Genomic DNA, 56,439 nt, shown 5'->3' with positions numbered 1-56,439 from the left:
CCCCGGAAGAAGGGGTCACGGCCACCACGCATGGAGTTCATGGCGGAGGTCCGCGTCGGATGGCTTCGAAGCAAGACGCGGGCGTTCGGTGGACCTTGCCAACGTGCAATGTCACATATAGAGTCCCTGCCACTGGCAGGCTGAACGCTGCTCGGCAGGCATGAGGCCAGGTCGAGACGCGGATGTCTGATGTCGATGGGGGTCCGATGAAGAAGTCCGTTGCGTATGCAGGCTCGTGGTGGATCGTGTGGGTGGTCATCGCGGTGATGTCCGTGTCGGCGTTCTACGTCGGCAAGCTGCGCCTGAGTGAGATCCCCGACCGGGCGATCGGCCACTCGCCGGCGGCGCCTGAGGCGGGCGTCGTGCGCGACAAATCGATCGAGTACGTCGTGACCGGCCCGGCGGGCTCGTCAGCGCGGGTGTCCTACATCGAGCCCGGGGGACGGGTCGTCGACGACAAGGTCTCCGTTCCGTGGCGGATGGTGCTCCGTACGCGCGAACTGACGACTTCAGTCGGTGTGCTCACTCAATCGTCAGGTCGCGGCGCGGTGTCATGCGCGGTGCGGGTCAACGGGTTCGAGCGAGTAAGGCAGACCGGCTCGGGCGCCGACGGCAGCACGGCCGCCAACTGTCTGGTCCCGGTGGCGTAGATGAGCACCGACGAAGGGGAGCGGCAGATGACCACCAGACGCGAGCGGTTCGCTCGACTCCTACAGGGACTCTCTGCCGAGATCCGGCGGCCCGTACGCCGCGAGGTGCTGCGCGACAGGGCATCGTCGAGACCGCGGTTCGCACGCTTTCTGTACGCCTGTTCGCTGCCGGTCATAGTCATCTGGTTGCTCATCGCCGGCAGTCTCAACATCGTTGTGCCCCAGCTGGAATCGACGGTCACCGAACATGCGCAGTCTTTCCTGCCCGACGAGGCGTCGTCGGTGCAGGCGCTGGTCAAGATGGGCGAGTACTTCGGCGGCGGGGGCAGCAACAACTTCGTCTACGTACTCATGGAGGGTGACGAACCGCTGGGGCCCGACGCCCGCACCTACTACAACGACCTGCTGGCTGCGCTGACCGCGGACACCGAACACGTCAATTCCGCGATGGACCTGTGGTCGAATCCCGATCTCGCTCCGGCTGCACAGAGTTCCGACGGTCACGTTGCCTACGTCCTGGTGAATCTCGCCGGGAACATGGGCACCGCGCTGGCCATGGAGTCGACCCAGTCCGCGCGGGACACGGTCGCCGCGTCGACACCGCCACCCGGTATCGCCGTGCACGTCACCGGGCCGTCGGCGGTCGTCAACGACGAGATGGTCGCGATCAACGACTCCATCATCCTGCTGGTGTCGGTGTGCGCGTTGCTGGTCGGTGCCGTGCTGCTGCTGGTCTACCGGTCCGTCGTCACCGCGATGGTGCCACTGCTCGGGGTGGGGCTGGCGTTGGCCGTGGCCCGCGCAACGATCTCCTTCCTGGCCGGGAACGAGGTCATCAAGGTCTCGATCTTCGCCGCGGCGCTGTCTGCGGTGATCGTCCTGGGCGCGGGCACCAACTACGGGATCTTCCTGGTGGGCCGATATCAGGAGGCGCGCCGAAAGGGTCGCGACCGAGAAGACGCCTACTACGACGCGCTGGCCGGCGTCCAGCACATCGTCATCGCCTCGGCGCTGACCGTCGCGGGTGCGATGGCCTGCCTGGCCGCAACCCGGCTCGCGATGTTCAGCACGTCGGGATTGCCCTGCACCATAGCCATTCTCATCACCCTCGCGGCTGCACTCACCCTCGGCCCCGCGGTCCTGGCCCTCGCCACCAGGCTCGAGTTCGTGGAGCCGCGCGAGTCGGCGTCGCCACGACGCTGGCGCCGGATCGGGACCACGGTCGCCCGCTGGCCGGGCCCGGTACTCGCTGCCGCACTCGCGGTGCTCGCGGTCATGATCATCCCGCTCGCCATGTACGCGCCGAGCTACAACGAACGTCGCGCCCAACCGGGGGACTCACCGGCGAACGTGGGATTCGCTGCGGCAGACAGGCACCTGCCGCCCAACATCATGGCGCCGAGCGTGCTCATCGTCGAGTCCGACCATGACATGCGCAATGCGGCGGATCTGGTCGCTCTCGCGCAGATGACCGACGCCGTCGCCTCGATCGACGGTGTGAACGCGGTCCAAGGGATCACCCGCCCCCTCGGGCAGACGCTCGACCAAGGAACTCTCACGTCGCAGGCCGGGTACATCGGTAACCGATTCGGTCAGATGACATCGCTTCTGCGCGACCGCATCTCCGATCTCGACGCAATCGGTGCAACGGTCGATCGCCTGGACACCGCCATCGACGGCCTCGACACCGCGCTGCGGCAAGGGGCGGCCGGCGCGGGATCCTTGTCCGATGCCACTGCGCAATTGCAACGAACGAGCGAGTCGACACTCACCAAGGTCGACGAACTGTCGGCGGGGATCGCGCCGGTGCGTGGACTCGTCGAATCGGTCCCGCAGTGCCGGGGTGTCGACGCGTGCCGTACCGCGCTCACCGGACTGTCGGTGCTCGACGACGTTCCCACACTGCGTGATTCCGTGCGGGAACTGGCGAGCGGCACTCGTTCCCTGGGCGATGCGCTGCCCACCGCCGCCGCGCAGATCCCGACGCTGCGCGCCACGGTCACCGACATTCGCGAGCTGATCGGGCCGTTGCGCACGACGCTGGGTGCGCTGCTCCCGCAGGTCGGCGAGATCACCGACTTCCTCGACGAGGTCAGCGGGGCGTACTCGGCGGGCAGTCCCGGGGCCGGCGGGTTCTTCCTGCCCAGCCAGGCGCTGGAGAGTCCGCTCTTCCAGAGCGGCATCCCGTACTACTTCTCCGACGACGGCAAGGCGACGCGGATGATCGTCACCCCGCAGCGCGAGGGTTTCAGCCGCGACGCGATGGACGTGAGCGCGGAGGTGATCCCGACTTCACTCGCGGCGATCAAGAACACCTCGCTCGCGGGATCGACCGTCAGCATCGGCGGGCCGGGCGGCACGCTCCTCAACATCGAGTCGTTCGCGCACGAGGATTTCATCGCGATCGTCGTCGCCGCCTTCGCCTTCGTGTTCTGCGTCGTCCTGTTCCTGCTGCGCAGTCTGGTCGCGGCACTCGCCGTGATCGGGACCGTCGGGCTTTCCTACCTGTCCGCGATGGGGGTATCGGTGTTCCTGTGGCAGGGTCTCATCGGCAATCCGCTCCACTGGTCGGTCGCGCCCATCGCGTTCACCTTTCTGGTCGCCGTGGGTGCCGACTACAACATGTTGCTGGTCAGCCGTTTTCGTGAGGAGTACGGCGCGGGCGGTGGAACCGGTCTGATCCGCGCGATGGTCGGCACGGGCAGCGTGGTCACCCAGGCCGGACTCACCTTCGGGATCACGATGCTGGCCATGCTCGCCAGCTACGCACACAACGTCGCACAGATCGGCACGACCGTGGCGATCGGACTGCTGATCGACACCCTTCTCGTCCGCACGCTGGTGATGCCGGCTATCGCGCGACTGTCCGGTCGCTGGTTCTGGTGGCCGACGCCGTTCGTGTCGCTACCTGCGCGAGTGGCGGATCGGGCTACGGCGACCATCGCCGACGACCGCCCCCTCGCCGAGGTGCGCGCGTAGGGCCCCGTCGACGGGTTTGACGTCAGGCTCCGACGGGCACGCGGATATCTCACGACCCGACGACAGGAGCGCGGCAGATGAGTCACAAGCCACCCAAGGACGTCCAGGAGGCTGCCCAGCGCGCGGTGCGATGGATCGACGACGGCAAGGCGGGTAAGGGGTTCACCGACACCGGCCGCCACCGGGCCCACCAGTTGGCCGACGGCAAGGACGTCGACGACGACCAGATCAAGAATATGCGCAACTACTTCTCTCGCCACGAGGTGGACAAGAACGCGACCGGGTTCAACAACGGCGAGGACGGCTTCCCGTCAGCGGGACGCGTGGCCTGGGATGCGTGGGGCGGCGACCCGGGACGCCGGTGGGCGAATGCGCAGAAGATCGAGGGTGACTGACCGGGCGTGGAGGTCCGGCCGTGATGTCTAACGAGGCGACTCGAGCGCATCCGCACCCAGCACTGCCGCAGCGGCGTTACGGCCCGGGATACCGCTGACCCCGCCGCCGCGACGAGCGCCCGCGCCGCACAACAGAAGTCGCGGATGCGGGGTCTCCACGCCCCACTGGCCGACTTCCGACACGGTCTCGGCCCACGGCCATTGCAACGGCCGGTGGAAGATGTGCCCGCCGGGCAGTCCGACGGCGTCCTCGAGGTCCTGCGGGGTCTTCGCCTCGATGCACGGCCGGCCGTTGGCATCGTGCGCGATCACCGCCTGGATCGGTTCCCCCAACACCGAATTCAACGAGGCGAAGGTCGCGCCGACGGCGTGTTCGACGGCGCCGGGTTCGTCGAACACGTCTGCTGGCATGTGCAGCCCGAAGAGCGTCAGCGTGTGTTTGCCCGCGAGCTCCGGGCCCAGGATCGACGGGTCGGTGAGCGTGTGGCAGTAGATCTCGCACGGCGGGACCTCCGGCACCTCACCACGATTCGCTTGCCGCCACGCGTCGTGCAGCTGGGTGGCGGTCTGGTTGATGTGGAAGGTCCCGGCGAATGCCGACGCCGGCGGGGTCGACCCGTCGCGGAGTCGCGGCAACCGGTCGAGCAGCAGGTTGATCTTGAGTTGCGACCCGCGGGCGTCCGGCTCGCAGGGGATCGGCGTCCCGCCGAGGAACGTGTTGAACACCTGCGGCGCGCACGCGGCATAGAGCATCGAACCGCGGAAGGTGCCGCTCGTCGTCTCGACGGTCCCGTCGCCGGGATCGACGCCGGTGATCTCGACGCCCGTTCTGATCTCGGCTCCCGCCGAGGTCGCCGCCTGGTAGAGCGCACCCGACACCGCGCCCATCCCGCCGACCGGGACGTCCCAGTCGCCGGTTCCGCCGCCGATCACGTGGTACAGGAAGCAGATGTTCTGGCGCAGGGACGGATCGTCGAGGTCGGCGAAGGTGCCGATGAGTCCGTCGGTGGCGGCGATCCCGCGGATCAGGTCGTCGTCGAAGTACTGACGGAGCAGCGTGCCCAGCGGCAGCGTGGTGAGCGCCTCCCACAGTTCGGCGGTCGACGTGTCGGTGGTGGACTTGTCTGGGCCGACGACGAGGTCGTGCATGTCGGCGGCGGTCCGCAACGGCTGGGTCATGGTCGGGAAGACGCGGTCGGCGACCACGCCGAGCCGACGGTAGAACGACTGCCACGCGGTGAAGCCGAGGTCGGAGCCGGTCACCCGCCGGAACGACGCGGCCGTCGCATCGTCGTCGAGGTTGTCGACGAGGATGCCGCGCGCCGGATCCGACGGCAGGGGCGTGTACGACGAATAGCGGCGTCGGATGAGTGTGACGTCGAGGTCGAGGTCGGTGATGATCTGGCTCGGCATCAACGAGACCAGGTACGAGTACCGCGACAGGCGCGCGGAGAGACCGGCGAACGGCGTCGCCGACACCGTGGCGCCGCCGACGTGGTCGGCCTTCTCGAGGACGAGCACACGCCGGCCGGCACGAGCGAGGTAGGCGGCAGCCGTGAGGCCGTTGTGTCCCGCGCCCACCACGATGTCGTCGTACGACGCGTCGTCTCCGGTGCTCATCGGTCAAGCGTTCCAGATCGACCGGCGGCGCAGGATGCGGTTGTCGACATATCCTGATGCGGTGGACATCCCCTCGGTCGAGCTCAGCAACGGCACCTCGATCCCCCTGGTGGGGCTCGGCACCTACAACATGCTCGGCCGGCCGGCTGTCAGCGCCGTCAGCTCGGCGATCAAGTCCGGTTACCGCCTCCTCGACACCGCGCCCCGGTACAGCAACGAGCTGAGTGTCGGGATGGGCCTGCACGGGACCGGCGTCCCGCGCGAGGAGATCGTCGTGCAGACCAAGCTGAGCGGCGGTGACCAGGGTTTCGACGAGGCGATCAACGCCGCCAAGGAGAGCGCTCGCCGGCTCGGTGTCGCGCATATCGACGTGTACCTCATCCACTGGCCGTGCCCGAGCCTGGGCCGCACCGTCGATTCCTGGAAAGCGCTGCTCACGCTCGCCGACGAGGGTTACGTCCGCACACCCGGCGTCTCGAACTTCAAACAGCACCACCTGCAGATGCTCTTCGACGAGACTGGACGCTGGCCGGTTCTGAATCAGATCCAGTGCTCACCGTCGCTGCCGCGAACCGAGTTGCGGGAGTTCATGTCCGACAAGGGCATTCATGCTCAGGCGTGGCATCCGACCGGCCGCAAGGAAGGCCTGCTCGCCGACCCGGTCATCCTCCGGATCGCGCGTAAATACGGCAAGTCGCCGACGCAGATCGCATTGCGTTGGTCGGTGCAGAACGGCATCAGCGTCGTCCCGAAGTCGTCGCACACCGGCCGTCAGGTGGAGAACGCCGACCTGTTCGACTTCGCTCTCGACCCCGCCGACCTGGCCGAACTCGCCACCCTCGACCGCGGTGAGCGCGCCGCCCGTGACTCCGACGTCGACGAGGAGTTCTGACCCTGCCCGTCGACTGGGCGTCCGCTTTCGTTGACCGTGCGTTCTCGGGTCAGCGGATCTTGAAGATGACCATCCGCTGGACGACGAAGTTGATGACCGTAGCGGTGCCTTGTGCGACGACGTACGCCGCAAAGCTGTACAGCAGCGTTTCCTGCCAGGCATGCGACAGAAGCGTGTAGATACCGACGTTGACGAAGTAGGTCACCACGTAGAGCGCGACGACCGACACGAACCGCGCCATGCTCGGTTCGGCTCGGAATGTCCATCGACGGTTCAGCAGGTACGCGACGGTGGTGCCAAGGATGAACCCGGCGGATTTCGCGGGCCAGAACGGGACGTCCAGACCGTATTGCAGGAGGATCGTCAGCCCGAAGTCCAGCAGCCCGGAGAACCCGCCGGTGATGACGAAGCGCACCAGCTGGGTCTTCAGACCGACGTTCGTCGACGCCTCTTCGTCGTCGAGGGGCAGCTCGATCGGCATCGGCGCATGGCGTGTGGCGAAGTCCTCGTGGCTCGGTTCGTCGTCATCGCGGACGTGGTCACCAGGGTCGGGTCGAGACACGCTGACACCCTAGCCGACGACGCCCTGGCAACCGTGCCGACGGGCGTGGCGGGGTTGCAACGCACAGTCGACGGGTCAGGCCCGCTGCGGGACCTCCGGCGGGATGGCCGCGAGCAACGCGCGGGTGTAGTCGGTCGCGGGGTCGTGGAGGATGGTCGACGCCGGTCCACTCTCCACGACCTTCCCGTCCTGCATCACCGCGACGGTGTCGCTGATCTGCTCGACGACGGCCAGGTCGTGCGCGATGAACAGATAGGTCAGCCCCTTCTGACGCTGGAGCTCGGCGAGCAGGTCGAGGACGCTGGCTTGCACCGACACGTCGAGCGATGCCGTCGATTCGTCCAGGATCAGGACCTCCGGGTCGGACGCCAGCGCGCGGGCGATGCTCACCCGCTGCCGCTGGCCGCCGGACATCTCGTGCGGATAGCGGTCGAGGTATGACGCGTCGAGGCTGACGTCGGCGAGCAACTCTTCGGCACGACTCCGCGTGCCGTCCCGGCCGTCGGTGAGGCCGTGCGTCCGCAGCGGTTCGGCGATCGACGCCGCCACCGTCATCCGCGGATCGAGCGAGGCGGCCGGGTCCTGGAACACCATGGCGACGCGGCGTCGGAGCAGGGCTTCGTCGGCGCCGCGCGCCCCGATGGCCTCGACCCTCCGGCCGTCGAGGGTGACGGTCACGCTGCCCCGCACCGTCGTGCCCTGGGCGGACGTGATGAGGCCGGTGATGACGCCGGCCACGGTCGATTTCCCCGAACCCGATTCGCCGACGATCCCGAGCGTCCGGCCACGAGCGACCTGCAGGTCCACCCCGTCGGCGGCGTGCACCACCCGGCGCCCCGACGGGCCGCGGACCACATAGTCGACGCCCAGCCCCGTGACGCGGAGCAGTGGGTCGGCGTCGGTTCGCTTCTGAAGAGGCGACGCGCCATCACGTTCGGTGACCTTGCTCAACAGCGGACGTGAGTCCAGCAGTGTGCGGCTGTACTCGTCCTGCGGGTCGTCGAACAGCGTTGTGACGTCATTGTTCTCGACGATCCGGCCGGATCGCAGCACCATCACCCGGTCGGCGATCCGTCCGATGACGCCGAGGTCGTGGCTGATCCAGACCACCGCCATACCGCGCTCGCGCTGTAGTTTCGCGACGAGGTCGATGATCTGTGCCTGCGTGGTCACGTCGAGTGCGGTGGTGGCCTCGTCGGCGATGAGGAGTTCCGGATCGCAGGCCAACGCGATCGCGATCATGACGCGCTGCCGTTGGCCGCCGGACAACTGATGCGGGTATGCGCGCAAACGGCTTTCGGGGTCGGGCAGGTTCACGTCGCGCAGCAGGGTAAGGGCCCGTTCGCGCGCCTCGCCCCGCGAGAGGCCGAGATGCCGGCGCGGACCCTCGGTCAGTTGTTGTTCGACGGTGAGCAGGGGATTGAGGCTCGACGACGGGTCCTGAAAGACGAAGCCGACTCGCGAACCTTGTAGGTCCCGGAGTTTCGCCGGTGTGGCGCCGACGATTTCGGTGTCGCCGAGGCGGGCCGACCCGCGGACGTACGCGCTGGGCGCGTCGAAGAGCCCGGTCGCCGACAACACGCTCAGTGACTTGCCTGAACCGCTCTCCCCGACGATCCCGAGCGTCTCACCCGGCGCGACCGAGAAACTGATGCCGTGCACGATCTCTCGCGGACCGACACCGACGACGAGATCCTCCACGCGCAGCACCGATCCGTCGGTGTCGACGTGTTTCGCGGTCGACGGTGTGGTCACCGTCGGCGACTTGCGTTCGTACCCGCGGTTGCGCAGCAGCGTGCGCTGGCGCGGGTCGAGCACATCGCGTACGCCGTCGCCGACGAGGTTGAAAGCGAAGACCGTCACGAGGATCGCCAGACCGGGGAACACACCCATCCACCAGGCGGTGGTGATGAACCCCTGTGCGTCGAAGAGCATCCGGCCCCACGACGGGTCGGGCGGTTGAACACCGAGGCCGAGGAACGAGAGTGCCGCCTCCGACAGGATCGCGAACGCCAGCGAGATCGAGGTCTGGACGATGACCGGTCCGGAGATGTTCGGCAGCACATGGCGTGCCAGGATCGCCGGTGTCCCCACCCCCATCGTGCGTGACGCCTGGACGTACTGGGTCTGTCGCACACGCAGGGTGTCGGCGCGCGCCACCCGGGCGAAGATCGGTATGTAGACGACGCCGATCGCGATCATCGCCGAGGTGACTCCCGGTCCCAGGATGGCGACGATGGCCAGCGCGAGCAGCAGTACCGGGAAAGAGAAGACCACATCGACGATCCGCATGAGCGCGGTGTCGAGGACGCCACCGGCGAAACCGGCGACCATACCGAGGATCACGCCGACGGTGAGGGAGATCGCCACTGCGATGACCGCCACGCGCATGCTCACCGACGCGGCGAGCACCACCCGGGAGAAGACGTCGCGACCCAGGTCGTCGGTCCCGAAGAGATGGGACCAACTGGGTGCCTGCAGCGCATTCGGGACGTCGATCTCGTTGGCGCCGTATGGAGCGATGAGCGGACCGAACACCGCGCACACGAGGACGACTGCGATGATGATCAGCCCGATCACCGAGGTGCGGTTGCGTAGCAGCAATCGCCAGGCCGAATCGGTCGACGTTCCGCTGTTGAGCTCGGTGCCGGCCGGTTCGTCGTCGACTCCGGTACCGGGCTCCGGCGGGTCGGGTGAGGTGAGGGTCATGACAGTCGAATCCTGGGATCGATGACGGCGTAGAGGATGTCGACGACGAGGTTGACGACCAGGAAGATCACCGCGATGAGCAGGATCGCACCCTGTAGGACCGGGTAGTCGCGCGCGGCGACCGAGTCGTAGACCAGCAGACCCAGTCCGGGCCAGGCGAACACGACCTCTACGACGATGACACCGCCGAGCAGACCTGCGAACTGGATACCGGAGATGGTCAGCACGGGTACGAGCGCGTTGCGTCCGACGTGATCGAGGAGAACACGCTTGGTGCTCAGCCCTTTCGATTCGGCCGTCGTCACGAACGGTGCGTTCGCCACGTCGAGCACCGACGAGCGCACGTACCGCGTCATGATCGCCCCCGTCACGACCCCGACCGTGATCGCCGGCAGCACGAGGTGTTCGAGCCAACCGAGTGGGTCGTCGGCGAAGGGCTGATACCCGGCCGACGGTAACCAGCCGAGCGCGGTGGAGAAGAGACCGATCAGCAGGATGCCCATCCAGAAGTCGGGCACGGAGATCCCGAACTGGCTCACCACGCGGATGACGTTGTCGGCCAGCCGACCTTCCCGCAGCGCGGCCCAGAAACCGAGTGGCACGGCGATGAGCAACGCGACGACGATCGCCGCGGTCGCGAGTGTGATCGTGGCGGGAAGCCGATCGAAGAGCATCGTCGTGACCGGTTCGCTGTTGCGGAAGCTGACACCCAGGTCACCGGTGAAGGCACTGCCGACATAGTTCACCAGCTGCGCTGCCAGCGGCTGGTCGAGTCCGGAGGCGCTGCGCAGCGCCTCATACGATTCCGGGGTGTAGCGGGTGCCGAGCGCGATGCGGACGGGATCACCGGGCACGACCTGCATCAGGAAGAACACCGCGACGATCACGCCGAGCAGGACCGCGACGGTGTAGAGCAGGCGCACGACGATGAAGCGCGCCAGCGGCGAGTGCAACGCGGTCATCTCAGCTCCTCTCCAGCCGGGCATCGCGGAATCGGATGGCCTTGTCGGGTCGGACGACATATTCCCGGAGCTGCGTCACAAAGGCCTGGGTCGACGACGGGTTGTAGAGGTAGAGGTAGCTCACGTCGTCGGCGATGATGCTCGCGGCCTCGGCGTAGATCCGCTTGCGGGCATCGACGTCGAGTTCGGTTCGACCCCGGTCCAACAAGGCGTCGACCTCGGGGTTCGAGTACTTCTGCGAGTTCGACGTGCCCTCGGAATGGTGTTGGGCGTAGTAGAAGTCGTCTGGGTCGATGTTGCCCAGCCAACCGAGCAGCAGGGCGTCGAAGTCGCCGGCGGCCTGGCGATCGAGCCATGCGCCGAAGTCGAGTTGTTCGATCCGCACGTCGATCCCGACGTCGGCGAGGTTCGACGCGATCACCTGCGCCGCCGTCACCGTCTCGGGATACTCGGTGGTCACCATCAGGCGCATGTCGAGTCCGCGGATGCCGGCCTGCCGGAGCAGGTCTCTGGCCTTCGCGACGGCGGCGTCGCGGTCGAGTCCGGCGGTATAGCGGTCGTAGGGTGCGAACCAGGGACTGGTCGCGGGGATCGCGAGCTCGTTGGGCGTCGCGGTCCCGTACCCGACGACCTGCGCGATCGAGTCCCGGTCGATCGCATACGCGACCGCCTGGCGGACCCGGGTGTCGTCGAACGGCGGGGCGTCGAAGTTCATCGTGACGTACCAGTAGTCGTTGGCGACCACGGTCCCGACATCGAGTGCGTCGTCGCGGCGCAGGATGCTGAGCTGCTGGGCGGGAATGGCGTCGGTCCAATCGATCTCACCCGACCGTAGTGCGGACACCGCGGTCGTTCCCTGTGAGATGAAGCTGTAGCGCACGCCGTCGACGGCGGGCGCCCCACCCCAGTAGTCGGGATTCGACGCCAACACGATGGATGCGCCCGGCGACCGGGAGACGAACGAGAACGGCCCGGTGCCGATCGGCCTGGTCGTGATCTCACCGGATTCGACGTTGCGGCGGTTGACGATGGCCAGTCCCTTGAACCCGCCGATGCTCGTCAGCAGATTGGGGGTCGGCGCGCTGACGGTGAACCGGACCCGACGGTCGTCGAGGGCGGTGATCGACGCGATGGCCTCGAGTTTGTATGCGTTGGACAGTTCTTCGTCGATGATCCGCCGAAAGGAGTATTCGACATCGGCTGCGGTCAGCGGGTCGCCGTTGTGGAACGTGACCCCGTCGCGCAGCGTGAACGTCCATTGCAGGCCGTCGGGGCTGACCTCCCAGCTCTCGGCCAGTGCCGGCCGCATCTGGAGTTGCTCGTCGGGTTCGACGAGGGTGTCGAAGACGTTCTCGAGTACTTCGAAGGTGAAGTAGGAACTGGACTTCTGCGGGTCGAGCTGGTCGGGTTCACCGGCGATGGCGGCCTTGATGGTGTTGACGGTGTCCGACGACCCGCCACCGCATGCGGCCAGCACGGACGTGCCCAGCAAGGCGGTTCCGGCGACACCGGCGACGCGAAGGAACCCGCGGCGATCGAGAACGTCGGGTCTGCGCGGCGGAAGCTGCTCGCGCACAGATGAATACACCGACCCGCTCGGCGAATCGGTCATCACTGTCCTCCCGCCCGGCGAGTGTTCGCCTCGGAGTCTCACCGCACGTCGGCCGCGCCACGGCATGCGTGAGGCGCCCTGCTGTGCAGTGTGCCCCAGCGGTACAGGTGGTGCAACCGTGCCATACCTCCGCGGACGGAGAAATTGCGGCAGGAGGACAGGATCAGCTGTTGACCTTCGCGATCACGTTGTCGGCGTACCAGTTCAGATGGTCGATCTTGGTCTGCAGCGGCTCGGTGTCGTCGCCCATGACATACGGCAGCCGGAAACCGACGATCACGTCGGTGATCCCCTTGTCTTCCAGCCGCTTACATCCGTCGACGGTGTAGGCGTCCATGGAGATCACGTGGATCTCGAACGGATCGTTGGTCTTTCCCTCGGCCTTGCGGATCTCGTTGATCCGGTCCAGCAGCGTCTCGAGCTCCTCGGGCGGACCGCCACCGTGCATCCAGCCGTCACCGCGGATGACCGCACGACGCAGCGCGGCGTCGGCGTGGCCGCCCACGAGTAGCGGGATTGGTTCGGTGGGCGCGGGGGTCATCTTGATCTTGGGGATGTCGTAGAACTCGCCGTGGAACTCGAAGTACTCGCCGGTGGTCAGGCCGCGGATGATGTCCATGCACTCGTCCATCCGCTTGCCGCGGCGCTTGAAGTCCACGCCCATGAAGTCGTAGTCCTCGGGCCACGGACTCGTGCCGACGCCCATCGCGAAGCGGTTGTTCGTCAGGTACGCCACCGAGCTGGCCTGCTTGGCGACCAGCGCGGGCGGGCGGACCGGCAGCTTCACCACGAACGGGGTGAAGCGGATGGTCGAGGTGACCGCGCCGAGCGCCGCGGCCTGGATGAAGGTCTCGATGAACGCCTTGCCGTCGAGGAACTCGCGATTGCCGTCGGGGGTGTACGGATACTTCGCGTCCGATTCCTCCGGATAGGCCAGCGAGTCGGGAATGGTGAAGCCGGCGTACCCCGCGGCTTCGGCGGCCTGCGCGAGCGGCGCGTAGTACGACGGATCGGTCATGGCCTCGGCATACGTGAACCGCATCATGCTCCTCGGGACGGCAGTGAAACTCCGTCCACAGTAGAACACGTTCTAGTTATTCGACATGGACTTCGTCATCGTCGCAGGTCTCCAGCGCGCAGGGGGATGGCAATTGTCGGCTGGTGGCGCCCAGGGTCAGCGAAGCCCCGCGAGGGGATTGTCCGTAGTCGCGCCGGGGCCCGGGTGTACCCGTAGTTCGCCGGTGCCGATTCGCTCGCCGCATGCCGAGCACGTCGGCTCGACCGTCATCGTCTGGCCGCAGGAGTGTGTCGACACCACTGGTGCGCCGTCCTCGGCGGTCCACCGGTCACCCCACTGACGTAACGCGGCCAGAACCGTCCAGAGGTCCCGGCCCTTCTCGGTGAGGCGGTAGTCGTAGCGCACCGGGTTGTCCTGGTACGGCTCCTTCGCCAGGATGTCGTGTTCGACGAGGGTGTCCAGTCGCTGGGTCAACACGTTGCGCGCGATGCCGAGCCGCGACGAGAACTCGTCGAATCGCGTCACACCGAACATCGCGTCCCGGACGATCAGCAGCGTCCACCATTCGCCGACGATCTCCAGAGTTTGGGCGATCGAGCAGTTCATCTCGGCGAATGAGGCGCGGCGCATGGGATCGAGAGTAGTGGGTTGCGTGACGCAACTCAACCTGCTTGCATGAGTTGCGTGAAGCAACTCAGCAGGCAAGAAGCCATTGATGACGGATTGTTGGACAGTTTCGGAGCGACCCCGACCGGAGATGGTCGATGGTCGGCGACCATCGACCGTTCCTGGTGGGGATGGTCGGGCCCGCACGGTGGTGCCATCGCGGCGCTGGCCGTCCGGGTCGGCGCCGATGCAGCGCCGGGTACGACGGTGCGCGCTCTCGATCTGCGATTCGTCGGCAAGCCCGACGGCGGGGAGTTGCTCCTGACGCCGACGGTCCGGGAGGTCGGTCGGCACACGAGGGTCGTCGACGTCACGGTCACCCAGGCGGGTGTCGACATCGCGTCGGCATCAGTCACGACCGGGCGGGTCGGGGAATCCGCACCTGCCGATGTCATCGACCGGGTCGCGGGCGTTCCCGGCCCGGAAGGGCTCGACCCCTTCATGATTCCCCCGGAGATCGTGCCGATGGGCGCGCAGCTCGATGTGCGACCGGTCGACGGTCCGCTCGCGCTCACCGGAGCCGACGAGGCCTGGATGCGGGCATGGATCACCACCCGAACCCCGATGGCCGTCGACGCAGGTTACCTGGCCCTGCTGGCGGATTGCCTACCGCCCGCCGTCTTCCCGACTCTGACTGCGCCGCTTGCACTTCCGACGGTGGCATTCTCCATGCATGTGACGGCGCCGCTGGACGACGCCACTCCGGCGCCGATTCTCGTCCATACGCGTAACACCTCGACGTCCGGCGGCTGGTCGGTCGACGACACCACGCTGCGCGACCGCGGCGGCCGGCTCCTCGCCTCCGCGCGCCAGAGTCGCCGGGTTCTCGGATGGCCGGTCCGATGACGGTCACTCGAAGCGGCCCGGCGACGCCGGCGCCGACTGTCGCGCGGCCCGGCCTCGTCCTGCTCATCCTGTCCGGGGCGGCGTTCATGGCCAGCCTCGACGTCTTCATCGTCAACGTCGCCTTCGACGACATCGGCGCCGACTTCACCGGCGCGACCCTGTCCCAGATGTCCTGGATCCTCAACGCGTACGCCATCCTGTATGCGGCGCTCCTTGTTCCGGCGGGCCGGATCGTCGATCGGTACGGCCGCAAGGGCGGCTTCCTGCTCGGTCTCGCGATCTTCACCGCGGCGAGTGCGGCATGTGCCGCGGCGCAGGGCGTCTGGTGGCTGGTGGCATTCCGCGCACTGCAGGCACTCGGCGCGGCGATTCTGACCCCGGCGAGCCTGGGTCTGGTCGTGGCGACGTTGCCGCCGGAACGTCGGGCCCGGTCGGTGCGCATCTGGGCGGCCACCGGCGCCCTGGCCGCGGCCTTCGGGCCGGCCGTCGGCGGTCTTCTCGTCGAGGCGTCGTGGCGCTGGGTGTTTCTGGTCAACGTGCCCGTCGGCGTGGCGGCGATCGTCGCCGGGGCGATCGTACTGTCCCGCCCCCAAAACGTCTCGGCCAGTGGCTTTCCGGACGCGTTGGGCGCGCTTCTCCTGGTCGTCTCGGTGGGGGCCTTGACACTCGGTCTGGTCCAGGGGAGTGAGTGGGGTTGGACGGACGCGCGGATCACCGGTGCGTGGATCGTCGCCGGGGTAGGGCTCGTCGGCTTCGTCCTCAGTTCGGCGCGTCATCCCGAACCGGTGATCTCGCCTGCACTGCTGCGGATCCGGGCCTTCTCGGTCGCGAACGTGACGATGCTGCTGTTCTCCATCCCGTTCGCCGGCGCACTTCTCGCGAACATCCTGTGGTTGCAGCAGGTCTGGGGCTTCTCGCCGATCGTGACGGGTCTCGCGGTGTCAACCGGACCGCTGATGGTCCCGATCTTCGCGGCCGTGTCGCATCGCCTCAGTGCGCGGGTCCCGGTGGGGCGACTCGTCGCCTTCGGTTGTGTGCTCTTCGGTCTCGGGTCGGCCCTCATCGCCCTGTCGGTCGACGCCACACCGGATTTCGCCACCGAGTTCCTGCCTGGCTGGCTGGTCGGCGGTGTCGGAGTGGGCTTCGCGTTGCCGTCGATCCTGTCCTCGGCGACCGCCGACCTCCCCGCAGATCAGGCCGCGACCGGGAGCGCGGTGGTCAACATGAGTCGTCAGATCGGCATGTCCCTGGGCGTCAGCTTGCTGGTCGCGATCATCGGCACCTCGGCGGTGTACGCCGATGTGCACGACTCGTTCCTGACCGCCTGGTGGGTACTCGCGGGAATCGCTGCGCTGGGCGCGATCTCGGCGTTGGGGATGACCCCGCGCGCGGTGCTGAATTCCGCTGCCTGAGGTGTGAGGACCCATTGCTCCCTGAGGTGTGAGGAGCGCAAGCCGCCGGGCCGAGCAAGCGACGAAGGAGCGCGTCGAGGTCGACGAGCCTCGAAGGGCATGGTGACGTGCCTTGTGAAACCCTTCGTGAAGCGCTTCGCTCGCAGCTCAGGGAGCAGTGAAGGATCAACACCTCAGGGCCGCGTGAACCGCTCTCGGCGACCGAGGCCGCGGAGCCGCACCCACTCGGCGAAGCCCTTCGGATCGCGTTGCTGCACAAGGAAGAACCAACCGAAGCGGGCATACTCCTGCGGCAACAGCTTCCGGAGTCCGGGCTGGCTCATCAGGTAGCCGCGGTTGCGGTAGGTGAAGAACCGCTTGGTGTCGTTGTCGGGGTACTGGGTGTGCATGCGACCGCCCAGGATCGGTCGGAATTCCGCCGAGCCGTCGGGGTGGAGGTATCCCGCGCGAAGGCAGGTGCCGAACCGTACGCCCGAGCGGACCAACCGACGGTGCACCTCCACCTCGTCGCCGCGGAAGAACAGCCGCAGGTCCGGCACGCCCACCTGCTCGAGGCACCGTGCGGAAAACAGAGCGCCGTTGAACAGCGACGCGATGCCGGGCAGCAGATCGTCGTCCTGGGTTTCACCGTCGGCAAAAAGCTCGGACCGCTTACGGCGCCACACGAGTCCGCGTCGCAGCGGGAAGGCGAGGGTGTCCGGGTCGTCGAGGTTGGCGACCACTGGCGACACCTCGTCGAGATCATGCCGTGCGGCGCAGTCGAGCAGCGTCGAGAGAACCGTCGGACCGTCGGGTCGGCCGTCGTCGTCGGCGCACCAGACCCAGTCGGCGCCGAGGGCGAGCGCATGCAGCATGCCCAGCGCGAATCCGCCGGCACCGCCGAGATTGCGTCTCGACCCGAGGTAGGTCGTCGGAACGGGCTGTGCCGCAACGAGTTCGGCGACTTCTGGTTCGTCGGCGTTGTCGACGACGATCAGATGGTCGACGGGCCGGTCCTGGCCAGAGACCACGGCCAGCGACTCGGCGAGCAACTCCGCGCGACGGTGCGTGACCACGACCGCGACGACCTTCGGAGCGACGGCGCCGTCGGTCACTCCGGGGTCCCTTTCTTGTCCGCCTTCTCCAGGTCGGCGATCACCCGGCGGACGTGTGCCGCGGCGTCGGGGCCCTCGTACGCCTCGACGACCTCTTCGATGCCGCCTTCCATGCGGACCTGTCCGTGGTCGATCCACAGGGCGCGGTCGCACAGCTGGGCCAGGAACTCGTTGGAATGGCTGGCGAACACCAGGATTCCCGACCGCTCGACGAGCGCCTGGAGCCGACCCCGCGCCTTGCGCATGAAGTCGGCGTCGACGGCGCCGATGCCCTCGTCGAGGATGAGGATCTCCGGGTCGATGGAGGTCACCACGCCGAGTGCGATGCGCACCCGCATACCGGTGGAGTAGGTGCGCAGCGGCATCTGCAGGTAGTCGCCGAGCTCGGTGAACTCCGCGATGTCGTCGATCTTCTTGAGCATCTCCTTGCGCGTCATGCCCAGGAACATGCCGCGGATGATGATGTTCTCGTAGCCGGAGATCTCGGGGTCCATGCCGACGCCGAGGTCGAAGACGGGGGCGACCCGGCCGTGCACCCGGCAGGCGCCGCGCGTGGGTTCGTAGATGCCCGACAGCAGACGCAGCAGCGTCGACTTGCCGGCGCCGTTGTGGCCGACCAGCCCGATCCGGTCGCCGTGCTTGAGGTGCAGGTTGATGTCCTTGAGTGCCTCGACGACGACCACGTTCGACTCGGTGGAGCCGATGACGCCGCCGGCCGCGCCGATGACCGACTTCTTGAGCGACCGGGTCTTGGCGTCGAAGATCGGGAAGTCCACACACGCGTCCCACGTGTCCACGCGGACGCGGTTGTCTCCGAGATCGTTGTTCCTGGCCATCGAATCCGTCCCTACACCCAGTACGCCACGCGGGCCCGGTAGTTGCGCAACACCAGCATGGCCAGCACCCAGCCCACGGCGGTGCAGCCCAGGACGACGGCCCAGTGGTAGAACTCGACCGGCTCGCCCAGCAGCGGTCCGCGCGCTATTTCCAGATAATGGAACATCGGGTTCAGCTCGACGAGCTTCAATCTCGACGACGCCTCGCCGGTCGCGTTCCCGAGGCTCTGCGTCGTCCAGATGATCGGCGTCATGAAGAAGACCAGCTGCACCGCGGTGGTGAGGAGCTGGCCGATGTCGCGGAATCGGGTCGACAGGATGCCGAACACGATCGTCACCCAGATCGAATTGACCACATACAGCGCGAGGGCCGGGACGATCAGCGTGACGGTCCAGTTGAGCGGCGGCGGGAAGATCAGGAACAGGATGACGATGATGACGACGTTGTGCGCGAAGATGATCAGCGCTCGCCACACCACGCGGTAGACGTGCACGCTCACGGGGGCCGGAAGCTGTTTGATCAGGCCCTCGTTCTTCGAGAAGACCTCGGAGCCCTCGAGGATCGAGCTCGAGATGAAGTTCCAGAAGATGAAGCCGAGCGCGACGTACGGCAGGAACACCCTGATGTCCATGCCGAAGAGCTCGCCGTAGAGCAGACCCATCGCGATCGCGGTCACACCGGTCGCGATCACGATCCACAGCGGTCCCAGGACCGAACGTCGGTAGCGCTGCTTGATGTCCTGCCAGCCGAGGTGGAACCACAGTTCGCGGCTCGCGAAACCGTCGCGGAGGTCCTTGACCGCGCGCGCGAAGCTGCGCGAATCAGAGCCCTGGGGACGCGCGGGGATCGCGTCGTCGTCTACTACCGCTGACACGAGGAGTCAGCGTACCCCTCGGCCCATCCGCTGCCCGCTGCCGGTTGAGCGGGTGACCCTGAGCCGGTTGATCCCGGTGTGGCGACCTAGAGGTACTGCCCCGTGCTGTGGCCGGGTCCGCCGGCACCACCGGGGGCGGGCATGCCGGGCGGAAGCGCGCCCTGACGCATCTGTTCGAGCTGGGCTCGAGCGGCCATCTGCTGGGCGAACAGTGCGGTCTGGATGCCGTGGAACAGTCCCTCGAGCCAGCCCACGAGCTGGGCCTGGGCGATGCGGAGCTCGGCATCCGACGGGGTGCCCTCGTCGGAGAAGGGGAGTGCGAGACGTTCGAGTTCTTCGCGCAGCTCGGGCGCGAGGCCTTCTTCGAGTTCACGCACCGACGATTGGTGGATCTCACGCAGGCGATTGCGCGACGCGTCGTCGAGAGGAGCCGCACGCACCTCTTCGAGCAGCTGCTTGATCATCGTGCCGATGCGCATGACCTTGGCGGGTTGCTCGACCATGTCGGCGACGCTGGTCGATTCCGACGACTCGCCGTCCATCTGCCCATCCGTGCCCGCGCCGACGACGATCACGTTGTCGGAGTCGCCGGCCGAGCCGAACGGTCCTGAGGTGGGGCCGGGTCCTGGAGTGCCTTCGATAGCCATGCGTCCCATTGTGCCCGGACACCGCGAAACGGCAGATGGCCGACGTCTATCCTCGTGCCCATGGCTTTCGACGTCGCCTACGTGCGTGGATTGATTCCATCGCTCGGCGACGGCTGGATCCACCTCGACCCGCAGGCGGGGATGCAGATCCCCGATTCGGTCGCGACCGCTGTGACCACCAGTTTCCGCTCTCTGTCCGCCGCCCCGGGCGGGGTCTACCCGTCGGCTCGCACGAGCGCGGAGGTGGTCGACGGTGCCCGGCGCGCGATCGCCGATCTCGTCGGCGGAGACGCCGCGGGTGTGGTGCTCGGACCGTCGCGGTACGTGCTGCTGGCCGGTCTGGCGGAGGCCCTCGCGCCGCATGCGTGGCTGCGGGGTGACGTCGTCGTCACGCGTCAGGATGACGAGCCGAACATCGTGCCGTGGCTGCGCGCGGCGGATCGTTACGGCGGCCGGGTTCGCTGGGCCGAGGTCGACGTCGAGACCGGCGGACTACCGGCCTGGCAGTTCGGCGATCTCGTCACGCCCGATACGGAGGTCGTCGCGGTGACCCTCGCGTCGTCCACGACCGGGGCCGTCACCGACATCAGCGAGATCGCGCCGCTGGTCCGCGAAGCCGGCGCGCTTCTGGTCGTCGACGCCACCAACGCGGCGCCGTACATCAGCCTGGACATCCACGACCTGGGTGCCGACGTCCTCGTCGTCTCGGCCGAGCGGTGGGGTGGTCCGCGCATGGCGGCCATGGCCTTCCGCGAACCCCACCTGATCGACCGGCTGAAGCTGATGTCGATGGACCCGTCCGCGCGCGGACCCGCCCGGCTCGAACCCGAACCGCAGCAGGGCGCGATGCTCGCCGGGTTGGTCGCGTCGGTGGAACATCTCGCGGGACTCGACGAGTCCGGGATCGGCAAGCGCCGGCGGCGTCTCGTCACGTCGATGGACGGTGTGTACGAGTATCTGCAGCGCCTCAACTATTACCTGGTCACGACCCTTTCCCAGCTCAACCATGTGAACCTCGTGGGGACCGAGGAGAATCGGATACCGCTGGCGAGCTTCACCGTGGAGTCGGTGGGTGCCGACAAGGTCGTCCGGCGTCTGGCCGACAACGGTGTCTGCGCACTCGCCGACCTTCCCAACCGCGCCCTGGCTCGGATGGGTGCACCCGACTTCGGCGGTGCCGTCACGGTCGGGCTGGCCCCGTACTCGACGCCTTACGAGGTCGATCACCTGGTGCGAACGCTGGGTTCATTGGCCTGAAGCCCGGCAACCCTACCGAAATTCACTATGGTGTTGTTTGGGTTAACGACAATGTATGTCGTCATGCTGTGTCGGCAAAAACGATTGATGGTCCAGAAAAGGGCCCGCCCCGGTCGCTCACCGCTGCGGAGGCCGAGAGCTGGATGAACCTCGTCGACGGCGGCTGGGCGCTCTTCGCCCGCGTCAACGACGAGTTCGCGAAACGGGGCCTGTCCGTATCCGATCTGCGCATTCTCGAAGCGGTCTGTACCAACCGGCAGTTGAGCGTCAGCGAGGTCGCCGACGCCGTGCACATGCGGGTCAGCACGGTGTCGCGCATGATCGGCCGGCTCAGCGACGACGGCAACATCCACCGGTTCGAGTCGAAGGCCGACGGCCGACACCGACTCGTGCGTCTGACCGATCACGGTCGGCGCACCCTCGCCCTCCATGTGAACGCCCGAGATCAGGTGATCCGGCAATTCGTCGTCGACGCGATGACCCCGGAGGAGTTCACCGCCCTCGGCGTCGCGTTCCGCAAGATCCGGGAGGCCGTCGACGCCGCGGAGCCCGCGGCTACCGACTGAGCCCCCGCTCAGCCCGCGACGCTCAGCAGCACCTTCCCGACCACGTCACCGCTGTTGAGATGGTCGTGCGCGGCGTCGGCGTCGGCGAGCGGGAACACGCGATCGACGACGGGTACGACCGTGCCGGCCTCGATCAGCGGCCAGGTCCGGGTCAGGGTCGACGCCACGACCTCGGCCTTGCCGCCGGGACCGTGTACGGGCCGGGCGCGCAGCGTCGTACCCATCACCGACAACCGCTTGGCCAGTAGATGTCCGAGATTGATCTCGGTCGTGGTGCCGCCCTGCATGCCGATGATCACGAGGCGTCCATCAGTGCGCAGTGCTTTCAGGTTCGACTTCAGATACTTCGCGCCGATGATGTCGAGGATGACGTCAGCGCCGCCGGCGTCCTGGAGGATCTCGGCGAAGTCCTGGCTCGAGTAGTCGATGAGGATGTCGGCGCCGAACTCGCGGCAGCGCTCGAGCTTGTCCTGCGTGCGGGCGGTCACCGCGACGCGAGCGCCCATCGCGTGCGCGATCTGGGTGGCGTGGGTGCCGATGCCGCTGGACCCGCCGTGGATCAGCAGGAGCTCGCCGGTGGTCAGATGCGCGGTGTCGAAGATGTTCGACGACACCGTGCACGCCACCTCGGGCAGCGCCGCCGCGGACACCAGGTCGACGCCCTTGGGAACCGCCAGGAGCTGCTCGGCCGGGACCGCCACCTTCTCGGCGTAACCGCCGCCGGCGAGCAGCGCGCACACCTCGTCGCCCTCCGACCAGCCGCTGACCCCGTCGCCGAGCGCCGAGATCCGCCCCGAGACCTCGAGTCCGAGGGTGTCCGACGCACCGGGTGGCGGGGGATAGTTGCCCGCACGCTGCAGGATGTCGGCGCGGTTGACGCCGGCCGCGACCACATCGATCACGACTTCGCCGGCCGCGGGAGTCGGGTCGGGCACATCGGACAGGGACAGGTTCTCTGATTCGACGACGATGGCTTTCACCTCTTCGATGGTGTCACAGCGCACCCGAGTGCCAGGCAGGTCCGGTCCTAGGTTCGTGTGTAACCTTGCTCGTCAGGGAAGCGTGGCAGAGCGGCCGAATGCACTCGCCTTGAAAGCGAGCGTGGGTAAAACCACCGGGGGTTCAAATCCCTCCGCTTCCGCCAGAAGTGTTACTTGTTTGCGCAGGCAAGCCAGCCGCCTGAGTCCGCGCCACCCGTGCCCTGACTGCTCGACGCCGGCAGATGCCTGACGGTCTGCGGCGTTGACGACGGCCTTCAGATCGTCGTCCAGCGGCATGACCTGCATCAGGGTGTTTGAGCAACAGTCTCTGTGGCGACCGTCGATGCGGCCCGCGAGTTGGCCTCACCTCACTGCATCGGTGCTCGACGGACCCGCTTTCCAGGGCTGCGGTGAACCTTGAAATTGACGGGGCCAATTTCAAGGTTAGTGCGTTAACCTTGAAATCACATCGTTGGTTTTCAAGGTTGGATCACCCAGTGGATCTCGAGAGATTGAGAAACAGCCCGGTCGGGGAGCTAGTGCCCATCAGGGGTTACGACCCTCGGTTCAACGAGGAGTACAAGTACTTCGGCTACGTCCCCAACAGACTGCCTGCGGGTTTCGAGTTGCAGGCGTCGACGTACTCGGTCGTTGTCGAAGCGACCGCAGCGCTCGCCCGAGCAGATCAGGCTTCTTCGCTGCTCCCCAATCCCACACTGCTGGCGCGGCCGGCGACGCGCCGCGAGGCAGTCAGCACGTCGGCTCTAGAAGGGACTTACGCGGCACTGTCGGACGTGTTCGAGGCGGACTTCCTTGACAACGACGAGATGACCAGCTCAGTCAGTGAAGTTCGAAACTACGTAACCGCAGCGGAGCGCGCTTACGAGATGATCGGTCAAGGCCGATCGATCTCCATCCGAATGCTCGAAGACCTGCAAGCTGAACTACTCCGAGGCACACCCAGTGACGGTGCACACGCCGGTAGCGTGCGCACCTCTCAGGTCTTCATAGGTGTCGGCAACCGGCGTGTGGATTCGGCCCGCTTCGTTCCGCCTCCAGCGGACCATCGTTTGACCGATGGCTTGGAAGCTTGGCAAGCGTGGATACGCGAGGTCAACGACGTGCCCACGATCATCCGTGTTGCTGTGTCTCACTACCAGTTTGAGACGCTCCACCCGTTTCACGACGGAAACGGTCGCTTGGGTCGGCTCGTCGCGACTTTGCAGCTCATGTGCGCGGGCGAGTTGCGATACCCCATCCTGAACTTGTCTCCATGGCTTGTGCAGAGGCGCTCTGAGTATCAAGAAGGATTGCTTCGCGTGTCACAGACGGGGGACTGGGACACGTGGATTTGCTTTATGTCTGCAGCAATTCACGCCGAGGCTCTCGAGGTTGTGGCCCGAGTCGATCGGCTACTCGCCCTTCGCGAGAGCTTCCAGCTGACACTGCGCGGGTCGAAGGGCGTCGCACTGCGCATCGCTGACGACTTGGTGGGGTACCCAATGATCACGGCCACCCTCGCTTCGAAGTTGTACGGCGTTTCGTACCAAGCAGCGAACTCTGCGATAGCGAAGTTAGTGGACCTGAAAATTCTTCGACAGCGTACCGCTGGCCGGTACGACCGGATCTTTCAGTGCGATGCCGTCCTGACTGCCCTGGAGTACTGAGCGACACCGAGGCCAGAGGAGAAAGATGATGAGCACCGGTGGATTCACCGTTGCGTCGTTCAATGTCAACGGGATCCGCGCCGCGCGCCGTCGGGGGTTCGACGCCTGGCTCGCCGGACGACAGCCCGACGTGGTCGGACTACAGGAACTGCGGTGTGGCATCGACGACGTCGGTGAGTTCGACGGTTACCACGCAGCGGTCGACGTCGGCTCCATCGCGGGACGTAACGGCGTCGCGGTGCTCACCAGAAATGAGCCGGCCGCGGTGCGCACCTGGCTGACCCATCCGCCGAAGGCTCGCGGGCTGTCCGCTTTCGCTCACGAGGGTCGCTACGTCGAGGTCGATCTCGCCGATCGTCCACTGACGGTCGCCAGTCTCTATCTGCCCAAGGGTGGACTCCCGGCCGAGTTGCAGCGTCCCGGCTCGATGCGCGAGGCGCCCGACGGCGGCGCCAAATACGCACGCAAGCAACGCTTTCTGGCCGGGTTCACCCGTGAGCTCGCGCGCAACCGGCTCACCGCCCGCCGCGCCGGCCGAGAGTTTCTACTCCTCGGCGACCTCAACGTGGCACACCTCGAACACGACGTCACCAACTGGCGCGCGGCCCGCAAGATGGAGGGCTTCCTTCCCGAAGAACGCGCCTGGTTCGGCGAGATCACCGGTCCGCGCCGGCTGGTGGACGTCGTACGCGCCCTGCACGGTGACCGTCCCGGACCGCTCACCTGGTGGAGCTGGGCGGGGGCGTCGTTCGTCAAGGACGTCGGGTGGCGCATCGACCACCAGCTCGCCTCGCCCGCGCTTGCCCGGCGGGCGCGCTCGGTGGTGGTCGACAAGGAGGCGTCGCCGGACCTTCGGCTGTCCGATCACGCCCCGCTGGTCGTCGAGTACGCCGAGCTGTGATCCGGGGCTCCCGCGTCCCTGATCGATGGTGGTCGCCGAGTGGCTTCGACTCGGCGCCTCGCTGGCGCTCGGTGCCGGCTCAACCAGCGGTGGTTGCGGTTGCGGCTGCGGCTCACCCAGCGGTGGTTGTAGCTCACCCGACCGGCTCAACCGGCAAGAGGTGGCGCCGGCTCTACCAGCAGTGGGGAGGCTGCGATGACATCGTATGGACAGTTCTGTCCGGTGGCCAAGGCGATGGAATTGCTCGACGAGCGCTGGACGATCCTCATCGTCCGCGAACTACTCTTGGGCAGTCGGCATTTCAACGAGTTGCGACGCGGGGTGCCGAAGATGTCGCCGGCTCTGCTCACCAAGCGCCTGCGCAGTCTGGAACGTGCCGGGGTGATCAACCGCAGCGTTGTCGGCGGTCGTTCGGTGTACACGTTGACGACGATGGGCGAGGAGCTCGCCACGGTCGTAGAGGCACTGAGCGCGTGGGGAATCCGCTGGATCGGCGAGCTGGGCGACGCCGACCTCGACCCGCATCTGCTCATGTGGGACATGCACCGCACCGTCCCGGTCGACCGGTGGCCGCGACGACGCACCATGGTGCAGTTCGTCTTTCGCGATGTCATCGGCAAGGCGAGCACATGGTGGCTGGTCGTCGCGGGTGGTGAGGCGCAGGTGTGCGACTTCGACCCCGGTTACGAACTCGACGCCACCGTGATGACCGATCTGCGTACTCTCACCGAGATCTGGCGGGGCGACATCGACTGGCGTCTGGCGCTCGCCGCCGACCGCGTCGAGATCCACGGTGCCGCGGAGGTGGCACGAGACGTGCCGTCGTGGATCGGGCAGAGCCTCTCGTCGGCGGTCCCGCGACCGGCGTGAGCGCCGCGGGCACCGTCAGGCGATGTCCCGGCGGAACGTCGTGTAGCGACCGATGACCGCGAACGCGGCGATGTAGGCGAGCATGACGAGGGCGCCGGCCCATTGCGGGAGCAGGTCGTCACTGCCACCACCCATCGTGGCGAAGAAGCTGGAGCCGACGAGGGCGTCGGCGGCGGACCCGGGCAGGAACTTCGACACCGACGACGTGACGTCGAAGGTCGCCAGCGCGATGCGTGCGATCGGTTCCACGAGCTGGGTGAAGGCCAGCAGGATCACGATCGCGGCGACCTGGTTGGACACCACAGCGCCGAACGCCACCCCCATCGCGGTCCACAGCACCATCACCAGCATCGACAGGCCGATCACCTCGAGGGTGGAGCTGTCGCCGAGGAATGCGCCGTCCCCGACCGTCGCGAGGATCGGTGCCGCCGTCGCGACGACCGCGAGAGTGCCGAGGACGCCGTAGAGGAGTCCCATCGGGATGCCGGCGATCAGCTTGGCCACCAACAGGATTCCGCGTCGCGGTTCGACGAGCAGGCTCGCCGTGATGGTCTTGTGCCGGAACTCCCCGGTCACCGCGAGGCTGCCGATCACCAGGGCGAACACGTAACCGATCGGGCTGGTGAGGGCGTAGATCGAGCGGGCCAGATCGGCGCCGACGAGCGTCGTGGGTTGTTGCATGGCATTCTCGGTCGTCATCGAGAACGCCAGTGCCGCACCGATGAACCCGAGGTAGGCGACCATGGCGATGAGCAGGACCCACCACATCCGCGTGGAGGTGAACTTGCGGTACTCGGCGATCAGGGCGGCCCTCATCGGACGGCCCCCGGCGACGTCGGTGCCCCGTTCGGGCCGGGATCGGCTGACCCGCCGGCGAAATGACTGGTCGGTGCGTCCGAAGACTTCGTGAGGTGCAGGAAGACCGCCTCGAGGTCGGCGCCGACGTCGGCGAGCTGGTGGAGTTCGATGCCCGCGGTGAAGGCGGCCGTCCCGACCGTGGCCGCGCTCACGCCGGGCACCCGGAAACCGTCGTGCGTGTCCTCGAGTTTCCACCCGCGTTCGCCCGCGAGTGCGACGAACGACGCCCGCGACGGCGTCCGCACGACGACCGCGTGCTCGGCCAGCGCCTCGAAGTCGGCGAGCGTGGAGGCCCGGACCAGTTTGCCGTTGCCGATCACCACCACATCGTCGACGGTGCTCCGCACCTCGGCGAGCACGTGGCTGGAGACCACGACCGTTCGACCCTCGTGGGCGAGCGACCGCAGCAGCCCGCGCAGCCACACGATGCCCTGGGGGTCGAGGCCGTTGGCCGGCTCGTCGAGCAGGATGATCTGCGGATCGCCGAGCAGTGCGGTGGCCAGGCCGAGGCGCTGCCGCATGCCCATCGAGTAGCCGCCGACGCGGCGGTCCGCGGCCTGGGACAGTCCGACGAAGTCGAGCACTTCCCGGCACCGCGACGTCGGGACCCCGACCTGCGGGGCGAGTGCCTTCAGGTGCCCGAGTCCGGTGCGCCCGGGGTGGAAGCTCGACGCCTCGAGCGCCGCGCCGACATGCTGGGCGGGTCGCGGGATCTCCCGGAACGGGCGGTCGCCGATGAGTGCTCGGCCGGCGGTCGGTTCGACCAGGCCCAGGAGCATCCGCAGCGTCGTGGTCTTGCCCGAACCGTTCGGTCCGAGGAACCCGGTGACGCGACCGGGGGCAACGGTGAACGACAGGTCGTCGACCGCGGTCAGGTTGCCGAATCGCTTGGTGAGACCGTCGATCGTGATCGCGGGTGACTCCATCGGTGCCTTCCGTCGGTGGGCTGGCCCATACGCTATCAAACGCGCACGTGGTCAACCGCTTTCATGTCGAAACCTGCCGTGTACGAGTCACACTCGTTGCAGGACAACACATCCGACGATGCGGTCACAACCAATCGCGTTTGCGGAACGACAGATAGAGGCCGACCACCACGACGAGGATCAGCGTCGTGCTGGTGATGAAGCCGAGTAGTCGGTCGAAACCGGGGAACGGAACGTTCTGCCCGTAGAAGCCGGTGATGGCCGTCGGCACGGCGATGATCGCGGCCCACGCGGTCAGCTTCTTCATGACGGTGTTGAGTCGCGCGTCGGCGAGGGTCAGGTTGGTCTCGAAGACGGTGGTGATCATGTCCCGCAACGACTCTGTCCACTCCGACGCCCGGAGCGCGTGGTCGTAGAGATCGGAGAAATGCGGGTCGAGCTCCGGTGGCGCGTGGTTGTCGAACCGCCGTCGTTGGATGCCGGCGATCACCTCGCGCATCGGCAGGACCACCCGTCGCAGGACGACGAGGTCCTTGCGGAGGTCGTAGGTTCGGCGCTGCAGTTCGCGGCCGGGGATGCGCTCGTCGAACAGCAGTGCCTCGAGGTCCTCGATCTCGTCGTCGAGGCGTTGCACGGCGTCGAAGTGTCCGTCCACGACGACATCGAGCAGTCCGTGCACGAGCGCGCCGATCCCGTATTGCGTGGCGCCGCTGTCCGACCAACGCCGCATGACCTCGTCGATGTCGAGCGCCGGGGTCGGTCGCACGGTGATGAGTGCGTTCCGTTTGACGAAGATCGAGATGCGGTGCAGGTCGAACATCCGCGCCCGACCGTTCGCGGAGGCGCGGAAGTCGGTGGCCGCGGAGCCGTCGTCATCGTCGTCGTCCCGGTCGTCGGCCGGCGACTCGCCGTTGTGCAGCGACACCGCGTAGACCATCACGAAGGTGTGCCCGGTGTAGGTGACTGTCTTGACCCGTTCGGCCGCCGCGACCGTGTCCTCGATCGCGAACGGGTCGAGGTCGAGCTCGGCCGCCAACCGGGACAGGGTCTCGTGGGTGGGGCTTTCCAGATCCGCCCAGATCAACTTCTCCGGATTGTCGAGACAGGTGGAGATCTCCTCGAGGTCGAAGCCATCCACCGGGTCGCCGTTCCGCCAGATCTGACCACGGATGCGTTCGACGCCGCGAGGTCCCGACACATCCGAGGGAACTGTCATGTGGCCATCGTGACACCGGTGGGGGTGTTCCGTCGGTGCGACAGGCAGGCGAGACGTCGACCACACCGGGTGGTCGTCGCCCGCGGGTAGCATCGAAATCGGTGTCTGTGGACGGGCGCGGACACCGATTCTCCAGGTAAGGCGGCGGCATGGTCGACAGCAGTTCCCGCGGACATCGCTTGATGCCCGCGCGCACGAGCGAACAGATCCGCGAGTGGTGCGATCGTTCGGCGGTACCGGGCGAGCGGCGCGAACTGTCGGACACCGCGGCGCTGCTCATCGCCTCCGGATACCTCACCCCGGGTGGTCGTGCGATCGTGGTGCGCCGGATCTCCACCGGTCGGCCGATGCCGTCCATGTCCGCGGGTTTCGGCGATCTGCGCCGCTTGCAGCGCGCGATCGTCCAGATCGAACACCAGTTGTCGAGTCCGGTGGTGCCCGGTGTGGTCGCGGCCGTGATGCGTAACAGGCTCAACGGCCTGCAACGACGCCGCGAGGACGCACGCAAGCAGATCGTCGCCGATAAGGGTGTGTTCGCGTCGGGGACCCGGGCGATCCGACGCGAGCGGCGGGAGAACGTCTATCTCGAGATCGAGGAACGAGACCGGTTGTTCGCCGGGCTGCTGTGCACCCCGACCCCCAACGTCAACGCGTCGAGCTATGTCCGTCGCGCCGGCACCGCCGCGTTCGACCGGATCGCCGGCGTGGTGGGGCAGGTCGCCGCGAAGTCGGGCAACTCGCAGGCGGGGCAGTGGGCGGACCAGTTCCTGTCGGGCGTGCGCGAGGCGCCCGGCGGAGCGACTCAGGCCGGCGCCCCCCGCACCGCGGCGTTCGTCGACGGCTACGAGACGCTGCTGTTCATCACCGGTCACTACTACGACCGCATCCTCGGCAACCCCGCCTGGCGCTCCGACCATTTCGAGGTCCAGCGCACCCAGGTGAACCTGCACGCGGAGGTCGCCGAGATCGCCGCCGACGTCATCGCGTTGCGGGCGGTACGCATCGACCTCGACCGGGCCAAGCGCAACGGCGGCTTCGACCGCACCTTCGCCGCGCAGATCGACCAGCGTGAGACGACACTGCGACCGGTGTGGACCGAACTCATCGACCGTGTCCAGGCGCTCGGCGAGGTCGCGCATGTCGTCGAATCCGCGGCCGTCGAGCTGCAGGTCCTCGCCGAGTACAACAAAGCGGCCACCCTCGACGACCGCATCGACGCGTTGATCGCGCGGTCGGGCGACCGCGAGATCTCCGTCGACAACGCCAAACGGCTCACCGAACAGGTCCGCAGCGGCGAAGAGCAGTTGCGCATCTATCGAGATGTGTTGCAGGGCAACATCGCGCGGATCTCGCCGGCGGTGCCGCGCGAGCTACCCGCCCGCTACGAGCCGTCGTGACCACGTGCTGAGGTAGTCCTTCTCGGTGGGGGACAGCCGCCGCAGGGTGTGCTTCTCGATGTCGACGACGGCCATCTGCGTGCTCGCGACGCATGCCGGCCGACTGGCGTCGTCGGCAACGCCGCTGCGGATCTCGTAGCCGATGGTGAAGTCCACCGAACGGAAACCCTTGATCCACATCCCGATTCGCAGCGGCGAGTCGTCGTGACGCAGCTGGGCCTGGTATCGGATGTCGACGTGCACGATCATCGCGCTGGTGATCAGCGGAGCGTAGTCCTCGCCGGCACTCAACAGCCACGCGATGCGCGCCTCCTCCATCAGCGTGACCATCCGCGCGTGGTTGATGTGTCCGAACGCGTCCATGTCCGACCAGCGCACCCCGACCTCGGCGACGAAGGCGAAGTCGTTCGGACCGAGTCCCGTGGTCGACGGTGGTTCGTGCCGCTGGGAACGCGCGTGGTGAACAGAAGGTGAAGTGGGCATCGTCGACTTTCCTCGGAGGTCCCGGTGCCCGTGAGATGCCGTGGTCACGACCTTCCACTCGGCTGAACGCCGGGTAGTCTGGAAGTCTAGATGTCCGCGTCGGGCCGATCCGGTCGGCGCGGACTCGCACGTGGTGACACGACGAGGTCCCGGGTGCACTCCGGGGGGAGGTCGGTGAGGGAGTTGGCGAGATGTCGAGGCGATTGATCGCGGGTCTGATGTGCCTGATGGTGGGGATTCTGTCGACCCCGGCCATCGCCGACGCCGCTCCCAAACAGGTGGCGCGCATCGCCAAATCCGAGAAGCTGAGTGCGCTGCGTACCGACATCTGGGTCTTCTCACCGGCGATGAACGAGCGGATCAAGCTGTCGGTCCTCACCCCGGTCGGCGGCTCGACGCCGCGGTCGACGGTCTACATGCTCGACGGTGCCGGCGCCGAGGGTGAGGTCAGCGACTGGATCACGAAGGGTCGCGCCGGCCGCTTCTTCGCCGACAAGAACGTCAACGTCGTACTCCCCACCGGAGGAAAGGGCACCTTCTACACCGACTGGCAGAAGAAGGACGCCGCGCTCGGCAAGCCGATGTGGGAGACGTTCCTCACCAAGGAGCTGCCGCCGCTGATCGACGACCGGTTCGACGGCAACGGCCGCAACGCGGTCATCGGGCTGTCGATGGGTGGGCAGGCCGCGTTCTCCCTGGCCATCCGGCACCCGGAGATGTACACCGGCGTCGCCTCGCTCAGCGGCTGCCCGCCGGTGTCCGGTCCCGTCAACGAGGCCTACGTCCGTACGACGGTCGGTCGCGACGGCGGCGACGCCACCAACATGTGGGGCCCGTTCGGCTCCGCGGGCTGGCGCGCACACGACCCGAGTCTTCATCTCGACCGGTTGCGCGGAAAGAACATCTTCATCGCCGCCGGGTCCGGCGCCATCGGCCCCCTCGACCTCCAGCGTCAGATCGAGCCGGACGAGGGGCCGCGCGACGTCGTGACGGCATCCTCGTCGGCGCTCGAACTGGGTGCCTACCGCTGTTCGCTCGAGTTCGCCATCACGATGCGTGCCGCGGGGGTGCCCTACACCGACGGTTTCCGCCTCATCGGAACCCACACGTGGGCGTACTGGGAGCGCGACCTCGCGGCCCTGTGGCCGACCATCGGCCGGGGGCTCTGACCGGCTCGGGGTCCAGTATCAGCTCCGGGGACCGTCCCAGCTCTCGGCGAACCGCAGGAACACGTCGTCCTCGGCGGCGTTGGTGACGGTCACCCGCACGCCGTCGCCGTCGAACGGGCGGACCACCACCCCGGCGTCGACGCAGGCGCGCGCGAAGTCCATCGACGCCGCTCCCAGGTCGAGCCACACGAAGTTGGCTTGCGAATCGGGGACCCGGTAGCCCGCGTCGCGCAGTCGTGCGGTGACGCGGGCCCGTTCGGCGACGACCGCGTCGGTGCGGGCCAGCAACTGGTCGCCGGCGTCGAGGCTGGCGAGCGCGGCGGCCTGGGCGACGCTGCTGACCGAGAACGGCACATGAACCTTGCCGAGGGCGGTGATGACCTCCGGATCGGCGATCGCGTAACCCACGCGCAGCCCGGCCAGCCCGTACGCCTTCGAGAAGGTGCGCAGCACCACGAGGTTGCGGAACTCGCGTCGGAGTTCGAGTGCGTCGTACGCCTGACTCGACGGCAAGCGCAGGTATTCGAAGTACGCCTCGTCGAGAGCGACGATGACGTCGGACGGCACGTTCTGCAGGAACTCCCGCAGGTCGGCTGCCTCGACCACGGTCCCGGTCGGGTTGTTGGGATTGCACACGAAGATCAGCCGCGTGCGGTCGGTGACCGCGTCGGCCATCGCGCGCAGGTCGTAGGTCAGATCGCCGGTGAGCGGGACCTGGACCGGTGTCGCGCCCGCGACGCGCGTCGCCAGGGGATAGGTCTCGAAGGACCGCCACCCGAAGACCACCTCGTCGCCCGGTCCGCTGGTGACGAGGATGAGGTTCTGACAGAGGATGACCGACCCGCATCCCACCTGGACCTCGTCTTCGGTGACCCCGAGGCTCTTGGCCAGCGCTGCGGTCAGCTCCACCATCCCGTTGTCGGGGTAGCGGTTCACGGCTGCGGCCGCCGCGCCGATCGCCTCGACGACGCTCGGCAGCGGACCTTCGGTGACCTCGTTGCTGGCGAGCTTCACCGCTCCCGGAAACGTCTTGCCCGGTACGTATACGGGAAGGTCGTCCAGGTCGGGGCGGATTCGCAGGCTCACCCGACCAATGTAGGCCGCGACCCCGATGAGGCAGAAACCGGCTCTGACCAACCGGTTTGCTTGTGGACGCGAAGGGTGTGTAACCTTTCGACTCGGCAGTTCGAAAGGACTCCGCCAAGGAGGCGTGCCAGAGCGGCCGAATGGGACTCACTGCTAATGAGTTGTCTCGCTAAAACGGGACCGGAGGTTCAAATCCTCTCGCCTCCGCCACCGCAGTCGGCCGACGGCGGTACAACTGAATAGCACGCGCCCGTAGCTCAACGGATAGAGCATCTGACTACGGATCAGAAGGTTTGGGGTTCGAATCCCTACGGGCGCACCACAGAGGCCCGTCACCGATCCCGGTGACGGGCCTCTTCTGTGTGCACCGGAACCCTGGGTGGGTGGACGAGGTGCCGGTGCTGTCTTCCATCCTCGCCGGCGTCCGGGACGTCGACACGAGTACGGCACTACCCCAATCGGTGGCGGGGTGACTACGCGCGGAGGATCACCAACTGCTGGGTCGCCCGGGTCATCGACACGTAGCGGTCGACCGCGCCTTCGGTGCCCGCGCCGAAGGCGTCGGGGTCGACGAGCACCACGAGGTCGAACTCGAGCCCTTTGGCGAGGGTGGGGGTGAGCGACCGCACGCGGTCGGTCCCGGCGAAGCCGGGTTCGCCGATCACACAGGCGATTCCGTCCCGATGCGTCGAGATCCAGTCGTCGACCACGGTGTCGAGGCCTGCGCGGTCGCCGTAGGTGACCGGAATGCCCGCGCGCCGAACCGAAGTCGGCACGTTCGCGTCGGGGAGCGCCGCGCGGATGACGGGGGCGGCCGCATCCATGATCTCTTCCGGGGTCCGGTAGTTGATCGTGAGTCCTGCCGAGGTGACGTCGCGCAGACCGACGCGACGAAGTCGCTCTGCCCACGACTCGGGGAATCCGCGTCGTGCCTGCGCGCGGTCGCCGACGACGGTGAAGCTCCTCGACGGGCAACGGTCGATCAGCATCTGCCACTGGGCGTCGGTGAGCTCCTGCGCTTCGTCGACGACGACGTGCGCGAACGGCCCGGACAGTGTCCGGGCGGTCTCGCTCACGGACCCGTCCCCGAGGTGGTGGCGCAGGTTCTCGTGCCGGAGCATCGTCATGAGTCCCTCGCCGTCGTCGTGGACCTCGGCGGCGATCAGGTCGTCGACCACCTGGTCGATCCGCTCGAGTTCCTTCGCCAGGTCCGCGCGCTGCCGGCGACGTCGGGCCGACGCTGCCGGGTCCCCGATCCGGCGGTGGGCGCGATCGAGGATCGGCAGGTCGGCATCGGTCCAGGCGTCGGGGACGCTGCGCTGGAGTGCGCGTACCTCGCCGGGCGACAGCCACGGCGCACACATGCGGAGGAAGGCCGGCACCGACCACAGGTCACCGACGATCTCGGCGGCGTCCAGGATCGGCCATACCCGCGAGAAGGATGCCGCGAGTTCGTCATTCCCGGCCAACGCACGACGCAGCGCATGCTGGGGCACATCGTCGTCGTGTCGCGACGCGATGATCGACACCAGTTCTTCCCACACCTCGTCCCGCGCCTCGTTGTGTGCGGTCCCGCTGTCGGCTGCGTCGAAGGCGTCCGCCCAGTCGTCCGCGGTCAGAGTCGTCTCCGTCCAGGGTGTTTCGACCACGAACGGCGTCGTCGGCGGTTGTTCGTAGAATTTCACCGCCGGCTCGACCGCCTCGACCATGCGAGCCGACGACTTCAACCGTGCCACGTCGACGTCGGCTTCGGTTGTCGCCGAATCACCTTCGATGACGAGATCGGCGAGAGTGCACGTCTGGACGCTCTCCTCGCCGAGGCTCGGCAGCACATCGGCGACGTAGGCGAGGTACGGCCGATGAGGTCCGACGACGAGCAACCCGCCTCGATGACCGGCGAGGCGCGCATCGGCGTAGACGAGGTAGGCGGCACGATGCAGCGCGACGACGGTCTTGCCGGTTCCCGGCCCGCCGTCGACGACGAGGGTCCCGTGCGAGTCGGCTCGGATGATCGCGTCCTGATCGGTGGCGATGGTGCCCAGAACATCTCGCATGCGCGGGGAACGACTGGCGCCGAGGTCGGCGAGGAACGCGGACTGCTCGTCGAGCGCCGCGTGCGAGGTGAGCACCGCGGGGTCGTCGACGAAGACCTCGTCCCAGTAGTCGGTGATCCGGCCGTGGGTCCAGCGGTAGCGGCGTCGGCTCACCAGTCCCATCGGGTCGCGGCGGGTGGCGGCGAAGAACGGCGCGGCCAGCGGGGTGCGCCAGTCGACGAGCAGGGTCTCGCCGGCGGCATCGGTCAGCCCGAGCCGGCCGATGTAGAGGATCTCCCCGTCGTCGCGGACCAGCCGACCCAGGCACAGGTCGAGGCCGAACCGCCGCAGCGATCGGATACGTGCGCCGAGCTGGTGGATCTCCATGTCGCGGTCGACGGCCCGGCGACCCCTGCCGCCGGCTTCACGCCGGAGTTGCTGCAGGCGCTCGTCGGCGTCGGCCAAGGTGCGTCGCAGGTTCGTGGTGATCGAGGCGAAGTGTCGGGTGTCGTCGGCGACGAGGGCCGGATCGTTCTTCGGGGACAGGCTGTCGGGGAGGGCGAACACCGCGGTGGTCGTTGACGTCGCGTCGTCGGGGACTGAGGTCTCAGGGACTGGGGTTTCGGGGACTGGGGGCACAGAGATGACTCCGAATCAGCAGGTGGCAGGGGTGGTCGTCGCAGGTGAGACAGCGATTCTGCACCAGAAAGGGCGGCTTGCGGCAAGCCCCTGTCCAGGTCTTATGGTGAAAGGGGCAGAGATCGGCGGGTGCGCAGGTGAAACGGACCCCGATATCACTTGTCCTGGACGTCCGCGCAGCTGTTGCAGCCCGCGGTGCTGTATGTGAAAGTACTTTCAGTTCACTACGGTGAACTCTTTTCGGCGGGGCCTGTCAGGGGGCTGCCGCCCCCGAGGGCACGGGGGTGGGGCGGCAGCGCGGCCACGGTTTCCGCGTCTCCGTCATTTGATGTTCGGGCTCATTCGACCGACTGGTTCGCTGTCGTCGCGGCATCGTCGTGGCCTGCGGTTTTCCGATCGTCGAGGTGGGCTCCCGACTTCGCGCCGTAAGGTCGGAGAGGGAATGACGCGCGCCGTCGAGCCGGATCGTAGGTTTCGGTCGAGGCCGCGCCGCGTCGACGACGACGCTCGAGAATCCGACCGGAGGCCGACGATGGGACAGCCGTACGGGGGGCCGAACCCCGGTGCTCACGACCCTCGACGCCGCGACGGGAGCGGTGGTCAGACCGGCGGGTCGCTTCGCGATCTCTACGGGCAACCCGTCGCACCGCAGCTTTATCCGCCGCTCGGGTACGCCGTGGACGGGACCCCGATGTTCCGCCCCGGTCAGCCGACGAACACCGAGATCACCATGGCCGAGCGCGCTGAGCGTGCCGAGGCCGAACGCGTCGCGGCCGCCGAGCGGGAGGTCGAAAGCGCCGACGGCCGACCGGGTTCACGCATCCGCAAGGTGCCCACCGCGACCCTGATCCTGACCCTGGGCGTGGTGGTGCTGCTCGTGGTGGCTTTCGTCGGGTTCCTCGGGCTGCGGGAGGAGGCACCGCAGGACCGCTTCGCCGACTCGCCGCCGGTCACCGACACCATGCCGATCCCACGCACCTTCGAACCGCCCAGCCTCACCCCGCCCGACCCGGGACAGCAGCTTCCGGGCCAACCTGGTGAGCGCATCGATCCGCAGAACAAACCGGTGACCTACGAGGCGACCATCGACGGGCAGGCCACCATCCTCTACGTCGACGACAACGGCCTGCGCTCGGAGTTCGCCCCGACGAATCCGTGGACCGTTCAGTTCACCGGCGGGGTCAACCCGCTGCGCCTCTTGGTCATCGCGGGAACGGGTAGCTCGGTGAGTTGCTCGATCACGGTCGCGGGCGAGGTGGTGGTCGAAGACACCGTGACGCCGTCATCGACCCGCCGGACCGCGTCCTGTATCGCCTGAACGGTCACGTCTTCGGGGTCCCGGACCGGGTGATCGGTCGGGTGACCAGGTCGTCCGATGTGTGATCGGGGCGGTTGCTCGCTACCGTGGTCACGTGAGTTCTCCGCAGACAGCCCCTGACAGCGGTCAGTCCTCCGCCACCAACGACGAGTTCAAGACGATGCTCACGTGGCGAGGCGAAGACACCGATCGACTGGAACAGGTCCGCCTGGTCGTGTCCGGCGCACGACTCAAGGCCTATGGACGGATCATCGCCGCGGCGACCGCCGACCACGAGGCGTTCTCCGCGTCCTACGAACTGCAGACCACCGATGCCGGTGTGGTCAAGCGGCTCACCGTCCACCTGGTACGCACTGACGGTGAGACGCAGTTCGGCATCACCCGCGACGACGAGGGCACGTGGCTGATCCGTCGTCCCGACGGTGAGACCACCCGTTCGGACTTCGACGGCGCCGAAGACGTGGACCTCGCATTGTCACCGATGTTCAACGCCTTGCCGATCCGGCGACGCGCTCTCTCGGCGTCGACTCCCGGTGCGGTCGAGATCCCGGTCGCGTACATGTACCTGCCCAGCGGAGACGTGAAGCCGGCGACGATGTCGTACACCCCGGGCACGGACGGATTCCGTGTGGTGTCGCCGCTTGCGACCACCACCATCACCGTCGACGAGAACAACTTCGTCGTCGACTACCCGGGTCTCGCACGCCGGGTCTGACGTGTGCGGGCGGCCCCAGGGACGCGGCGCGGCGGTCAGCCCACCCACACCCGGCCCTGATGGGCCTGCCGGCGTAGTTCCTGCTGCCACCCGTCGTCGCCGACCGTCACCCCGGAGATGACCTCCGCGGCGCCGGAATGCAGTTGCTCGTACGCCTTTCGCGCGCGGTGCCCGTCGTCGACCAGCACTTCGGCGGTTCCGTGGTCGCGGAGTTCGTCGCGGACGGCGGTGAGGCGGTCGATGGTCTCGCTGAGGACGTTGAGCACGGCGATGCCGTTGGCCTCGATCATCGCGCGCTGCAGGGCGGGTGCGGTGCCGGCGACGCGGGTGCCGTCGCGAAAGCTGCCGGCGGCCAGGCGTAGGGCGAGGTCGCTCTCACCGGCCCCGACGGCGGCCGTGGCCGCGGCGGTCAGGTGTGGCAGATGCGAGATCGCGGCGACCGCCCGATCGTGCGCGTCGGGTGCGACCGGCACCACTCGCGAGCCGACCGTCACGGCCAGCGCGGCCACCGTGAGCCAGTCGTCGGCCGGGGTGTGGTCGGTGGTGGTGACCGCCCACATCGCCCCGTCGAAGAGGGTGGCGTCGGTTGCCGCCCAACCCGACGAACTGGTCCCGGCCATCGGATGCCCGCCGACGTATCGACCTCCGGGATGCAGATCGGCGAGTAGGCGCTCGACTTCCTGCTTGACGCTGATCACGTCGGTGACCAGGAGCCCGGGCGCGTTCTCGGCGATGGCCGTCACCAGGGGGCCGATCGTCGTCACCGGTGTCGCGAGCACGAGCAGCGCGTCCGACGACGCCGCACGCTCGAGTGTCGCAACGAGATCCGCGGACGCGTCATAACCGTCGCCGATGGCCGCATCGACGGTCGTGGCCGACCGGTTGTAGCCGAACGCCTCGTGCCCGGCGTCGTGCAGGGCCCGCAGCAGCGAGCCGCCGATCAGGCCGAGACCCAGCACACAGACCGGCGTGGAAAGGGCGACAGCGGGGGACGACGGCGCGGCAGTCACCCTGACACGTTCCCATACCGGTCATGCCCGGTGAACCGGGACTTGGGAGTACCGGTGATAGGGGCTACGGTTTGTCGCATGGCCGGTGCCGGATTTGGGAAGTCGGGGTCGAACGCGCAGGACGTGGACGACGACATCGACGGTTTCGCCGTGGCGGTCGTCCGCGACGAGAGCGGTTGGAAGGTCACCGCGATGAAACCGTCGGCGCTCTCCGATCTCGAGGACGCCGAGACCCAGTTGCGTGAGCTGCGTTCGGCGGGCGCGGTCTTCGGACTCCTCGACGTCGACGACGAGTTCTTCATCATCGTCCGGCCGTCGCCGACCGGGGCGCGTCTGCTTATCTCCGACGCGACCGCCTCCGTCGACTACGACATCGCGGTCGACGCATTGGACGCCCTCAACATCGAGGTCCCCGACATCGATCCGGACGAGCTCGATCAGATCGATCCGTGGGAGGAAGGGGACCTCGGGTTGCTCGCCGACCTGGGACTGCCCGACGCGGTCATGAGCATCATCGTCGGGGACACCGATCTGTATGCCGACGAACAGCTCGGCATGATCGCGGCGCGGCTCGGTTTCGCCGACGAGCTGGGCAAGGTCCTCGACTCCCTCGGCCACTGAGTCCGCACGAAGCCGCGCGATGAGTGCGCCCGCCTGGGAGGCCATGGTCCGCTCCGCGCTCGACGCGGCGGCACTGTCGGGCACCGACGACGTACCCATCGGGGCAGTCGTGTTCGACCCCGAGGGCGTCGAACTGGCCCGCGCCGCCAACCGTCGCGAGGCCGATTCCGATCCGACGGCCCACGCCGAGGTGCTTGCGCTGCGTGCCGCGGCGCGGGCGTTCGGTGATGGATGGCGGCTCCCGGGATGCACGATCGCGGTGACCGTCGAACCGTGCACGATGTGTGCCGGAGCGATCACGCTGTCCCGGGTCGACGCCGTCGTCTTCGGGGCGTGGGAGCCCAAGACCGGTGCAGTCGGTTCGCTGTGGGACGTCGTCCGCGATCCACGGCTGTCGCATCGCCCCCAGGTGAAGGGCGGCGTCCTCGAAGCCGAGTGCCGCGCACTCATGGTCGACTTCTTCGCCACCCGACGACACCCGTGACCGTCGTGATCTCGGGGTCGTGAGGACTCAAGATCGGTGAGATCTCAGGGTGCGGACCGGTGGTCGGCGGCGGGCGGTCCTGGCAGATTGGACGTCAGCATCCCCGATCCGCGAGGAGTAATCATGACCGATCCGTCCGACAAGGTGACCGCGGCCTTCGACACCGCCAAGGCCAAGATCAACGAGCTCGCCGAGAGCGGCAAGGTCCAGGAGGCGCTGGGTACCGCGCGCGACAAGATCGACGAGTTCGTCGAGAGCAAGCAGGTCCAGGATGCGCTGGACACCGCCAAGGACAAGCTCAACGATCTCGCCGAGAACGAGAAGGTCCAAGAGGCGTTCAGTACCGCCAAGGACAAGATCAACGAGGTGTCCCAGAAGTTCAACAGCCGCTGACAGGTCACTGACCTGCGGTCATGCAGCTCAGTGCACACCTGTGGCACGGTGGGATGCGGGAGTCCGCTCCCCAGGCGGCGCCAGTGTCGAGCAGCCGGCGCGTCGGTCGTCGCCGAGTTCTTCCACATCGGACGGCACCCGGCCGCGCCGAACCTCACCGAGGAGGCTTCATGGGAACCACGGACGACGCCAAGAACAAGGCCGAAGAGCTCAAGGGTCGCGGCAAGGAAGCTGCCGGCAGCCTCACCGACGATCAGGACCTCAAGAACGAGGGCAAGGGCGACCAGGCGCAGGCCGAGGGCAAGCAGAAGATCACCGACGCCGCCGACGCCGTCAAGGGCAAGATCGACGACGTCAAGGACAAGCTGACCGGCCACTAGTGCAGCCGGCCGCTCGACGAAGCCCGCCTGAGCAGCCGATTTAAGTCTGACCGCGGGTCTGCGGTACAGTCTTCGGCGGTGGCGTGTCCGAGCGGCCGAAGGTGCAGCACTCGAAATGCTGTGTGCGGTAACCCCGTACCGAGGGTTCAAATCCCTCCGCCACCGCCAAAAATGGCCCCCCCATCCTCACGGGTGGGGGGCCATTTCGCATCTCTGGGAGCGGTGGTCGGTCAGCCCATGCTGAACGGCTTTCCGTACACGGCGATCGACTGCGACACGTTGTCGGTGGTGATGCTCACCTTGGCGTACGACCGGGCCTGCGCGTAACCGGCGCAGCCGTTCACCATCATGGTCTCGTTGGTGTACGCCAGTGTGCCCTTGCCGCCGGAGAAGCTGATCGACGACGAGTGGCCGGCCGCACCGAACGCGTCTTTGTACTCACGGTCGTTGATGACGTAGTTGACCGCTTGGCCGGGCCCGATGGTCACGCCGGCGCCGGTCTCGGCCGTCGTGGTCGCGCTCTGGAGGTCGAAGTTGGGTGCGGTCGCGCCGGCCCTGCTGTTCGAGTTGCCGCCCAGTGTCAGCTGGCAGCCGGCGATGTAGCCGGCGCCGACACCGATCTTCGCGGCCGGGTCGGACGTGGTCACCACATACTTGCCGGACACCCAGGCGTTGCGGTGCAGGGGCGTGGCGCCCATCGACGGGGTGATCCGCGCGGACTCTTTGCTGCGCGTGATGGTCACCGTCGTACCGTCTTTCAACTTCTTCGTGACGGATTGCCCGGGGAGTTGGACGGTGGTGTCGGCGTGTGCGGGTGCGGCATCGAGGACGGGTATCAGTGCCGCGCAGGCGACTGCGGTCGTGGACGCGATGATCCGGGTGCGCGTGGCGCGGCGCTTGGTGACGGTCATGGGAGCTCCGATTCGGCGGGTCATGGTGGTGGACAACGGGTTCGCGGTCAGCCGATGGAGAACGGCTTGCCGTAGAGGTTCACCTTCTGGTGCACCTCGCCGGTGGTCTCGATCGTGGTGAATGCTCGTGCCTGGGCGTATCCGCCGCAGTTCTGCACGTCGATCTGCGCGTCGTCGTAACCGAGGTGGTAAGTACCGGCCTTCTCGACGTTCTTGGTGTTCAACACCACGAACGTGACGTCGCCGGCGGCCAGCGGGACGGTCAGGGTCCCCGACAGGGAGGGTGCGGTCGGGGTCAACGATCCGGACAGACCGCCCTGCAGGCCCTTGATGTTCACCTGGCACCCGATGATGTAGCCGGTGGACAGGGTGGCCGCGGCGCCGTTCGTGGCGGTTCCGTTGCTTCCGGGCAGGGTGGTCTCGCCGGCCGCGCCGACGCTCGGTCCTGCCTTCGCCGGTTTGAGATTCGGTGCGTACAAGGTGATCTGGCCGCTGACCCAGGTGGTTCTGGACACGCCGTTGGCAGCCATCGACGTCGAGACCCGCGCGCTCTCCTCGGATCGGACGATCTGGACGCCCTCACCTTTCGCGGTGCCGCCCGGAAGCCGGACGAATGTGTCTGCGCCCGCCGACGCGGCGCCGGCGAGCAGCGCGGCAGTCACCGATCCGCCGATGAGTGCGGACAGTCCGACGGCCCGCAGGGTTCGTTGTGTCATCTCGTGCTCTCCTCGTGTCATCAACCCGTTCGGAAACGGGGTGTCGCATGAACGTCGGGACTCATCGCAGGGGGAGACCCGACAGCTGCGGCAGGGTGGGATCGTAGGTGAACGTACCCTAAACTCGATATGAGTGAAAAACTATGTAGGGGGTTGACACCGACCCGCTTGGTAAAGGTAGCCTAACCTCTGCAAGGTGAGGGTCTCATGCCGGTGCGAGACGGTGGAGTCGCCCGCGAGTTCCACGAGTTCGGCTGCACGGCAGACGAACTCGCTACGCATACGGGGATGTGTGAGTCAGACGTCGGCTTCATGTTCGCTGCTGAGCGGCGCCCACGACACCCATGGCTCGCTGCCCGCGGTGCGCACCGGTGACGCCGTCATCGACTTCGAACGGTTCTACGAGTCCGTGGAATGGATGGCCGAGCAACTGGTCTCCTGCGGGGTCCGCGCGGGCAGTCGGGTGGGTCTCGTGATCCGCACCGGCTGGGAGTTCGTGCTCGCCTGGTATTCCTTGCTGGAGGTCGACGCCGTCACGGTTCCGATCGTCCTCGGCCCAGCGAACGAACCGGCACATTCGTGCGAGATCGGTTTCGTGCTCGCTCATGTCGATCAATGCACCGAGGTCGAGGATCTGGTCGAAGCCGCCGTGCCCCGGAGCCACTGTCGTCAGATGTACCGCGTCGGCGACGAGTTCGTCCTCGCTGCACTCCGGACGGCGGACATGCTCCGGAACGAGGGCGGCCTCGTCGACCTCGGACACGAACCACAAGCCGCCACCGGCCAACTCATCGCCGAAGCGGAGCGGATGGTGGCGGACGTCGGGCTGCGTCGTGGCGAGTATGTGTCTTTCGAAGGCGATCTCGGTACTCGCGACACCATGGTCCGGATCCTCGCCTGCGCGTCGGCCGGCGCATGCGTCGCGGTCGACGCCCCGTACGGCGAGCCCCACTGGGGTGCCCCGAGCACTCGCTGACCGATGCCCGACGCTCAGCGCAGTGTGGCCGCGACCCGGTCCGCGAGGTCGGTCTCGCGACGCCTGCCGAGGAGCTCGACGACGTCGTTGATTCCGGATTGCGTTGGCAACCACAGTGATTCGGCGAGCACCTGGAGGAGTCGGGTTCTGGTGAGCCGGGCCGGCTGCCGCCCGATCCGGGTCAGGATGTCCGCGGCGGACGACGCGGTTGCCTGCTCGGCCCGTCGAACGGTGAAGGTGTGCGGCCCGAAGTCGAGGAACACGGGCGTACCCGGTTCCAGTTCGAGCTCATCGATGAACCGCTTGATCGAGCCGGATCGTGCCTGAACCGATGCCCACGTGAAAGCCTGTGTGCCCAGCGCGGTCTCGAGTGTGACCGGTGAACCGGGGCCGATGCCGAGAAGTCCGGCGAGTGCGCTGGGTATGTTGAAACCCGTTCCGCGACACTGCGCGGGAGTTATCGTCGTCGCCCAATGCACGACGTCGTCTTCGCGGTACAGTCCGCGCGTCCGTCCCGGCGTCCGCCGCGGCCGATGTGGTCGTTCGCGTCGGGTGACGATGCCGTCGCGGATCTGGAATTCGCCGGCACCGGCATACGAACGGATTGTGGCCTCGCTGACGTCGTGACGACCGCGGATCGTCGCGATGACGTCGTCGAGGGGCACGGCCCCGTCGTGGTCGGAGAGAATCGCATCGATCTGCAGATGGACCGGCTCGTATCGTGGAAGGCCCCATTTGGCAAGGCCGTAGCGGGTGCGGTCGGTTCTGACGATACGCACGTCCGAGGCGAGCGCGTTTCGAATACTGTTGTGGGCACGCGGGATCGCCGAAGTCGCGTCGATGATGTCGTCGAAGGTCAACGGCGCGCCGCGGATCGAGAGCGCTGCGACGACGATCTCGCCCGTCGTCGACCGGGCGGCGATCGCGTGGCCGTCGAGTAGTTCGTATCCCGCCCGCAGTAGCCACCGTGCGGCCGAATCTCCGGACAGGCCCAGGTGATCCGCGATGGTGATGACCGAAGCCGCCTCGCCGGGGCGCGCCGCCGCCTCGACCGCCGACTTCGTGAACTCGGCGACCGAGCGCAGGCTGCCCCGGATGATCCAGTTCTCGCTCGTGCGCAGACCCGACGCCGCGGCCACCACCCGCCAGCACGGGGCCTCGACGCCGCCCACCGGAGTCCCGGCGAGCGTCGAGTCGGCCATGAGCGCAGCGGCGTCCGCGACCGGAGCGGCCCGGCGGTTGATCATCGCCGACAGGTCGGCGAGGGCCGGGTCCGCCTCGATCAACGAGCGCAGGCGGTGTCGTGTGGAGCGATCGATCTGGGTGACTCGCTCGCGGGACAACCCGAGAAGGTCGGCGACCTCCGACTGGGTGCGAGGGCTGGCAGCGTAGACGCGCTCGGTCAGCACCCGCCGCTCCTGGTCGGACAGTCCGGCGTCGAAGGCGGCGACCGCGTCGAGCGCGCGTCCGTCGTCCGGCGACCGTCTCGACGGTAAGGGTCCGTTGGCGTGCGCGGTCATGGATGGTGCTTCCTCGGCGGTCGGGTGACGTCGTGCAACGGTGGCCCGCCCAGGGTTCGCCGAACGCTCGCGAGGGCCTGCGCAGAGCACCTCACACGCTACCGGGACCCCGCGCACGCAGAGCTCGACCGGACCGACGACGTCCGGTGTCGGATTGTCCCCCGAGCACAAAGGTCTCGAGGAAGTCTGGCCTCCGCGACCGTTTCGGTTCGGCTCCCGCTTTCATAGTGTTCTGGATCACATCAACCACGACGATCTCGGAGGCAAGCCCGGTGACCAGCACGTACTTCGCATGGGACCTGACCCATCGCGCCGACGCCCCGTGTGTTCGCGATGACGTGGTCGCCCTCGACTACGCCGGATTTGCGCGTCGCGTCGAGGGTGTCGCCGAACAACTGGGCCGTGCTGGCGTTCGACCCGGGGACGTCGTGGCGACCTTTCTGCCCAACCGGATCGAACTGCTGGTCACGTTGATGGCGGCATGGCGGATCGGCGCGGTCGCCACTCCGGTCAACCCGGCATTCACCCCGGAGGAAGCCGAGTACCAGCTGGCGGATTCGGGAGCACGGGTCGTCATCGGGACCCGCGCAGCAGAACTGAGGTCCGACCGTGCCCGGTTCGACGTGGAGGAACTGGCGACGGCGCCGAGCGCGGACTGGCGGGGCTCACTGTCACCGGCCGCCGGCGACGACGCATTGCTGATCTACACCTCCGGCTCCACCGGCAGACCCAAGGGTGTCCGACTGTCGCACGACAATCTGCACTACATGGCGTCGACCATGGTCACGCATTTCGGTCTCACCGCGGCCGACCATGCCCTCCTGGTGCTGCCGCTGTTCCACGTGAACGCCATCTGCGTGAGCTTCCTGGCGCCGATGCTCGCGGGCGGGCAGCTGAGCATCACCGGGAGATTCTCCTCGTCACGGTTCTTCGACGACGTCGCACGGCTCACCCCGACATACTTCTCCGCCGTACCGACCATCTACGCGCTCCTCGTGTCGCAGGACGGTCTGACAGCTGGGGCCACCGGGTCTCTCCGGTTCGCGGTCTGCGGGGCCGCCCCGATCTCGAGAGAACTGCTCGACCGGGTCGAGGGCGCCTTCGGGATACCTGTCGTCGAGGGTTACGGCCTGACCGAGGGCACCTGTGCGTCGGCCTGCAATCCGGTCGTCGGAGTACGCAAACTCGGGACGGTGGGCCCGGCGCTTCCGGGGCAGCGGATCTCCATCGTCGACGAACAGGGCACGGAGGTGCCCACCGGCGAGATCGGTGAAGTCGTCATCAGCGGGCCGAATGTCATGCGCGGCTACCTGAACCGGCCGGAGGCGACCGCGTCGACTGTCATCAACGGCCGGCTGCACTCCGGGGATGTGGGCCGCCTCGACGAGGACGGCTACCTGACCCTGGTGGGCCGCATCAAGGACATGATCATCCGTGGCGGGGAGAACATCTACCCCAAGGAGATCGAGAACGCACTGGCGACGCATCCCGACGTGCTCGAGTGCGCGGTCGTGGGAGCACCGGACGAACTCTACGGCGAGTTGCCCGTCGCGTTCGTCGTCGCCTACCCACACCGTGCGGTCGATGCGGGAAAGCTGGCTGACCACCTCGCCGGACGGCTGGCGAAGATCAAGCAGCCGAGCACAATCCACGTCGTCGACCAACTGCCGCGCAATCCGGTCGGGAAGATCGACAAACCGGCGCTGCGTTCCGGTCTCCACAGTCCGCAGCCCATCTGATCCCCCGATTCGGCCCGATTTCGACGTCCCACGGCGGACGCCGAGCCGATGACCCGCGCGCCGAGACCGGCGATGCCGGTCCCACACCCAACCCACCCACACCTCAACCGACCCATTCACACGACAAGGAGTGCGCACCAATGGGACTCACCCAACCAGACTTTCCCCAAGTGGACCCGGAGACATTCCTCCAGCGGCCGTTCTTCGATCGGATCCGCGTGCTGGGAGCCCACTGGGCCGATCACGGCTTCGGCACGCCGAAGATGGTTCATCTGATCTATCTGATGAAAGTCTTCGTCTTCTACGGCGGTGTCGGGATCGTCCTCGCGACGCTGACGTCCGGACTCAACCCGCTGCACGTGACCGAGTGGTGGAACCAGCCGATCGTCTATCAGAAGCTGGTCTTGTGGACCGTGCTGGTGGAGGTCCTGGGCATCGGAGGGTCGTGGGGGCCGCTGGCCGGACATTTCAAACCGATGACCGGCGGCTTCCTGTACTGGCTGCGGCCACAGACGATCCGGCTTCCACCGTGGCCCGGCAAGGTGCCCTTCACCAAGGGTGACTCCCGCACCGCGTTCGACATCGCGGTCTACGCGCTCATTCTCGCGAATCTTGCTGTCGCGATAGCGCTCCCGGGTATCGCGTCGAACTCGCTTGACTCGGTGGTGGCCGACAACCAGGGATTGGTGAACCCCGTTCTGATGTACCCGCTCATCGCGCTGTTCGTGGTGATCGGCCTGCGGGACAAGGTCATCTTCATCGCGGCTCGCTCCGAGCAGTATCTCCCGGCGATGATCTTCTTCGGCGTCCTCCCGTTCGTCGACATGATCCTGGCGCTCAAACTGCTCATCGTGTCGGTGTGGGTCGGTGCCGGGATCTCCAAGCTGGGACATCATTTCTCGATGGTGATCCCGCCGATGCTGTCGAACACCCCGTGGTTGCCGAGCAAGAAGATCAAGCGGGCGCACTATCGCGACTTCCCCGAGGACATGCGGCCGTCGAAGCTGGCTGGCGGCGTCGGGCACGTCCTGGGCACCATCGTCGAGGTCGTCACCCCGCTGGTCTTGCTGTTCTCGACGAGCAAGTCGCTCACCGTGGCGGCGGTCGTCCTCATGGTGTGCTTCCACTTCTTCATCCTGTCGACGTTCCCACTGGCCGTTCCGCTCGAATGGAACCTGCTCTTCGCGTACGCCTCGGTGTTCCTGTTCCTCGGATTCCCGGCCTGGGACGGTTACGCGCTGACCGACACGTCGATGCCGTGGGCGATGGTGCTGATCGCCGCGGCGCTCTGCTTCTTCCCCGTGCTCGGCAACCTCCGTCCGGACCTGGTCTCGTTCCTCCCGTCGATGCGCCAGTACGCGGGGAACTGGGCGTCGGCCACGTGGGCTTTCGCGCCCGGTGCCGAGGAGAAGCTCGACCAGCACATCGTGCGGCCCGCGAAGAACACCCGCACCCAGCTCCTCGCTTCGTACCCGGCCGAGGTGGCCGATGTCGTGATGCACCAGCTGCTGGCCTGGCGTTCGATGCACAGCCAGGGGCGCGCGCTGTACTCGCTGATGATCCGTCATCTCGGGTCCGATATCGACACCTACACGCTGAGGGAGGCGGAGTTCTCGTGTAACTCGTTGGTGGCCTTCAACTTCGGTGACGGGCATCTCCATGACGAGCGGCTCATCGCGGCGCTGCAGAAGCGGTGCGGCTTCGCGCCGGGCGAGTTCACGGTGGTCTGGATCGAGTCCCAGCCGATTCACCGGGGCACGCAGCGGTTCAAGGTGATCGATGCGGCGCTGGGCGTCATCGAGACCGGGACCTACCGGGTGGTCGACGCGGTGAACGAGCAACCGTGGCTGCCCAACGGGCCCATCCCGTTCCAGGTCGACTGGACTCTCGACGTTGACGCTCGCCGCGCCGTCACCGATCCTGAGGTGGTGCATGAACCGAAGATGCGCTCCGATGACCGCAGCGCGACAACGGTCCGGCTGACCGATCAGGCGCCGCAGTGACCACAGCTGTCGTGGTCGGCGGCGGGCCCAACGGGCTCGCCGCCGCTCTGCACCTGGCGCGCAACGGTGTCGACGTGCAGGTCCTGGAGGCGGCCGAGGTCGTCGGTGGTGGGGCCCGGTCGGGCGAACTGACGGTCCCGGGCGTCATCCACGACCACTGTTCGGCCTTCCATCCGCTGGGCGTGGGATCGCCGTTCTGGGCGGAGGTCGGTCTCGAGCGGTACGGGCTGGCGTGGAAGTGGCCCGACGCCGACTGCGCGCACCCTCTCGATTCCGGCGACGCCGGATTGCTGTTCCGGTCGATCGGTGCCACGGCGGCGGGACTGGGCGCCGACGGATCGCGCTGGCAGGCGATGTTCGGTGATCTGGCCGAGCATTTCGACGATCTCGGCGACGATCTGCTCCGCCCGGTCGTGCACGTGCCCGGTCACCCGATTCGCCTCGCATCGTTCGGCCCGCGAGCCATCCTGCCTGCCACCGTGCTCGCGCGCTGGTTCCGTACCGAGCGTGCCCGTGCGCTGTACGGCGGGATCGCGGCACACCTGTTCTCCCGGTTGGACCGTCCGCTCACCGCGTCACTCGGGCTCATGATCGCAGCGAGCGGGCATCGTTACGGATGGCCGGTGGCCGAGGGCGGTTCGGGAGCGATCACCGCGGCGATCGTCGGCGCACTGCGGGATTCGGGCGGCAAGATCGAGACCGGTGTCCGGGTGAGCTCGCGTGCCGACCTGCCGCGGGCGGACATCACGCTGCTCGACCTGTCCCCGGCGCAGGTGCTCTCGATCTTCGGCGACGAGATGCCGGCTCGAATTCGCCGCTCGTACCGGCGTTATCGAATCGGGTCGTCGGCCTACAAGGTCGACTTCGCGATCGACGGGGACATCCCGTGGTCGAATCCGGACTGCCTGCGCGCCGGGACAGTGCACCTCGGCGGGAGTTTCGCGGAGATCGCCCACACCGAGCGACAGCGCGCGGCCGGTGTGATGGTCCCACGGCCGTTCGTCCTGCTCGGTCAGCAGTACATCGCCGATCCCGGTCGCAGTGCGGGCGGGGTCAATCCGATCTACGCGTACGCGCATGTCCCTCGAGGTTTCGACGGAGATGCCACCGAGCAGATCGTCGCGCAGATCGAGAGATTCGCACCGGGATTCCGTGATCGGATCGTGGCGACGGTCAGCACGGGTACCGAACAGCTCCACTCGTCGAACGCCAACTTCGCGGGTGGGGACATCATCGGCGGAGCGAACGACGGCCTGCAGATGGTCCTGCGACCCCGTGCCGCGCTCGATCCGTACGCGATCGGCGTACCGGGCGTGTACATCTGCTCTCAAGCGAGTCCACCCGGTGCCGGTATCCACGGGTTGTGCGGATACCACGCCGCCGAGTCGGCGTTGCGGTACGCACGGTCGCGACGATGACCGCGTCGCGACCGTCGCGTGCGCTGTGGACGGCGGGGGACGCCGCGCGCGACCGGTTGGCCGGAGTGCCCGCGGCGGCCGGGTCCGAGCTGCTCGAGCAGGCGGCCATGATCGCGAAGACTCTGCACGAGAACGTGTCCGACATCGTCACCGAGTTGAGCGCCATGATGGCCCGGGAGATCGATCAGCTCGACACCGATCCCAAGCTCGTGGAGTTGCTCGAGGCGAGCGTGCACGGCAACGTCTCGACGATCATCCACGTCCTGGCGAACGACATTCCGATCGAACACCTGCAACCGACCACCGCCGCAGTGGAATACGCGCTGCGTCTGGCGCAACGGGACGTGCCGTCGAACTCGCTCGTGCGGGCCTACCATCTCGGGCAGAACAGCGTGATGCGTGAATGTTACCGACTGGTCGAGGATCTCGACCTCGACGCCGGACAGTCGATGGCGTTGACCCGGCACATCTCCGATGTGTTGTCCGGATACATCGACTGGATCTCCCTGTACGTGTTCGAGGCGTACGAAGACGAACGCCGACGGTGGCTCGGCGTCGAGGGCAACGTGCAATCAGCGGCCATCCACTCGTTCCTCGACGGCGCCGAATCCGATGAGCGGGCCTTCGAGTCCGAGACCGGTTACGCGCTCGACCGCAGGCACCTCGCGCTCATCCTGTGGTCATTCGACGACGAACCCCGCGAACTGGTCGCGCTCACCCACGCGGCCCGCGAACTCGGTACCCGGGTGGGCGGAGGCTCCCCGCCGATCGTCACCGCGATCGACCGGTCGACGGTCTGGGCCTGGATTCCACTGGTCGGACGGGACGTCACCGACGGTTCGTCGGTGACCGCGGTGCGCTCGACCGTGCCGGCGGGAATCCGAGTCGCGGTGGGCCTTCCCGCATCCGGGGCACGGGGTTTCCGGAGAACCCACGAGCAGGCACTCGCCGCCTACTCGGTGGCGACCATGCCGGGTGGTGCGGCGAGTCGGGTGATCGGATTCGGCGACCGAGGTGTGGCCGTGGTGTCCCTGCTGGCGCAGGACCTCGAGTCGACGCGGGCGTGGGTCCACGAGGTCCTCGGCGGACTCGCCGAGGACTCCCCGAACGCGAACATGCTGCGGGAGACGCTGTCGGTGTATTTCGCCACCAAGGAAAGCCACCTCCACACCGCTGAACGGCTCAACCTCCACCGCAACACGGTGAAGTATCGCGTCGGCAAGGCGCTCGCCGAGGTCCCGGCGGACCGCGACCGCCTGGATCTCGCTCTGGCGCTGACGGTGTGTGAATTCCTCGGGCCGGTGATCTTCGCGCACTGAGGGGCGTCCGATGTCGCGGTGTCAGATCCCGTCGTTCGACTTCTGGACGTCTCGGCGGGGTTGCCCGGTGATCTCGTCGATCTTCGCGCCGGTAGTGGGCGCGAAATGCGTGTCGTCGAACCGGGGTCTGCCGTCGACGCGCAGGTCATAGCGTCGGAGAATGTCTCGCACCGGGTCCTTCATCTCCGCGAAGACAAGGGTGATGCCGTGGCTACGGAGATAGTCGTCCAGTTCGACGAGTTCGTCGACGGCGGTGGCGTCGATGTCGACGATGGGTTCGGCGGCGATGATCACGGTGTGGAGCTCTCGCCCCGCTGTTCTCGCCTCGCGGACTTTGCCTCGGACGTAGTCGTCGAACATGCCGCCGTTGGCGAAGAACAACGGGGCGTCGAATCGGATGATGAGCACACCGTCGATGCGTTCGGCCTCGGGATGGCGGGTCACATCGTGGTAGCCGCGCAGTCCCGGAACCCGCCCCAACTCCGTCCGGTACGGTCGCCACGCGAGATTCACGAAGGCGATGAACGACAGGCCGATCGCAACCAGGATGCCTTGCAGGACACCGATCAGCGCGACACCGAGGAACGCGGCGATCGACAGCGCACCCTCGACCCAGTTTGCGCGGAACAGCGCCACCACGCCGGAGATGTCGATCAGCGAGATGGCCGCGGCGATCACGACGGCGGCCAGCGCTGCTGACGGAAGGTAGGCGGTGACTCCCGGTGCGACGAAGATGAACACGACGATCAGAAGCGCCCCGACGACCGCGGCGAGTTGGGATTTGGCGCCGGCCTGTTCGGCCACCGGGGTGCGGGAGGACGACGCCGAGATCGCGAAGCCGCTCAGGAAGCCGGTGGCGATGTTCGCGGTGCCGATGGCCGCCATCTCCTGGCTGCCGTTGACCTGGTCACCCGCACGCGCGGCGAATGTTCGCGACAGCACGCTGGTGTCCGCGAACGCGATCAGCGCGATACCGACGGCCGGGCCGATCAGGCTGATGACGTCGTCGAGGGTCACGCCTTCCAGGGACGGCGACGGGAATCCGCGGGGCATCGCTCCGACGACCGGCAGGTCATCGGACCAGCCGAAGACCGCGACCGCGATGATCGAGGCCACCACCGCGACCAGAACTCCGGGAATCGCTTTGCGCCAGAACTTGAGTGCGAAGATCAGGACCAGGCACGACACCCCGATGACCGTCGGCAGCAGCTCGGCCTCGCCGGACGTGACGCCCCGGACGATGTCGATCGCCTCCTGGAGGACCGAATCGCCATCGACGCTGAAGCCCAACAGTTTCGGCAACTGGCTGAGCACCACGACCAGTGCGATCCCGTTGAGGTAGCCGATGCGGATCGGTTTGGACAGCAGGTCGGTGACGAAGCCGAGCCGGAGGAGGCCGCCGATCAGGAGGACCAGACCGACCTCGATGGCGAGCACGCCGGCCAAGGCGATGCGCTCGGCGTCGAACGCGGCGAGCGGAATGATCGACGCCGCGATGATCGGGGCGAGCGACGAGTCGGGCCCGAGGACCAAGATGCGGGACGGTCCGACGACGGCGTAGACGAGCAGCGGTATGACCGTCGCGTAGAGACCGGTGACCGGCGGCAACCCGGCGACTTCGGCGTACCCCATGCCGGCGGGAATGAGCAACGCCGTCAGGACGATCCCGGCGACGATGTCACCCTTCAGCCACGACCGCTCGTAGCTGCGGAGCACTCCCAATCCGGGCAGGAATCGTGAGACCGTTTCCGGTTGCATCAGGCGATTATGAGCCGTGGCGGCGGTTTCGGCTTCTCTTTGCCCAGTAGTTGTCGTGCCGTGTGCGATCGTGTCAGGCGGTTACCGACCGGGAGGCGGTTCGCGGGTCCGTTGCCCGCGTCGGGATCACGGGCGACAGGGCCAGGGCGATGGTGCCGGTGACCGTGAGATGCGCGGGGGCCTCGGCGTACAGGGTGCGACGATGCCGGGACAGGTCGACGACGGTGATGTCGAGCATGGTCGCACCCGCCAGATGAGTCCCCGGGAAAGCGACATCGAGCAACGCGGAGTGGAGTGGGAGGGCGGCGTCGACGTAGACGACGACGCGGCCGTGGGCGACGACTGCAGACGTGATCCGGGTGACCAGCGTCGGGTACCACACCCCGGTCGGGCACAGGGATTGGCAGACGGGCCCGCCGTCGGCGTCGAGGTAGAACGCGACCTTGCGGTGCAGCGATTCTGCGCGGAGGGACAGGTCGCCGGCGACGACGTCCGGTCCGACGGTGCGTAACGGTGTTCCCCACGTCGCGGTGTCGAACGATCTGGTCACGGTGACGCCTTTCAGAGAGGGCAGTATGTCGAACAAGGTCACCGCATCAGATCTACTCCGCATCATGTTGCTGCGGAACGCATCCGGGCGCTAAGAGTTCGTCAATTCGACTGCTGGCCGTCGAAGATCTCGAGTGCGAAGTCGCGAGCCGCGTCGAGGGCTCCCGGCTCGACCCCCATCCCGGCGGTCACCAGCGCGCCCTCGTGGAGGATGAACAGTCGCTGTGCCAATGTGCGCGAGTTGGGCGCGCCGGCCTTCGTCGCGATCGAGGCGAAGAGGTCCCGTAGCTCGTGTTTCTGGCCGACGATGATCGAGAACGCGGGATGCCCGGGATCGCTGATCTCGGCGTGCGCGTTGATCATCGCGCACCCTTTGTGACCGCGGTCCTCCGACCAGTCCCGCGTGGCGTCGAAGATCGCGGCGAGTTGTGCGCTCGGCGACGCATCGGCGGCGTCCAGGCGGGACCGGAGGAACTCTTGCCAGGCGGCGTTGCGGGCACGCAGATACTCGACGACCAGTTGCTCCTTGGAGCCGAAGCGGTCGTAGAGCGTGCGTTTCGTGACGCCCGCGGCTGCCGCGATGGAGTCGACACCGACCGCGTGGATGCCGTGTTCGTAGAACAGTGCCGAGGCCGCGTCGAGGATGAGTCGGGCCTTGGGTGTCCACTCCACGGTCGAGAGTGTGGTCTCGGCAGTCACATGACAAAGACTACACCGATCGGTAAGGTCGGCTGCATGCAAACTTCACAGATCGGTATACCTGCGCGATGGGTGACAGTTGTCATGTCGGCGGTGTTCGTCGTCTGTTGGTCGTCGGGTTTCATCGGCGCGAATCTGGGCGCGGGTGAGGCGCCGGTGCTCACGGTCCTCATGTGGCGATTCCTGGTGGTCGCGGTCGTACTCGGGGCCGCGGTGTACTTCCGGTGGCGTCGGCGTGGCCTCGCGCCGATGTCCGGGCGAGCGGTCGGTTCCCAGGTCGTCATCGGTGCGCTCTCGCAAGCCGGCTACACGGTCACGGTGTACTGGGCGATCGCTCTCGGCGTCAGCACCGGGACGACCGCACTCATCGACGGTGTCCAACCGCTCGTCGTCGCCGCACTGGCAGGTCCGTTGCTCGGGGCGGTCACCCACCGACGACAGTGGTGGGGTCTGCTCGTCGGCGCGGCCGGGGTTGTACTGGTCACCTGGTCGGACGCGACGTCATCCGCGGACGCGCCGTGGTGGGCGTATCTCGTCCCGCTGCTCGGTATGGCCGCGCTGGTTGCCGCCACCTTCCTCGAACGACGCGTCGTCGACCCGCCGTCACCCATGATCATCCTGGCGATCCACTGCGGCGTCTCCGCGGTGATCTTCACCGCGGCAGGCCTTCTCGCGGGGGTGGCGGTGCCGCCGGCCGACCGCACCTTCTGGCTGGCGATCGCCTGGCTGTCGATCCTGTCGACGCTCGGCGGTTACGGGCTGTACTGGATACTTCTACGACGGTCCGGCGTCACCTCGGTGAACACGCTGATGTTCCTGATGCCGCCCGTCACCGCGGTGTGGGGCACCGCGATGTACGGCGAATACTTCGGCTGGGCAACGGCTCTCGGGCTTGCCATGGCCGGTGGCGCCACCTGGGTCGTGAATCGGGCGGAGTCGTCGACCAAGGTGCGTGACCGGCGCCGGGCTGCTGAAGCTGTGGGGGCATTGTGATCCGCCTGGCGGACCCAATCGCCCCGATCTTATTCGGTGGGATCTGCCCGGCCGTCGTCGGCGCGCCAGGTCACCGTGACGGGAACCTGGTCGTCCCACGGCTGTCGCGTGACCAGGTCGGCAACGCGTACGTATCCGCGTTCGAACTCGCCGACGGCCGGGTCGACGAGGCGGTACTCCTGCGTCTGTCGGTGGATCGGTTGCGCGTCGAGCAGTACGATCCGGACCTCCCCGGGCTCGAAATGACAACGCCGCTGCAAGGATTCGATGAGCTGCTCGTTGGAGAGATGGCCGTCGCCGAAGTTCCAGCCCATCGCCGTGCTGCAGATTCGTTCGCCGTCGGTCAGTACATACTCCGACTCCGCGACGCCGTTCTCATCCGGCCCGCTCGCTCCGCTCCCGGCGCCGGCCATCGCCCGGTGCGCCAACGTGAACAACGCCCGACCGTGACTGTTGAACGACCGGAACGCATACCCCATGTAGAGAGGGATCTGGGCCGCTTCGGGACTTCCGTAGAAGCGTTCGAGTTGCGCGGCCGGCATCGACGCGATGGCGACGATGCCCTGTTCGATTTTCGCCGACGCGGACGGCTTGATGCACCACAAGCCGGTGTCCCAGTTCCCGGCGTAGTAGCGCATGCCGGGCAGGAACGAGACCTTGCGCGGCATCAGGTTCCCGATGATCACCGTTGCGGCGGAGGCCGCGAAAAGCAGTAGTGGCCAGGCTGATTGGAGGTCGGCGAGTCCGATGTCGGGGTGCCCCACGAAGATCGCCAGGATGCCGAACATCATGAAGACGTTCCACTCCAGCGGGACGCCCATCGGGATCGACGACAGGATGCCGAAATGGAAGATCAGCATGATCGTCGCCGCCACCGCGGTCACCCACCCGCCGTGGGAGAAGAACAGGACGAGCGGCACGAGTCCTTCGACCGCAGTGGAGAAGTGCGCGATCCATCGTGATCGACGGCCCGGCCGCAGGTCGTCGGGAAAGCTCTCGAAGAACTTCCGTTTGATCTTCGGGGAACGCCAGATCGGGTTGTTGGACATCATCGTCGCGATGACGAACGGAAAGTGTTTGTTCAGCTTCGACGT

At 67.2% G+C, this 56,439-nt stretch carries 51 protein-coding genes and 4 tRNA genes (1 of these 55 cut by a window edge); 29 read left to right on the top strand and 26 right to left on the bottom strand.

The window, feature by feature from the left end:
- Positions 1-182: 182 nt before the first annotated feature.
- From Q9R39_RS12225 to Q9R39_RS12215, 3 genes are all read left to right on the top strand, one after another.
- Positions 183-650 carry an MmpS family transport accessory protein gene (locus tag Q9R39_RS12225; protein WP_311277555.1) on the top strand — a complete coding sequence of 156 codons (468 nt, stop codon included), beginning with the start codon at positions 183-185 and terminating at the stop codon, positions 648-650.
- Entirely contained in the window at positions 651-3,629 is a 2,979-nt protein-coding gene (locus Q9R39_RS12220; protein ID WP_311277554.1) for an RND family transporter, read from the top strand.
- 77 nt (positions 3,630-3,706) lie between these two features.
- Positions 3,707-4,024: a hypothetical protein gene (locus Q9R39_RS12215; RefSeq protein ID WP_311277553.1), complete on the top strand. Its 318-nt coding sequence runs from the start codon at positions 3,707-3,709 to the stop codon at positions 4,022-4,024.
- A 27-nt stretch (positions 4,025-4,051) separates the two neighbouring features.
- Here the strand turns inward: Q9R39_RS12215 and Q9R39_RS12210 are convergent, their stop codons facing one another.
- Positions 4,052-5,644: an NAD(P)/FAD-dependent oxidoreductase gene (locus tag Q9R39_RS12210; protein ID WP_311277552.1), complete on the bottom strand. Its 1,593-nt coding sequence runs from the start codon at positions 5,642-5,644 to the stop codon at positions 4,052-4,054.
- A 61-nt stretch (positions 5,645-5,705) separates the two neighbouring features.
- Here Q9R39_RS12210 and Q9R39_RS12205 point away from each other — a divergent pair, with 61 nt between their 5' ends.
- Complete coding sequence (locus Q9R39_RS12205; RefSeq protein WP_159369843.1) at positions 5,706-6,536, top strand: aldo/keto reductase; 831 nt, start codon at positions 5,706-5,708, stop codon at positions 6,534-6,536.
- 49 nt (positions 6,537-6,585) lie between these two features.
- Here the strand turns inward: Q9R39_RS12205 and Q9R39_RS12200 are convergent, their stop codons facing one another.
- The 6 genes from Q9R39_RS12200 to Q9R39_RS12175 form a co-directional block, all read right to left on the bottom strand.
- Positions 6,586-7,098, bottom strand: coding sequence for a GtrA family protein (locus tag Q9R39_RS12200; protein ID WP_078111851.1), 513 nt, complete (start codon positions 7,096-7,098; stop codon positions 6,586-6,588).
- A gap of 75 nt (positions 7,099-7,173) precedes the next feature.
- Positions 7,174-9,807, bottom strand: a complete 2,634-nt coding sequence (locus tag Q9R39_RS12195; protein WP_311277551.1) for a dipeptide ABC transporter ATP-binding protein — start codon at positions 9,805-9,807, stop codon at positions 7,174-7,176.
- Complete coding sequence (locus Q9R39_RS12190; protein ID WP_058250965.1) at positions 9,804-10,769, bottom strand: ABC transporter permease; 966 nt, start codon at positions 10,767-10,769, stop codon at positions 9,804-9,806. The genes Q9R39_RS12195 and Q9R39_RS12190 overlap by 4 nt, the downstream gene beginning before the upstream one ends.
- 1 nt (position 10,770) lies before the next feature.
- Complete coding sequence (locus Q9R39_RS12185; RefSeq protein ID WP_058250966.1) at positions 10,771-12,381, bottom strand: ABC transporter substrate-binding protein; 1,611 nt, start codon at positions 12,379-12,381, stop codon at positions 10,771-10,773.
- A 163-nt stretch (positions 12,382-12,544) separates the two neighbouring features.
- A complete protein-coding gene (locus Q9R39_RS12180) occupies positions 12,545-13,423 on the bottom strand; it encodes a TIGR03619 family F420-dependent LLM class oxidoreductase (protein WP_058251131.1) in 879 nt (292 codons plus the stop codon).
- A gap of 132 nt (positions 13,424-13,555) precedes the next feature.
- Positions 13,556-14,029 (bottom strand): helix-turn-helix domain-containing protein, encoded by a 474-nt coding sequence (locus Q9R39_RS12175; protein WP_165629188.1) that lies wholly within the window; start codon positions 14,027-14,029, stop codon positions 13,556-13,558.
- Positions 14,030-14,083: 54 nt separating this feature from the next.
- On the opposite strand from Q9R39_RS12175, the gene Q9R39_RS12170 reads away from it, so the two are divergent.
- Entirely contained in the window at positions 14,084-14,911 is an 828-nt protein-coding gene (locus Q9R39_RS12170) for an acyl-CoA thioesterase II (RefSeq protein ID WP_165630744.1), read from the top strand.
- Positions 14,896-16,323: a DHA2 family efflux MFS transporter permease subunit gene (locus Q9R39_RS12165; RefSeq protein WP_165629187.1), complete on the top strand. Its 1,428-nt coding sequence runs from the start codon at positions 14,896-14,898 to the stop codon at positions 16,321-16,323. The genes Q9R39_RS12170 and Q9R39_RS12165 overlap by 16 nt, the downstream gene beginning before the upstream one ends.
- Positions 16,324-16,496: 173 nt before the next feature.
- Here the strand turns inward: Q9R39_RS12165 and Q9R39_RS12160 are convergent, their stop codons facing one another.
- From Q9R39_RS12160 to Q9R39_RS12145, 4 genes are all read right to left on the bottom strand, one after another.
- Positions 16,497-17,417: a glycosyltransferase gene (locus Q9R39_RS12160; RefSeq protein WP_165629186.1), complete on the bottom strand. Its 921-nt coding sequence runs from the start codon at positions 17,415-17,417 to the stop codon at positions 16,497-16,499.
- A complete protein-coding gene (locus Q9R39_RS12155; protein WP_068971148.1) occupies positions 17,414-18,253 on the bottom strand; it encodes an ABC transporter ATP-binding protein in 840 nt (279 codons plus the stop codon). The genes Q9R39_RS12160 and Q9R39_RS12155 overlap by 4 nt, the downstream gene beginning before the upstream one ends.
- A gap of 11 nt (positions 18,254-18,264) precedes the next feature.
- Positions 18,265-19,128: an ABC transporter permease gene (locus Q9R39_RS12150; protein ID WP_065631226.1), complete on the bottom strand. Its 864-nt coding sequence runs from the start codon at positions 19,126-19,128 to the stop codon at positions 18,265-18,267.
- Between the two features lie 86 nt (positions 19,129-19,214).
- On the bottom strand, positions 19,215-19,775 hold the full coding sequence (locus Q9R39_RS12145) for a bacterial proteasome activator family protein (RefSeq protein ID WP_165629185.1): 561 nt from the start codon (positions 19,773-19,775) through the stop codon (positions 19,215-19,217).
- A gap of 60 nt (positions 19,776-19,835) precedes the next feature.
- On the opposite strand from Q9R39_RS12145, the gene Q9R39_RS12140 reads away from it, so the two are divergent.
- Together Q9R39_RS12140 and Q9R39_RS12135 are read left to right on the top strand one after the other, a co-directional pair.
- A complete protein-coding gene (locus Q9R39_RS12140) occupies positions 19,836-21,032 on the top strand; it encodes a cysteine desulfurase-like protein (RefSeq protein WP_165629184.1) in 1,197 nt (398 codons plus the stop codon).
- Positions 21,033-21,175: 143 nt separating this feature from the next.
- Positions 21,176-21,598 carry a MarR family winged helix-turn-helix transcriptional regulator gene (locus tag Q9R39_RS12135; RefSeq protein ID WP_211538587.1) on the top strand — a complete coding sequence of 141 codons (423 nt, stop codon included), beginning with the start codon at positions 21,176-21,178 and terminating at the stop codon, positions 21,596-21,598.
- Positions 21,599-21,606: 8 nt separating this feature from the next.
- On the opposite strand, the gene Q9R39_RS12130 is transcribed toward Q9R39_RS12135, so the two are convergent.
- Positions 21,607-22,578, bottom strand: a complete 972-nt coding sequence (locus tag Q9R39_RS12130) for an NAD(P)H-quinone oxidoreductase (protein ID WP_211538588.1) — start codon at positions 22,576-22,578, stop codon at positions 21,607-21,609.
- A 76-nt stretch (positions 22,579-22,654) separates the two neighbouring features.
- Here Q9R39_RS12130 and Q9R39_RS12125 point away from each other — a divergent pair.
- From Q9R39_RS12125 to Q9R39_RS12110, 4 genes are all read left to right on the top strand, one after another.
- Positions 22,655-22,742, top strand: a tRNA-Ser gene (locus tag Q9R39_RS12125).
- 333 nt (positions 22,743-23,075) lie between these two features.
- Entirely contained in the window at positions 23,076-24,245 is a 1,170-nt protein-coding gene (locus Q9R39_RS12120; RefSeq protein ID WP_211538589.1) for a Fic family protein, read from the top strand.
- A 28-nt stretch (positions 24,246-24,273) separates the two neighbouring features.
- A complete protein-coding gene (locus tag Q9R39_RS12115; RefSeq protein ID WP_058251135.1) occupies positions 24,274-25,146 on the top strand; it encodes an exodeoxyribonuclease III in 873 nt (290 codons plus the stop codon).
- Between the two features lie 195 nt (positions 25,147-25,341).
- On the top strand, positions 25,342-26,016 hold the full coding sequence (locus Q9R39_RS12110) for a helix-turn-helix domain-containing protein (RefSeq protein ID WP_058250974.1): 675 nt from the start codon (positions 25,342-25,344) through the stop codon (positions 26,014-26,016).
- A gap of 15 nt (positions 26,017-26,031) precedes the next feature.
- Here the strand turns inward: Q9R39_RS12110 and Q9R39_RS12105 are convergent, their stop codons facing one another.
- The 3 genes from Q9R39_RS12105 to Q9R39_RS12095 all read right to left on the bottom strand — a co-directional run bounded on the left by Q9R39_RS12105 (position 26,032) and on the right by Q9R39_RS12095 (position 29,016).
- Positions 26,032-26,832, bottom strand: coding sequence for an ABC transporter permease subunit (locus tag Q9R39_RS12105; protein ID WP_058250975.1), 801 nt, complete (start codon positions 26,830-26,832; stop codon positions 26,032-26,034).
- Positions 26,829-27,800, bottom strand: a complete 972-nt coding sequence (locus tag Q9R39_RS12100; protein ID WP_311277550.1) for an ATP-binding cassette domain-containing protein — start codon at positions 27,798-27,800, stop codon at positions 26,829-26,831. The genes Q9R39_RS12105 and Q9R39_RS12100 overlap by 4 nt, the downstream gene beginning before the upstream one ends.
- A gap of 124 nt (positions 27,801-27,924) precedes the next feature.
- Positions 27,925-29,016, bottom strand: coding sequence for a magnesium transporter CorA family protein (locus Q9R39_RS12095; protein WP_211538591.1), 1,092 nt, complete (start codon positions 29,014-29,016; stop codon positions 27,925-27,927).
- A 149-nt stretch (positions 29,017-29,165) separates the two neighbouring features.
- Here Q9R39_RS12095 and Q9R39_RS12090 point away from each other — a divergent pair, with 149 nt between their 5' ends.
- Positions 29,166-30,413 carry a hypothetical protein gene (locus tag Q9R39_RS12090; protein ID WP_311277549.1) on the top strand — a complete coding sequence of 416 codons (1,248 nt, stop codon included), beginning with the start codon at positions 29,166-29,168 and terminating at the stop codon, positions 30,411-30,413.
- On the opposite strand, the gene Q9R39_RS12085 is transcribed toward Q9R39_RS12090, so the two are convergent.
- Positions 30,387-30,896: a thioesterase family protein gene (locus tag Q9R39_RS12085; RefSeq protein WP_205333277.1), complete on the bottom strand. Its 510-nt coding sequence runs from the start codon at positions 30,894-30,896 to the stop codon at positions 30,387-30,389. The two genes, Q9R39_RS12090 and Q9R39_RS12085, sit on opposite strands and share 27 nt — an antisense overlap.
- 191 nt (positions 30,897-31,087) lie before the next feature.
- On the opposite strand from Q9R39_RS12085, the gene Q9R39_RS12080 reads away from it, so the two are divergent.
- Positions 31,088-32,065, top strand: a complete 978-nt coding sequence (locus Q9R39_RS12080) for an alpha/beta hydrolase family protein (protein WP_311277548.1) — start codon at positions 31,088-31,090, stop codon at positions 32,063-32,065.
- 18 nt (positions 32,066-32,083) lie between these two features.
- Here the strand turns inward: Q9R39_RS12080 and hisC are convergent, their stop codons facing one another.
- Entirely contained in the window at positions 32,084-33,151 is a 1,068-nt protein-coding gene (gene hisC, locus Q9R39_RS12075) for a histidinol-phosphate transaminase (protein ID WP_247450987.1), read from the bottom strand.
- Between the two features lie 118 nt (positions 33,152-33,269).
- Between hisC and Q9R39_RS12070 the strand changes: the two genes are divergently transcribed.
- Positions 33,270-33,361, top strand: a tRNA-Ser gene (locus Q9R39_RS12070).
- A gap of 36 nt (positions 33,362-33,397) precedes the next feature.
- Positions 33,398-33,473 (top strand) — tRNA-Arg (locus tag Q9R39_RS12065).
- 151 nt (positions 33,474-33,624) lie between these two features.
- Here Q9R39_RS12065 and helR read toward each other — a convergent pair.
- On the bottom strand, positions 33,625-35,751 hold the full coding sequence (gene helR / locus Q9R39_RS12060) for an RNA polymerase recycling motor ATPase HelR (protein WP_311277547.1): 2,127 nt from the start codon (positions 35,749-35,751) through the stop codon (positions 33,625-33,627).
- A 604-nt stretch (positions 35,752-36,355) separates the two neighbouring features.
- Between helR and Q9R39_RS12055 the strand changes: the two genes are divergently transcribed.
- Together Q9R39_RS12055 and Q9R39_RS12050 are read left to right on the top strand one after the other, a co-directional pair.
- A complete protein-coding gene (locus Q9R39_RS12055; RefSeq protein ID WP_058250983.1) occupies positions 36,356-37,141 on the top strand; it encodes a hypothetical protein in 786 nt (261 codons plus the stop codon).
- Positions 37,142-37,301: 160 nt separating this feature from the next.
- A complete protein-coding gene (locus tag Q9R39_RS12050; RefSeq protein WP_082652894.1) occupies positions 37,302-37,856 on the top strand; it encodes a putative glycolipid-binding domain-containing protein in 555 nt (184 codons plus the stop codon).
- 35 nt (positions 37,857-37,891) lie between these two features.
- Here the strand turns inward: Q9R39_RS12050 and Q9R39_RS12045 are convergent, their stop codons facing one another.
- Positions 37,892-38,866 (bottom strand): prephenate dehydrogenase, encoded by a 975-nt coding sequence (locus Q9R39_RS12045; RefSeq protein WP_058250985.1) that lies wholly within the window; start codon positions 38,864-38,866, stop codon positions 37,892-37,894.
- Between the two features lie 78 nt (positions 38,867-38,944).
- On the opposite strand from Q9R39_RS12045, the gene Q9R39_RS12040 reads away from it, so the two are divergent.
- The 5 genes from Q9R39_RS12040 (at position 38,945) to Q9R39_RS12020 (ending at position 40,912) form a co-directional block, all read left to right on the top strand.
- The gene (locus tag Q9R39_RS12040) at positions 38,945-39,487 is read left to right on the top strand and encodes a tRNA adenosine deaminase-associated protein (protein WP_058250986.1); all 543 of its coding nucleotides are present in this window, start codon (positions 38,945-38,947) and stop codon (positions 39,485-39,487) included.
- A gap of 19 nt (positions 39,488-39,506) precedes the next feature.
- A complete protein-coding gene (locus tag Q9R39_RS12035) occupies positions 39,507-39,971 on the top strand; it encodes a nucleoside deaminase (protein WP_171011642.1) in 465 nt (154 codons plus the stop codon).
- Between the two features lie 123 nt (positions 39,972-40,094).
- Positions 40,095-40,364: a hypothetical protein gene (locus tag Q9R39_RS12030; RefSeq protein WP_058250987.1), complete on the top strand. Its 270-nt coding sequence runs from the start codon at positions 40,095-40,097 to the stop codon at positions 40,362-40,364.
- Between the two features lie 170 nt (positions 40,365-40,534).
- Positions 40,535-40,744, top strand: coding sequence for a CsbD family protein (locus Q9R39_RS12025; RefSeq protein ID WP_058250988.1), 210 nt, complete (start codon positions 40,535-40,537; stop codon positions 40,742-40,744).
- A 77-nt stretch (positions 40,745-40,821) separates the two neighbouring features.
- Positions 40,822-40,912 (top strand) — tRNA-Ser (locus Q9R39_RS12020).
- 62 nt (positions 40,913-40,974) lie between these two features.
- Here the strand turns inward: Q9R39_RS12020 and Q9R39_RS12015 are convergent.
- Positions 40,975-41,655, bottom strand: coding sequence for an MspA family porin (locus Q9R39_RS12015; RefSeq protein WP_068972622.1), 681 nt, complete (start codon positions 41,653-41,655; stop codon positions 40,975-40,977).
- 47 nt (positions 41,656-41,702) lie between these two features.
- Positions 41,703-42,371: an MspA family porin gene (locus Q9R39_RS12010; protein ID WP_058250990.1), complete on the bottom strand. Its 669-nt coding sequence runs from the start codon at positions 42,369-42,371 to the stop codon at positions 41,703-41,705.
- 292 nt (positions 42,372-42,663) lie between these two features.
- Between Q9R39_RS12010 and Q9R39_RS12005 the strand changes: the two genes are divergently transcribed.
- A complete protein-coding gene (locus Q9R39_RS12005; RefSeq protein ID WP_223259072.1) occupies positions 42,664-43,347 on the top strand; it encodes an AMP-binding protein in 684 nt (227 codons plus the stop codon).
- A 14-nt stretch (positions 43,348-43,361) separates the two neighbouring features.
- On the opposite strand, the gene Q9R39_RS12000 is transcribed toward Q9R39_RS12005, so the two are convergent.
- Positions 43,362-44,867: a sigma factor-like helix-turn-helix DNA-binding protein gene (locus Q9R39_RS12000; RefSeq protein WP_058250992.1), complete on the bottom strand. Its 1,506-nt coding sequence runs from the start codon at positions 44,865-44,867 to the stop codon at positions 43,362-43,364.
- Positions 44,868-45,139: 272 nt separating this feature from the next.
- Between Q9R39_RS12000 and Q9R39_RS11995 the strand changes: the two genes are divergently transcribed.
- The 4 genes from Q9R39_RS11995 to Q9R39_RS11980 all read left to right on the top strand — a co-directional run bounded on the left by Q9R39_RS11995 (position 45,140) and on the right by Q9R39_RS11980 (position 51,346).
- Positions 45,140-46,606: a class I adenylate-forming enzyme family protein gene (locus Q9R39_RS11995; RefSeq protein WP_058251137.1), complete on the top strand. Its 1,467-nt coding sequence runs from the start codon at positions 45,140-45,142 to the stop codon at positions 46,604-46,606.
- Positions 46,607-46,746: 140 nt separating this feature from the next.
- A complete protein-coding gene (locus Q9R39_RS11990) occupies positions 46,747-48,609 on the top strand; it encodes a DUF3556 domain-containing protein (protein WP_058250993.1) in 1,863 nt (620 codons plus the stop codon).
- Positions 48,606-50,027: an NAD(P)/FAD-dependent oxidoreductase gene (locus Q9R39_RS11985; protein WP_058250994.1), complete on the top strand. Its 1,422-nt coding sequence runs from the start codon at positions 48,606-48,608 to the stop codon at positions 50,025-50,027. The genes Q9R39_RS11990 and Q9R39_RS11985 overlap by 4 nt, the downstream gene beginning before the upstream one ends.
- On the top strand, positions 50,024-51,346 hold the full coding sequence (locus Q9R39_RS11980; RefSeq protein ID WP_058250995.1) for a CdaR family transcriptional regulator: 1,323 nt from the start codon (positions 50,024-50,026) through the stop codon (positions 51,344-51,346). Before Q9R39_RS11985 ends, Q9R39_RS11980 begins: the two co-directional genes overlap by 4 nt.
- 21 nt (positions 51,347-51,367) lie before the next feature.
- On the opposite strand, the gene Q9R39_RS11975 is transcribed toward Q9R39_RS11980, so the two are convergent.
- From Q9R39_RS11975 to Q9R39_RS11965, 3 genes are all read right to left on the bottom strand, one after another.
- On the bottom strand, positions 51,368-53,104 hold the full coding sequence (locus Q9R39_RS11975; protein WP_058250996.1) for a SulP family inorganic anion transporter: 1,737 nt from the start codon (positions 53,102-53,104) through the stop codon (positions 51,368-51,370).
- 73 nt (positions 53,105-53,177) lie between these two features.
- Complete coding sequence (locus Q9R39_RS11970; RefSeq protein ID WP_223259071.1) at positions 53,178-53,654, bottom strand: hypothetical protein; 477 nt, start codon at positions 53,652-53,654, stop codon at positions 53,178-53,180.
- A gap of 101 nt (positions 53,655-53,755) precedes the next feature.
- Positions 53,756-54,352, bottom strand: a complete 597-nt coding sequence (locus tag Q9R39_RS11965) for a TetR/AcrR family transcriptional regulator (protein WP_058250998.1) — start codon at positions 54,350-54,352, stop codon at positions 53,756-53,758.
- A 36-nt stretch (positions 54,353-54,388) separates the two neighbouring features.
- On the opposite strand from Q9R39_RS11965, the gene Q9R39_RS11960 reads away from it, so the two are divergent.
- A complete protein-coding gene (locus tag Q9R39_RS11960; protein ID WP_082652888.1) occupies positions 54,389-55,345 on the top strand; it encodes a DMT family transporter in 957 nt (318 codons plus the stop codon).
- A 29-nt stretch (positions 55,346-55,374) separates the two neighbouring features.
- Here Q9R39_RS11960 and Q9R39_RS11955 read toward each other — a convergent pair whose 3' ends face one another.
- Positions 55,375-56,439, bottom strand: the 3' portion of a protein-coding gene (locus Q9R39_RS11955) for a DUF3556 domain-containing protein (protein WP_058251000.1). It continues 720 nt past the right edge of the window; only the last 1,065 of its 1,785 coding nucleotides appear in the window; its start codon lies beyond the right edge, outside the window; it ends in the stop codon at positions 55,375-55,377.

The sequence above is a fragment of the Gordonia sp. AC31 genome (genome assembly GCF_031844505.1).
GTDB lineage: Bacteria > Actinomycetota > Actinomycetes > Mycobacteriales > Mycobacteriaceae > Gordonia > Gordonia hongkongensis.
This window is presented reverse-complemented; position numbering and strand designations above follow the sequence as displayed.

What these genes read in the sequence shown, in the direction of transcription:
- Q9R39_RS12115 (WP_058251135.1), top strand. Translation starts at nt 24,274, where the DNA reads ATGAGCACCGGTGGATTCACCGTTGCGTCGTTCAATGTCAACGGGATC.
- Q9R39_RS12155 (WP_068971148.1), bottom strand. Translation starts at nt 18,253, where the DNA reads ATGGCCAGGAACAACGATCTCGGAGACAACCGCGTCCGCGTGGACACG.
- Q9R39_RS12000 (WP_058250992.1), bottom strand. Translation starts at nt 44,867, where the DNA reads ATGACCGCGCACGCCAACGGACCCTTACCGTCGAGACGGTCGCCGGAC.
- Q9R39_RS12050 (WP_082652894.1), top strand. Translation starts at nt 37,302, where the DNA reads ATGCTCACGTGGCGAGGCGAAGACACCGATCGACTGGAACAGGTCCGC.
- Q9R39_RS12015 (WP_068972622.1), bottom strand. Translation starts at nt 41,655, where the DNA reads ATGACCGTCACCAAGCGCCGCGCCACGCGCACCCGGATCATCGCGTCC.
- Q9R39_RS12055 (WP_058250983.1), top strand. Translation starts at nt 36,356, where the DNA reads ATGGGACAGCCGTACGGGGGGCCGAACCCCGGTGCTCACGACCCTCGA.
- Q9R39_RS11975 (WP_058250996.1), bottom strand. Translation starts at nt 53,104, where the DNA reads ATGCAACCGGAAACGGTCTCACGATTCCTGCCCGGATTGGGAGTGCTC.
- Q9R39_RS11980 (WP_058250995.1), top strand. Translation starts at nt 50,024, where the DNA reads ATGACCGCGTCGCGACCGTCGCGTGCGCTGTGGACGGCGGGGGACGCC.
- Q9R39_RS12010 (WP_058250990.1), bottom strand. Translation starts at nt 42,371, where the DNA reads ATGACACAACGAACCCTGCGGGCCGTCGGACTGTCCGCACTCATCGGC.
- Q9R39_RS12140 (WP_165629184.1), top strand. Translation starts at nt 19,836, where the DNA reads ATGGCTTTCGACGTCGCCTACGTGCGTGGATTGATTCCATCGCTCGGC.
- Q9R39_RS12145 (WP_165629185.1), bottom strand. Translation starts at nt 19,775, where the DNA reads ATGGCTATCGAAGGCACTCCAGGACCCGGCCCCACCTCAGGACCGTTC.
- Q9R39_RS12220 (WP_311277554.1), top strand. Translation starts at nt 651, where the DNA reads ATGAGCACCGACGAAGGGGAGCGGCAGATGACCACCAGACGCGAGCGG.
- Q9R39_RS12165 (WP_165629187.1), top strand. Translation starts at nt 14,896, where the DNA reads ATGGCCGGTCCGATGACGGTCACTCGAAGCGGCCCGGCGACGCCGGCG.
- Q9R39_RS12180 (WP_058251131.1), bottom strand. Translation starts at nt 13,423, where the DNA reads ATGCGGTTCACGTATGCCGAGGCCATGACCGATCCGTCGTACTACGCG.
- Q9R39_RS12195 (WP_311277551.1), bottom strand. Translation starts at nt 9,807, where the DNA reads ATGACCCTCACCTCACCCGACCCGCCGGAGCCCGGTACCGGAGTCGAC.
- Q9R39_RS12185 (WP_058250966.1), bottom strand. Translation starts at nt 12,381, where the DNA reads ATGACCGATTCGCCGAGCGGGTCGGTGTATTCATCTGTGCGCGAGCAG.
- Q9R39_RS12110 (WP_058250974.1), top strand. Translation starts at nt 25,342, where the DNA reads ATGACATCGTATGGACAGTTCTGTCCGGTGGCCAAGGCGATGGAATTG.
- Q9R39_RS12090 (WP_311277549.1), top strand. Translation starts at nt 29,166, where the DNA reads ATGGTCGACAGCAGTTCCCGCGGACATCGCTTGATGCCCGCGCGCACG.
- Q9R39_RS12100 (WP_311277550.1), bottom strand. Translation starts at nt 27,800, where the DNA reads ATGGAGTCACCCGCGATCACGATCGACGGTCTCACCAAGCGATTCGGC.
- Q9R39_RS12035 (WP_171011642.1), top strand. Translation starts at nt 39,507, where the DNA reads ATGAGTGCGCCCGCCTGGGAGGCCATGGTCCGCTCCGCGCTCGACGCG.
- Q9R39_RS12030 (WP_058250987.1), top strand. Translation starts at nt 40,095, where the DNA reads ATGACCGATCCGTCCGACAAGGTGACCGCGGCCTTCGACACCGCCAAG.
- Q9R39_RS12210 (WP_311277552.1), bottom strand. Translation starts at nt 5,644, where the DNA reads ATGAGCACCGGAGACGACGCGTCGTACGACGACATCGTGGTGGGCGCG.
- Q9R39_RS11960 (WP_082652888.1), top strand. Translation starts at nt 54,389, where the DNA reads ATGCAAACTTCACAGATCGGTATACCTGCGCGATGGGTGACAGTTGTC.
- Q9R39_RS12175 (WP_165629188.1), bottom strand. Translation starts at nt 14,029, where the DNA reads ATGCGCCGCGCCTCATTCGCCGAGATGAACTGCTCGATCGCCCAAACT.
- Q9R39_RS12105 (WP_058250975.1), bottom strand. Translation starts at nt 26,832, where the DNA reads ATGAGGGCCGCCCTGATCGCCGAGTACCGCAAGTTCACCTCCACGCGG.
- Q9R39_RS12025 (WP_058250988.1), top strand. Translation starts at nt 40,535, where the DNA reads ATGGGAACCACGGACGACGCCAAGAACAAGGCCGAAGAGCTCAAGGGT.
- Q9R39_RS12135 (WP_211538587.1), top strand. Translation starts at nt 21,176, where the DNA reads ATGAACCTCGTCGACGGCGGCTGGGCGCTCTTCGCCCGCGTCAACGAC.
- Q9R39_RS11990 (WP_058250993.1), top strand. Translation starts at nt 46,747, where the DNA reads ATGGGACTCACCCAACCAGACTTTCCCCAAGTGGACCCGGAGACATTC.
- Q9R39_RS12095 (WP_211538591.1), bottom strand. Translation starts at nt 29,016, where the DNA reads ATGACAGTTCCCTCGGATGTGTCGGGACCTCGCGGCGTCGAACGCATC.
- Q9R39_RS12085 (WP_205333277.1), bottom strand. Translation starts at nt 30,896, where the DNA reads ATGCCCACTTCACCTTCTGTTCACCACGCGCGTTCCCAGCGGCACGAA.
- Q9R39_RS12040 (WP_058250986.1), top strand. Translation starts at nt 38,945, where the DNA reads ATGGCCGGTGCCGGATTTGGGAAGTCGGGGTCGAACGCGCAGGACGTG.
- Q9R39_RS12190 (WP_058250965.1), bottom strand. Translation starts at nt 10,769, where the DNA reads ATGACCGCGTTGCACTCGCCGCTGGCGCGCTTCATCGTCGTGCGCCTG.
- Q9R39_RS12080 (WP_311277548.1), top strand. Translation starts at nt 31,088, where the DNA reads ATGTCGAGGCGATTGATCGCGGGTCTGATGTGCCTGATGGTGGGGATT.
- Q9R39_RS12215 (WP_311277553.1), top strand. Translation starts at nt 3,707, where the DNA reads ATGAGTCACAAGCCACCCAAGGACGTCCAGGAGGCTGCCCAGCGCGCG.
- Q9R39_RS12225 (WP_311277555.1), top strand. Translation starts at nt 183, where the DNA reads ATGTCTGATGTCGATGGGGGTCCGATGAAGAAGTCCGTTGCGTATGCA.